Origin of the sequence: uncultured Luteimonas sp., assembly GCF_947492465.1 — a bacterium.
Taxonomy (GTDB): Bacteria; Pseudomonadota; Gammaproteobacteria; order Xanthomonadales; family Xanthomonadaceae; genus Luteimonas.
The window spans coordinates 225199-280501 of the sequence record NZ_CANLNF010000004.1; the positions used below are offsets into that span (position 1 = coordinate 225199).

53 protein-coding genes and 1 tRNA gene (2 of these 54 running past the window's edge) are annotated in these 55303 nt (G+C 71.1%); 34 read left to right on the top strand and 20 right to left on the bottom strand.

The features are described 5' to 3' along the window. From ftsH to Q0863_RS11520, 3 genes are all read left to right on the top strand, one after another. A protein-coding gene (gene ftsH / locus Q0863_RS11510; RefSeq protein WP_298578021.1) for an ATP-dependent zinc metalloprotease FtsH crosses the window boundary here: on the top strand, positions 1–319 show its final stretch. Its footprint begins 1595 nt before the window's first position; the window shows 319 of its 1914 coding nt (coding positions 1596–1914); its start codon lies off the left edge, out of view; its stop codon occupies positions 317–319. A gap of 168 nt (positions 320–487) precedes the next feature. Next, entirely contained in the window at positions 488–1387 is a 900-nt protein-coding gene (gene folP / locus Q0863_RS11515; RefSeq protein WP_298578022.1) for a dihydropteroate synthase, read from the top strand. A 53-nt stretch (positions 1388–1440) separates the two neighbouring features. Beyond that, a complete protein-coding gene (locus Q0863_RS11520; protein ID WP_298578024.1) occupies positions 1441–1707 on the top strand; it encodes a DksA/TraR family C4-type zinc finger protein in 267 nt (88 codons plus the stop codon). 29 nt (positions 1708–1736) lie between these two features. Here the strand turns inward: Q0863_RS11520 and Q0863_RS11525 are convergent, their stop codons facing one another. Beyond that, positions 1737–2822 (bottom strand): tetratricopeptide repeat protein, encoded by a 1086-nt coding sequence (locus Q0863_RS11525; RefSeq protein ID WP_298578025.1) that lies wholly within the window; start codon positions 2820–2822, stop codon positions 1737–1739. A 250-nt stretch (positions 2823–3072) separates the two neighbouring features. Next, on the bottom strand, positions 3073–3663 hold the full coding sequence (locus Q0863_RS11530) for a hypothetical protein (RefSeq protein WP_298578026.1): 591 nt from the start codon (positions 3661–3663) through the stop codon (positions 3073–3075). A gap of 12 nt (positions 3664–3675) precedes the next feature. Here Q0863_RS11530 and Q0863_RS11535 point away from each other — a divergent pair, with 12 nt between their 5' ends. From Q0863_RS11535 to Q0863_RS11585, 11 genes are all read left to right on the top strand, one after another. After that, entirely contained in the window at positions 3676–4512 is an 837-nt protein-coding gene (locus Q0863_RS11535) for a hypothetical protein (RefSeq protein WP_298578027.1), read from the top strand. Between the two features lie 169 nt (positions 4513–4681). Continuing rightward, positions 4682–5482, top strand: a complete 801-nt coding sequence (locus Q0863_RS11540; protein WP_298578028.1) for a transferase — start codon at positions 4682–4684, stop codon at positions 5480–5482. Positions 5483–5546: 64 nt separating this feature from the next. Further along, entirely contained in the window at positions 5547–7592 is a 2046-nt protein-coding gene (locus tag Q0863_RS11545; RefSeq protein ID WP_298578029.1) for a S9 family peptidase, read from the top strand. 31 nt (positions 7593–7623) lie between these two features. Beyond that, positions 7624–8919, top strand: coding sequence for an MFS transporter (locus Q0863_RS11550; protein WP_298578030.1), 1296 nt, complete (start codon positions 7624–7626; stop codon positions 8917–8919). 137 nt (positions 8920–9056) lie between these two features. Then, entirely contained in the window at positions 9057–9518 is a 462-nt protein-coding gene (locus Q0863_RS11555; protein ID WP_298578031.1) for a DMT family transporter, read from the top strand. Beyond that, positions 9503–10132 (top strand): hypothetical protein, encoded by a 630-nt coding sequence (locus tag Q0863_RS11560; protein ID WP_298578032.1) that lies wholly within the window; start codon positions 9503–9505, stop codon positions 10130–10132. Before Q0863_RS11555 ends, Q0863_RS11560 begins: the two co-directional genes overlap by 16 nt. A gap of 43 nt (positions 10133–10175) precedes the next feature. Next, positions 10176–10541: a DUF6164 family protein gene (locus tag Q0863_RS11565; RefSeq protein WP_298578033.1), complete on the top strand. Its 366-nt coding sequence runs from the start codon at positions 10176–10178 to the stop codon at positions 10539–10541. 54 nt (positions 10542–10595) lie between these two features. After that, positions 10596–11861: an APC family permease gene (locus tag Q0863_RS11570; RefSeq protein WP_298578034.1), complete on the top strand. Its 1266-nt coding sequence runs from the start codon at positions 10596–10598 to the stop codon at positions 11859–11861. A 97-nt stretch (positions 11862–11958) separates the two neighbouring features. Then, a complete protein-coding gene (locus Q0863_RS11575) occupies positions 11959–13512 on the top strand; it encodes a leucyl aminopeptidase (protein WP_298578035.1) in 1554 nt (517 codons plus the stop codon). Between the two features lie 83 nt (positions 13513–13595). Continuing rightward, entirely contained in the window at positions 13596–14354 is a 759-nt protein-coding gene (locus tag Q0863_RS11580; RefSeq protein WP_298578036.1) for a sulfurtransferase, read from the top strand. Further along, on the top strand, positions 14351–14752 hold the full coding sequence (locus Q0863_RS11585) for a hypothetical protein (protein ID WP_298578037.1): 402 nt from the start codon (positions 14351–14353) through the stop codon (positions 14750–14752). Before Q0863_RS11580 ends, Q0863_RS11585 begins: the two co-directional genes overlap by 4 nt. A gap of 7 nt (positions 14753–14759) precedes the next feature. Here Q0863_RS11585 and Q0863_RS11590 read toward each other — a convergent pair whose 3' ends face one another. Further along, positions 14760–15701, bottom strand: a complete 942-nt coding sequence (locus tag Q0863_RS11590; RefSeq protein WP_298578038.1) for a helix-turn-helix transcriptional regulator — start codon at positions 15699–15701, stop codon at positions 14760–14762. On the opposite strand from Q0863_RS11590, the gene Q0863_RS11595 reads away from it, so the two are divergent. Next, positions 15700–16107 carry a hypothetical protein gene (locus Q0863_RS11595; RefSeq protein ID WP_298578039.1) on the top strand — a complete coding sequence of 136 codons (408 nt, stop codon included), beginning with the start codon at positions 15700–15702 and terminating at the stop codon, positions 16105–16107. The two genes, Q0863_RS11590 and Q0863_RS11595, sit on opposite strands and share 2 nt — an antisense overlap. Positions 16108–16151: 44 nt before the next feature. Here the strand turns inward: Q0863_RS11595 and Q0863_RS11600 are convergent, their stop codons facing one another. Further along, positions 16152–16907 (bottom strand): gamma-glutamyl-gamma-aminobutyrate hydrolase family protein, encoded by a 756-nt coding sequence (locus Q0863_RS11600; protein WP_298578040.1) that lies wholly within the window; start codon positions 16905–16907, stop codon positions 16152–16154. Between the two features lie 206 nt (positions 16908–17113). Beyond that, a complete protein-coding gene (locus tag Q0863_RS11605) occupies positions 17114–19015 on the bottom strand; it encodes a DEAD/DEAH box helicase (protein WP_298578041.1) in 1902 nt (633 codons plus the stop codon). Positions 19016–19297: 282 nt separating this feature from the next. Between Q0863_RS11605 and Q0863_RS11610 the strand changes: the two genes are divergently transcribed. Next, the gene (locus tag Q0863_RS11610; RefSeq protein ID WP_298578241.1) at positions 19298–20902 is read left to right on the top strand and encodes a protein adenylyltransferase SelO; all 1605 of its coding nucleotides are present in this window, start codon (positions 19298–19300) and stop codon (positions 20900–20902) included. Between the two features lie 48 nt (positions 20903–20950). On the opposite strand, the gene Q0863_RS11615 is transcribed toward Q0863_RS11610, so the two are convergent. Further along, a complete protein-coding gene (locus Q0863_RS11615) occupies positions 20951–21658 on the bottom strand; it encodes an MliC family protein (RefSeq protein ID WP_298578042.1) in 708 nt (235 codons plus the stop codon). Between the two features lie 240 nt (positions 21659–21898). Then, positions 21899–23677 carry a M14 family metallopeptidase gene (locus tag Q0863_RS11620; RefSeq protein WP_298578043.1) on the bottom strand — a complete coding sequence of 593 codons (1779 nt, stop codon included), beginning with the start codon at positions 23675–23677 and terminating at the stop codon, positions 21899–21901. Positions 23678–23820: 143 nt separating this feature from the next. On the opposite strand from Q0863_RS11620, the gene Q0863_RS11625 reads away from it, so the two are divergent. Together Q0863_RS11625 and Q0863_RS11630 are read left to right on the top strand one after the other, a co-directional pair. Further along, positions 23821–25455 (top strand): oligopeptide:H+ symporter, encoded by a 1635-nt coding sequence (locus Q0863_RS11625; protein ID WP_298578044.1) that lies wholly within the window; start codon positions 23821–23823, stop codon positions 25453–25455. Positions 25456–25479: 24 nt separating this feature from the next. Continuing rightward, complete coding sequence (locus tag Q0863_RS11630; RefSeq protein ID WP_298578243.1) at positions 25480–26088, top strand: rhomboid family intramembrane serine protease; 609 nt, start codon at positions 25480–25482, stop codon at positions 26086–26088. Positions 26089–26131: 43 nt separating this feature from the next. Here the strand turns inward: Q0863_RS11630 and Q0863_RS11635 are convergent, their stop codons facing one another. Next, positions 26132–26314 carry a hypothetical protein gene (locus Q0863_RS11635; RefSeq protein ID WP_298578045.1) on the bottom strand — a complete coding sequence of 61 codons (183 nt, stop codon included), beginning with the start codon at positions 26312–26314 and terminating at the stop codon, positions 26132–26134. 183 nt (positions 26315–26497) lie between these two features. Here Q0863_RS11635 and Q0863_RS11640 point away from each other — a divergent pair, with 183 nt between their 5' ends. The 5 genes from Q0863_RS11640 to cfa all read left to right on the top strand — a co-directional run bounded on the left by Q0863_RS11640 (position 26498) and on the right by cfa (position 30424). After that, complete coding sequence (locus Q0863_RS11640; protein ID WP_298578047.1) at positions 26498–26770, top strand: GNAT family N-acetyltransferase; 273 nt, start codon at positions 26498–26500, stop codon at positions 26768–26770. 124 nt (positions 26771–26894) lie between these two features. Beyond that, positions 26895–27608: a pseudouridine synthase gene (locus Q0863_RS11645; protein WP_298578048.1), complete on the top strand. Its 714-nt coding sequence runs from the start codon at positions 26895–26897 to the stop codon at positions 27606–27608. Positions 27609–27860: 252 nt separating this feature from the next. Next, the gene (locus Q0863_RS11650) at positions 27861–28070 is read left to right on the top strand and encodes a cold-shock protein (protein WP_298578049.1); all 210 of its coding nucleotides are present in this window, start codon (positions 27861–27863) and stop codon (positions 28068–28070) included. 352 nt (positions 28071–28422) lie between these two features. Then, a complete protein-coding gene (locus Q0863_RS11655) occupies positions 28423–29256 on the top strand; it encodes a DUF3298 and DUF4163 domain-containing protein (RefSeq protein ID WP_298578051.1) in 834 nt (277 codons plus the stop codon). A 49-nt stretch (positions 29257–29305) separates the two neighbouring features. Continuing rightward, positions 29306–30424 carry a cyclopropane fatty acyl phospholipid synthase gene (cfa, locus tag Q0863_RS11660; protein ID WP_298578052.1) on the top strand — a complete coding sequence of 373 codons (1119 nt, stop codon included), beginning with the start codon at positions 29306–29308 and terminating at the stop codon, positions 30422–30424. Positions 30425–30440: 16 nt separating this feature from the next. Here the strand turns inward: cfa and treF are convergent, their stop codons facing one another. From treF to Q0863_RS11675, 3 genes are all read right to left on the bottom strand, one after another. Continuing rightward, entirely contained in the window at positions 30441–32018 is a 1578-nt protein-coding gene (gene treF / locus Q0863_RS11665) for an alpha,alpha-trehalase TreF (protein ID WP_298578053.1), read from the bottom strand. Further along, the gene (locus Q0863_RS11670; protein ID WP_298578245.1) at positions 32015–32851 is read right to left on the bottom strand and encodes an NAD-dependent protein deacetylase; all 837 of its coding nucleotides are present in this window, start codon (positions 32849–32851) and stop codon (positions 32015–32017) included. The genes treF and Q0863_RS11670 overlap by 4 nt, the downstream gene beginning before the upstream one ends. Positions 32852–33087: 236 nt before the next feature. Then, positions 33088–35280 (bottom strand): M3 family metallopeptidase, encoded by a 2193-nt coding sequence (locus Q0863_RS11675; protein WP_298578054.1) that lies wholly within the window; start codon positions 35278–35280, stop codon positions 33088–33090. A gap of 167 nt (positions 35281–35447) precedes the next feature. Between Q0863_RS11675 and Q0863_RS11680 the strand changes: the two genes are divergently transcribed. Next, positions 35448–37490, top strand: a complete 2043-nt coding sequence (locus tag Q0863_RS11680; RefSeq protein ID WP_298578055.1) for an amidohydrolase family protein — start codon at positions 35448–35450, stop codon at positions 37488–37490. Further along, complete coding sequence (locus Q0863_RS11685; RefSeq protein ID WP_298578057.1) at positions 37487–37969, top strand: glutathione peroxidase; 483 nt, start codon at positions 37487–37489, stop codon at positions 37967–37969. Before Q0863_RS11680 ends, Q0863_RS11685 begins: the two co-directional genes overlap by 4 nt. A gap of 30 nt (positions 37970–37999) precedes the next feature. Here the strand turns inward: Q0863_RS11685 and Q0863_RS11690 are convergent, their stop codons facing one another. The 6 genes from Q0863_RS11690 to Q0863_RS11715 all read right to left on the bottom strand — a co-directional run bounded on the left by Q0863_RS11690 (position 38000) and on the right by Q0863_RS11715 (position 44349). After that, a complete protein-coding gene (locus tag Q0863_RS11690; protein WP_298578058.1) occupies positions 38000–38422 on the bottom strand; it encodes a universal stress protein in 423 nt (140 codons plus the stop codon). 75 nt (positions 38423–38497) lie between these two features. Beyond that, entirely contained in the window at positions 38498–39292 is a 795-nt protein-coding gene (locus Q0863_RS11695) for a ferredoxin--NADP reductase (protein ID WP_298578059.1), read from the bottom strand. Between the two features lie 103 nt (positions 39293–39395). Beyond that, complete coding sequence (locus tag Q0863_RS11700; protein WP_298578060.1) at positions 39396–41279, bottom strand: ABC transporter ATP-binding protein; 1884 nt, start codon at positions 41277–41279, stop codon at positions 39396–39398. 390 nt (positions 41280–41669) lie between these two features. Next, positions 41670–43070, bottom strand: a complete 1401-nt coding sequence (locus Q0863_RS11705) for a PhoH family protein (protein WP_298578246.1) — start codon at positions 43068–43070, stop codon at positions 41670–41672. Positions 43071–43170: 100 nt separating this feature from the next. Then, entirely contained in the window at positions 43171–43647 is a 477-nt protein-coding gene (locus Q0863_RS11710; protein ID WP_298578061.1) for a peroxiredoxin, read from the bottom strand. A 135-nt stretch (positions 43648–43782) separates the two neighbouring features. Beyond that, the gene (locus tag Q0863_RS11715) at positions 43783–44349 is read right to left on the bottom strand and encodes a glycine cleavage system protein R (RefSeq protein WP_298578063.1); all 567 of its coding nucleotides are present in this window, start codon (positions 44347–44349) and stop codon (positions 43783–43785) included. Between the two features lie 174 nt (positions 44350–44523). On the opposite strand from Q0863_RS11715, the gene dapA reads away from it, so the two are divergent. Beyond that, the gene (dapA, locus tag Q0863_RS11720) at positions 44524–45429 is read left to right on the top strand and encodes a 4-hydroxy-tetrahydrodipicolinate synthase (protein WP_298578064.1); all 906 of its coding nucleotides are present in this window, start codon (positions 44524–44526) and stop codon (positions 45427–45429) included. A gap of 26 nt (positions 45430–45455) precedes the next feature. Next, positions 45456–45968: a hypothetical protein gene (locus tag Q0863_RS11725; RefSeq protein ID WP_298578066.1), complete on the top strand. Its 513-nt coding sequence runs from the start codon at positions 45456–45458 to the stop codon at positions 45966–45968. 105 nt (positions 45969–46073) lie between these two features. On the opposite strand, the gene fdxA is transcribed toward Q0863_RS11725, so the two are convergent. Beyond that, on the bottom strand, positions 46074–46397 hold the full coding sequence (fdxA, locus tag Q0863_RS11730) for a ferredoxin FdxA (RefSeq protein WP_298578067.1): 324 nt from the start codon (positions 46395–46397) through the stop codon (positions 46074–46076). A 263-nt stretch (positions 46398–46660) separates the two neighbouring features. Beyond that, a tRNA-Glu gene (locus Q0863_RS11735) sits at positions 46661–46736 on the bottom strand. Positions 46737–46883: 147 nt separating this feature from the next. On the opposite strand from Q0863_RS11735, the gene pcnB reads away from it, so the two are divergent. The 5 genes from pcnB (at position 46884) to pgi (ending at position 52038) form a co-directional block, all read left to right on the top strand. Next, entirely contained in the window at positions 46884–48203 is a 1320-nt protein-coding gene (gene pcnB / locus Q0863_RS11740; RefSeq protein ID WP_298578068.1) for a polynucleotide adenylyltransferase PcnB, read from the top strand. Beyond that, positions 48200–48694 (top strand): 2-amino-4-hydroxy-6-hydroxymethyldihydropteridine diphosphokinase, encoded by a 495-nt coding sequence (gene folK, locus Q0863_RS11745; protein WP_298578069.1) that lies wholly within the window; start codon positions 48200–48202, stop codon positions 48692–48694. Before pcnB ends, folK begins: the two co-directional genes overlap by 4 nt. Positions 48695–48698: 4 nt before the next feature. Continuing rightward, positions 48699–49511 carry a 3-methyl-2-oxobutanoate hydroxymethyltransferase gene (panB, locus tag Q0863_RS11750; RefSeq protein ID WP_298578070.1) on the top strand — a complete coding sequence of 271 codons (813 nt, stop codon included), beginning with the start codon at positions 48699–48701 and terminating at the stop codon, positions 49509–49511. 7 nt (positions 49512–49518) lie between these two features. Further along, positions 49519–50373: a pantoate--beta-alanine ligase gene (gene panC, locus Q0863_RS11755; RefSeq protein WP_298578071.1), complete on the top strand. Its 855-nt coding sequence runs from the start codon at positions 49519–49521 to the stop codon at positions 50371–50373. 162 nt (positions 50374–50535) lie between these two features. Beyond that, entirely contained in the window at positions 50536–52038 is a 1503-nt protein-coding gene (pgi, locus tag Q0863_RS11760) for a glucose-6-phosphate isomerase (RefSeq protein ID WP_298578072.1), read from the top strand. Between the two features lie 96 nt (positions 52039–52134). Here pgi and queG read toward each other — a convergent pair whose 3' ends face one another. Next, entirely contained in the window at positions 52135–53301 is a 1167-nt protein-coding gene (gene queG, locus Q0863_RS11765; RefSeq protein ID WP_298578073.1) for a tRNA epoxyqueuosine(34) reductase QueG, read from the bottom strand. A 23-nt stretch (positions 53302–53324) separates the two neighbouring features. On the opposite strand from queG, the gene Q0863_RS11770 reads away from it, so the two are divergent. Continuing rightward, positions 53325–54821: an NAD(P)H-hydrate dehydratase gene (locus tag Q0863_RS11770; RefSeq protein ID WP_298578074.1), complete on the top strand. Its 1497-nt coding sequence runs from the start codon at positions 53325–53327 to the stop codon at positions 54819–54821. Continuing rightward, positions 54818–55303: the 5' portion of a tRNA (adenosine(37)-N6)-threonylcarbamoyltransferase complex ATPase subunit type 1 TsaE gene (gene tsaE, locus Q0863_RS11775; RefSeq protein WP_298578075.1), read on the top strand. The gene runs 3 nt beyond the window's last position; the window shows 486 of its 489 coding nt (coding positions 1–486); it begins with the start codon at positions 54818–54820; its stop codon lies beyond the right edge, outside the window. The genes Q0863_RS11770 and tsaE overlap by 4 nt, the downstream gene beginning before the upstream one ends.

Below are 55303 nucleotides of genomic sequence, written 5' to 3' on the forward strand. Positions count from 1 at the left end.
GGGTCGTTCGGTGACCCAGCACAAGAGCGTGTCCGACGACACCGCGCGCCGCATCGACGAGGTGGTGCGCGGCATCCTCGACAAGGCCTACGGCCGGACCACCGGGATCCTTCGCGAGAACATCGACAAGCTTCACTCGATGGCGAAGCTGCTGCTGGAGTACGAGACCATCGACGTGCCGCAGATCGATGCCATCATGGAAGGCCGCGAGCCGCCGCCGCCGATGGGCTGGATCGAGTCCGGCAAGGGGGGCGGCAAGGGTGGCGACGGCGATTCGCGTCCGCTGCCCCCGATCGGCGGGCCGGCCGAGCAGACCTGACGGCGCGCCCACGGACGCGGATCCGGATGGCCGCGGCATGCGGAGTACCCGAAGGCGCCGGTCACCCGGCGCCTTCATGCCGTGTGGAGCGCGACGACCCGTTTCCGGGCGCTTCCCGCCCATCCGGATTCCGACACAGGTCCCCCTTCATTCCCGAGTCCTGATCCCATGTTCGACACCGCTCCCCAGTTCGACTGTGCCGGCCGCGTCCTGCGCCTCGACCGCACCCGGGTCATGGGCATCGTCAACGTAACGCCCGACTCGTTTTCCGACGGCGGCGCGCACCGCGACGTCGACGCGGCGGTGGCGCACGGCCTGCGGCTGGCGGAAGAGGGCGCGGACCTGCTCGACATCGGCGGCCAGTCGACCCGGCCCGGGGCCGACGAGGTGCCGGTCGAGGAGGAACTGCGCCGCGTGCTGCCGGTCATCGAGCGGCTGGCGCGCGAGACGGCGCTGCCGGTCAGCGTGGACACCTCCAGGCCGGAGGTCATGCAGGCCGCGGTGCAGGCGGGCGCCGGCATGATCAACGACGTCCATGCGCTGCGCCGCGAGGGCGCGCTGGACATGGCGGCCTCGCTGGGGGTGCCCGTGGTGCTGATGCACATGCTCGGCGAGCCGCGCTCCATGCAGGACGCGCCGGACTACGACGACGTGGTCGGAGACGTGCACCGTTTCCTCGCCGAGCGCATCTTCGTCGCGGAAATGGCCGGGATCGCGAAGAAGCGGATCGTGGTCGACCCGGGCTTCGGCTTCGGCAAGTCGACGCAGCACAACCTGCAGCTGCTGGCACGGCTCGAGCGCTTCCTCGAGCTCGGGGTCCCGGTGCTTGCGGGCCTGTCGCGCAAGCGTTCGATCGGGGAACTGACCGGACGCGAGCTGCCGCAGGCGCGCGTGCACGGTTCGGTGGCGGCGCACCTGATCGCGGCCCAGCGCGGTGCGCGGATCGTGCGCGTGCACGATGTCGCGGCCACCGTCGATGCACTGAAGCTGTGGCAGGCGGTGGCGGAACTGCCCGAGCCGCGCAAGGCCGCTGCCGCGCCGGAAATCAGCTGGCCCGACACGGTCTGAACGCCTGTTGCGGTAGACAGGCCAAGAGAAGCAACGGAAAGACGGAGGACGCGATGGCCACGGGCTGGGCAGGCGACGGCGCGGTGCAGGACCAGATCGATGCGACGGTGAAGGACGCGATCAAACGCGCCCGCAGCCAGCTGCCGCAGGGACCTGCGCGCATGCACTGCGAAGAATGCGACGCTCCGATTCCCGAAGCGCGACGCAAGGCCATGCCCGGTGTACGCCTGTGCATTGCATGCCAGGAAGCCGAGGAACGCGAGGACCAGCCGCAGGGCGGCTACAACCGGCGCGGCAGCAAGGACAGCCAGCTGCGCTGAGGCGCCGCCCAGATCCGGGGTGCCGGGGTCTAGAGCCCCTTGCGGCGCAGCAGGTCCAGCTTGGCCTGGTAACGCTGTGCCATGTTCGGGCTGGCGAGCGCCTGCGCGTGGCGCAGGGCCTCGCCGGCCTTGCGGTATTCGCCCAGATGCAGGTAGGCGCGGGCCAGGCCGTGGTGGAACTGGTGTTCGCCGTCGAACAGGGCGATCGCGCGCCGGTAGCGCTTGGCGGCGCTGGCGTAGTCGCCCTGTTTCTCGTATTCGTTCGCCAGCAGGAAGTGATGGAAGGGGTTGCGGCGCTGGATTCCGTCGATGCGCTTGCGCAGCTGCTGCCCCCTGCCGTGTTCGCCGCGGGAGGCGTACAGCGCGGCGAGGTTCATCAGGGCGCCTTCGTGCGTCTTGTCCAGTTCGAGCGCCGCGAGGAAGGCGCGTTCGGCATCATCCTGCCGGCCTTCGCGGACCGCGAGCACACCGGCGTTGTTCCAGGCGGCCGGATAACGGTCGTCGGCTGCCAGGGCGGCGCTCATGTACTTGCCGGCCTCGCCGAACTGGCTGCCCGCCAGCAGGGTGGCGGCGCGGTTGCTGTAGAAGATCGCCAGCAGGCGCCGGTCGTCGATCCGCTTGGGCGGGTCGCCACTCAGGATGGAGTCGCTGGCGACGTCGACCGAGTAGCGGTGTCCGCCCGCCAGCACGCCCGCGTTCACATGGTTGCTGAAGTAGAGCGTATCGCCCTCGCGGTACCAGGTCAGCACCCGCGAGATTTCCTGGCCGTGCGCCTCGATGCCCACTTCGCGCGCTAGCGCGACGGTGAGCAGGGTGAAGGTCAGGCAGTTGGCCTTGCGCGTCAGGTAGGCTTCGGCAACGGTATGGTCGGCGTCGTGCTGATAGCTCATGCCCAGCCCGGCCGGGTCGAACAGGAAGCGCACCAAGGCGGTCAGGCGCTGCTGCTCCGAATGCCCGCCAGCGACGACCACCTGCGCATGCACGGCCTCGCGCAGCGCGGGCGGGATGGCGAAGACCTCCTCGATGGCCGGCGGCGGAGCCACCGGCGGAGGTGGTGGGGGCGTGGCGACCGCGGGCGCAACGGCGAGGGCGATACCGAGCAGGGATGCGAACATGACCGGCCTCCCGGGTCCAGCGCACGGAATCAGTCTACGCCTCGCATCGTTGCGGTGTTGCTGCACTGCGGCAGGTGTGTGCCGACCCTGTCCGCGCGACGTGCCGCGCCTGTTCCGGCCGGCACGCGGGTCGTTTTCGGGGCTTCCGTGACGGGTGGCGGACGATGCCTGTCCACGCAAGCATTGGCTGTCGGCGGGGTGGCAAGGCGGGGGCAGCGCCACGGTCCGACGCGGCCCCCGCGGGTGCGGATCAGTCGATCAGCTGGAGTCCCAGAATCACGCCCAGCACCGCCGCCAGCACCGTGTAGTCGCCGCGCTCGTCACGGCGGCCGTGGTGGTAGCGGCTGTAGTAGCCGTCCTCGTAGCCGCGCTCGAAGCCCTGGCGGAAGTAGTGGGTGTACTGGTCGTGCGCGATGTAGCGACCGTCGTAGCCATAACTGGCGTCGGTATAGCCGTAGCTGCCGCGGTCGTCGTAGCGCCAGCCATCCTCGTGGTCGGCGCGGCCGGCGCGCAGGCCCTCGTTGTAGCCGCGACGGACCGCTTCGCGCATCAGGTCTGCGCCGTAGCGGTTGGTCTGGTACCACTGGCCGCCGTAGGTATAGCGGTAGCTGGCGGGCGTGTAGTAGTAGGGATCGCGCCCGTAATCGTAGGAGGCGACGCGCCAGCGGCGCTCCTGCTCGCGCAGGCGGGCCTGGTAGTCGCGCTGGTATCGGTACTGGGCCATGCGCCGCTGCTGCTGCAGCATGCGCGCGCGCTCGGCGTTGCGCCGCTCCGCATCCCGCCGCTGGCGTTCGCGGTCGCGGTGGAAGCGTTCGGCCCGTTCGCGTTCGGCGCGGATCATGGAGTCCTGTCGTTGCCGGTCCACGCGCTGCGCAAGCTCCCGGCTGCGGTCGTCACGACGCCGGTCGCGCGGCTGCTCGCGGCGCGGTTGCGGCGTGGCCATCACCCGGCGCTCGGGTTGCACGCGCTCGCGCTGCTGGCGCTGGTCCGGACGCTGCGTCCGGTCACGATCCCGTCCCGTGAACTGTGCCTGCCGGCGGAGCGCGTCGCCGCCGTCGCTGCGCAGCGCGGCGGAACGTTGTGCCTGTTCGCGAGCGCGCTGCTGGTCGCGCTGCATGGCCTGCACGCGCTGCGCCTGCGCACGCTGCGCCTGGTCGCGCTGCGCCGCCTGCTGGCTGCGGCGCGTCTCGTCGCGCTGGGCGGCCTGCTGGCGGCGCGCATCCTCGCGCTGGGCAGACTGCAGCCGCTGCCTGCGTTCGCGCTGGCCGTCGTCGGCCCGGGGCTGCTGCCGGGGTTGCGCCTGGCGCTGGGTCGCCATGTGGCGCGGCCTGTCCGGTGCCTCCTGCAACTGGCGCGGGCGTGGCTGCGCGACCGCGCGCGGCGGCTGGTGCGCCTGGTCCCGTTGCGCCCGTCGCGCCGGTTCGCGCGGGGGCGCCGATTGGGGCCGCGGCCGATCGGCGCTTTCGCGGCGGGCCGGCCTGTTCGCCTGGCGCGGTTCCTCGTCCCGCTGTGTGCGGTACTCGCGCCGTTCGCGTTCGCGCTCCTGCGCCAGCGCGGGCACGGCGGTGGCAAGCGCCAGCCCGAGCACGAGCATGGCCTGCAGGACATGTGGGAAGGTGGGTTGCTTCATCATCGGACCCCTGCCGACACCCGGTCGGCGCAGGGCATAGTGTGGACGCCAGCGCAGTGAACCGGTTCTGAGGATGTCCTGGCCGGATTCAGGCGCTGGACGGCGAAACCGTTTCCAGTTGAACCGGCGGCCTATGGTCGTCATGACCCGTGTCAACCGTACACCTCGTGCGGCGTATCCGGCGCGGTGGGTTAATCTTCCGCGCGGATCGTCCGGGACACGGCAGTACATGGCAGCAGGCCGCGAGGGCTGGTGGGAGAAGCTGCGTTCGCGGTGGCGCGGCGCGGACGGGCTGCCCGGGGCGGACGGTTCGCGCGTGCCGCGCGTCAAGCGCGGCTGGCGCTATACCGAACTGCAATTCAGCGGTGGCGTTTCGCAGAGCCGGATGCGGACCTTCCGCCCGGGCCATCTGCTGATCGACTACACCCGCACGATGATGGCCAGCCTGCTGTTCTGCCCGAGTCCGGCGACGATCGGGATGATCGGTCTGGGCGGTGGCTCGCAGGCGAAGTTCTGCCACAGCCATCTGCGCCGGACGCGGCTCGAAGTAGCCGAGAACAATCCGCACGTGCTCGCGCTGCGGCGCCGTTTTCGCGTGCCCGGCGACGATGCGCGGCTGCAGGTGCTGCTGGCCGATGGCGCCGGCTTCGTGCGCGAGCGACGCGGACGCTTCGACATCCTGCTGGTGGACGGCTACGACGAGTCGGGCATTCCCGCGGCGCTGTCGGGCCAAGCCTTCTACGACGACTGCCGCGCCGCGCTGGCGCCGGGCGGCGTGCTTGCCGGCAACCTCTACGCCACCGATTTCCAGGACCACGTGCGCAAGCTGCAGCGCAGTTTCGGCCGGGACCGGGTCTGGGTGCTGGACGAAGCACGGCAGAGCAACCGCGTGGTCTTCGCCTGGACCGGGGATCCGTTTCCTGGCGGGCGCCTTGATCTTCCGGGGCGCATCGCGCGCATGGAGCCGGCGGCCGCGCGCGAGCTTGCGGATGTGTTCGTGCGGGTCGCGCAGGCCTGGCACGCACGCTGACGGCCTTGCCATCGCGCGCGCGCCGCGCGAAAGTCTCCGGCTCACGCCACAAGGGGATTTGCCGATGCGTCATCCGATCCTGCGGGCCATGGGCCTGTTGCTGCTGCTCGTCCTGGTCGGGCCGGCAGTCGCCGCCGCCGACGGCATGACGCTGCGGCAGGTGGCCGAGGTGCGCGCCGTGGGCCGCGCCGGCATCAGCCCCGACGGCCGGCACGTGGCCTACCTGCTGTCGGTGCCGCGGTCGCCCGGGGTGGACGACGATGGCCCCGCCTGGAGCGAACTGCACCTGGGTTCGCGCGACGGCGGCAGCCGCGGCTTCGTGACCGGCAAGGTCAACGTGGGCGCGCATGCCTGGCTGCCCGACAGCCGTTCGCTGGCCTACCTCGCCAAGCGCGAGGGCGACGAGACGCGCACGCTCTATCGCATCCCGGTGGACGGCGGCGAGTCGGTGGCGATCGCCACGCTCAAGTCCGACATCAGCGCCTTCAGCCTGTCGCCGGACGGGCGCCGGGTGGCCCTGCTTGCCACTGCGCCGGAGAGCGACGCGCTCAAGGCGCTCAGGAAGAAAGGCTTCACCCAGAAGGTGTACGAGGAGGACTGGCGGCCGGTGCAGCTGTGGATCGCCGAACTCGGCGACGACGGGGCGGAGCCGAAACTGGTCGAGGTAGAGGGCAGCGTGCAGTCGGTGGAGTGGAGTCCGGCCGGCGATCGCCTTGGCCTGACCGTCGCACCGCGCCAGCTGACCGACGACACCCTGGTGTTCACCCGCGTGCGCATCGTCTCGCCCGAGGGGCGGGTACTGGGCGCGGTCGACAATCCCGGCAAGGTCGGCGGCCTGTCGTGGAGCCCGGATGGATCGCACCTGGCCTTCATCTCGGCCCAGGACAGGCACGACGCGCAACAGGGCCGGCTGTTCGTGGTCGGACGCGACGGCGGCGCCTGGCGCGATCTGCTGCCGGATCTGCCTGGGCACGTGGTGGACGTGGAGTGGCGCGACGCGGCGACCGTGCAGTTCATCAGCTGGGAAGGCGTGCAGGCGCGGCTGGGCGAAGTCGGCGTCGCGGGCGGCGCGCAGCGCACCGTGCTGGCGGCGGAAGGTCCGGTGTGGTCCGGCTTCAGTCGCTCCACCACCGGCGACATCGCCCTGGTCGGCAGCACGCCGCAGCATCCCTCGGAAGTCTTCCTGTTGCCGGCGGGCAGCGCTGCGCCGCGCAAGCTCACCGACAGCAATCCCTGGCTCGGGGACGTGCGCCTGGCGCGCCAGGAAGTGATCCGCTACCCGGCGCGCGACGGGCTGGAGATCGAAGGCCTGCTGGTGCATCCGCTGCAGCGCCGCGGCAACGCGCGCGTGCCGCTGATCGTGGTCGTGCACGGTGGGCCGGAGTCGCATTACAACAACGGCTGGCTGACCGCGTACTCGCAGCCGCTGCACCACGCTGCCGCGCAGGGCTATGCCGTGTTCCTGCCCAACTACCGCAGCAGCACCGGGCGCGGCGTGGAATTCTCCAAGAAGGGCTTTGGCCGGCCGGGCATGGAAGAGTTCGACGACGTGGTGGACGGCGTCGACCACCTGGTCGCGAGCGGCCTGGTGGACCGGGACAGGGTCGGCATCACCGGCGGCTCCTACGGCGGCTACGCCAGCGCCTGGGGCGCCACCTACTACAGCGAGCGCTTCGCCGCCTCGGTGATGTTCGTGGGCATTTCCGACCAGGCCAGCCTGGTCACCACCGGCGACATCCCGTGGGAGCAGAACCTGGTGCACATGGGCACCTGGCCTTGGGAAGATCCGGAGCTGTTCCGCAAGACCAGCCCGGTCACCTATGCGCAGCAATCGAAGACGCCGACCCTGATCCTGCACGGCGAGGCCGATCCGCGCGTGCCGGTGATGCAGTCGTACATGCTCTACCGCTACCTCAAGCTGGCCGGCCAGGCGCCGGTGCGGCTGGTGCTGTATCCGGGCGAGGGCCACGGCAATTCGCGCGCGGCCTCGCGCTACGACTATTCGCTGCGGCTGATGCAATGGATGGACCACTACCTCAAGGGCCCGGGCGGCGAGCCGCCGGCCCATGCGCTCGACTACGCGCTGCCGGCACCGGAGGCGAAGAAGTGATCTTGCCGGTCAAGGCGGGGCGCGTCGCCGCATGAGTGCCGCGGCGCAGGCCGGCGGCAGCCTCGCGGACGGCGCCGCCAAGCGTCGCGTGCTGCTGGCCAGCCTGGTCGGAACCACGATCGAGTTCTTCGACTTCTACATCTACGCCACAGCGGCGGTGCTGGTGTTCCCGCACCTGTTCTTTCCGCCGGGCGATCCGGCCACCGCCACCCTGCAGTCCTTCGCCACGTTCGCCCTGGCCTTCATCGCGCGGCCGTTCGGTTCGGCGCTGTTCGGCCATTTCGGCGACCGGGTCGGACGCAAGGCGACGCTCGTGGCGGCGCTGCTGACGATGGGCATCTCGACCGTGGTGATCGGCCTGCTGCCCACCTATGCGCAGGTCGGCCTCGCGGCGCCGGTGCTGCTGGCGCTGTGCCGGCTGGGGCAGGGCGTGGGGCTGGGCGGCGAGTGGGGCGGCGCGGTGCTGCTGGCCACGGAGAACGCGCCTCCCGGCAAGCGCGCCTGGTACGGCATGTTCCCGCAGCTGGGGGCGCCGATCGGCTTCCTGCTCTCGACCGGCGTGTTCCTGGCGCTGACCCACTGGATGGGCGATGCCGCCTTCCTGGCCTGGGGCTGGCGCATCCCGTTCCTGGCCAGCGCGGTGCTGGTGATGGTCGGGCTGTGGGTGCGGCTGAGCATCACCGAGACGCCGGATTTCCAGCGCGCGATCGAGCGCGACGAGCGGGTGCGGCTGCCGATGGTGGCGGTGGTGCGCGAACATCCCTTCGCGCTGCTCAGCGGCACCCTGGCGCTGGTGGCGACGTTCGTGCTGTTCTACCTGATGACGGTGTTCGCGCTGAGCTGGGGAACGTCGAAGCTTGGCTATTCGCGCGAACACTTCCTGCTGCTGCAGATGCTGGGCGTGCTGTTCTTCGCGCTGACCATCCCGCTGTCGGCGCTGTACGCCGACCGCTTCGGGCGCCGCAACGCGATGATCGCCGCCACCGTGCTGATCATTGCCTTCGGCTTCCTGTTCGCTCCGCTGCTGGAGTCGGGCAGCGACTGGGGCGTGCTGGCCTTCCTGGCGCTGGGGCTGGGCGCGATGGGACTGACCTACGGGCCTTGCGGCACCATCCTGGCGGAGATGTTTCCCACCGCGGTGCGCTACACCGGCGCCTCGCTGGCGTTCAACCTGGCCGGCATCCTCGGCGCCTCGCCGGCGCCGTACATCGCCACGCGACTGGGCGAGCGCTTCGGCCTGGCCTCGGTGGGCTGGTACCTGGCGGCGATGGCGGTGCTGACGCTGCTCGCATTGCTGATGGTCCGCCGGGAGCCGCGGACCGGGTAGGACGGCCGTGGAAGCGGGCGCGCAGCGGCGCGTGGACAAGGATGGAACCGTCCGGCCCGCGGCCATGAGCACGCCGTTCACGGCGCGACCGCGGCCGCCGGCACTAGACTGGCGCGGCTGCCGCACGGGGACATCGCATGAAGGCTTGGGTCACGCTGGGCATCGTCGTCGCGGTCGGCGCCGGGGCGCTGCTGCCGCTGCAGGCGCTGATCAATGCCCGCCTGGGCGCGCTGACGCAGGGCGCGGTCTACGCGTCGTTCGTCTCGTTCCTGGTCGGCACCGGCGTGCTGGGACTGTTGCTGACGGCCGCGCGCACGCCGCTGCTGCCGGCGCAGCCGCTGTCCGCGCTGCCGCCGTGGATCTGGCTGGGTGGGACGATCGGTGCCGCGCTGGTGCTGGTGTCGACCCTGCTGGTGCCGAAGATCGGTGCCGGCGCGCTGGTCTGCCTGGTGGTGCTGGGACAGGTGCTGGGCGCGCTGGCGCTCGACCATTTCGGCGTGCTCGGTGCGCAGCGTCCGGCCGATCCGCTGCGGATCGGCGGCGCCCTGCTGGTCCTGGCCGGCGCGATCCTGGTGATGCGGCCATGGCAGGAAGCATGAACCCGATGGAATTGCCGGCCGGCCAGATGCACGCGCTGGAGTCGGCTTACGCCACCCCGCCGCGCGCCTACCACGATTTCAGCCACGTCGCGGAGGTGCTGCGGCATTACGACGCGGTCGCATCGGGGCCGGGCTGGGTGCAGCCGCTGGAAGTGCGACTGGCCGTGCTCTACCACGATGCGGTGTACGAACCTGGGCGCAAGGACAACGAGACGCGTTCGGCGGCGTTCGCGGTGGAGGAGATCGGGCGCTGGCTGCCGGACGCGGGCGTGGATCGGGCGCGGGTGGCCGAGCTGATCGAGCTCACCGCGCGGCATGGCCAGTTCCGTCCGGGCGATTTCGGCAAGACCGCGGTGGCCGACGACACCCGCCACTTCCTCGACTGCGACATGGCCATCCTCGGCGCGGAGCCGCCGATGTTCGACGCCTACGACCGCGCGATCGCCGCCGAGTACCGCGGCCACGTGCCGGGCTGGCTGTTCCGCATCAACCGCCGCCGTTTCCTCAAGTCGCTGCTGGCGCGCCCGCGGATCTACCTCAGCGAATTCTTCCATGACCGCTTCGACGCGCAGGCGCGCAGCAACCTGCGCCGGGCCGTGACCAGCAAGCGCTGAGCGGCGGCGGCCCGGGCCGGGCCGGAGCGGCTATGATCGGCCGATGGCGAAACTGCTGCTCAACCTGCGCAACGTCCCGGACGACGAAGCCGACGACGTGCGCGCCTTCCTCGACGCCGCCCGCATCGAACACTACGAGACGCGGCCCGGGCCGTTCGGCATCTCGGCCGGCGGCATCTGGGTGCGCGAAGACGAGGACGTGCCCCGGGCCAAGCGCCTGATGGCCGAGTACCAGCACGAGCGCGCGATCCGCATCCGCGCCGAACGCGAGCAGGCGCGGCGCGACGGCACCGCCGAGACCTTCGCCGATGTCGCCCGCGCGCAGCCGCTGCGCGTGGTGCTGAGCATCCTGGCGATACTGCTGCTGGTCGGGCTGATGGCCCTGCCCGCGATCCTGATCGGGCGCTGACGGGTGGCGTCAGGCGCGCCTGGCCAGCTGGTGCGGGGGATCGGGCGCGGCAGCATGGTCGCGCTGTTCATCAACTCGGTGGTCGGTGCCGGGATCTTCGGCCTGCCCGCGCGCGTGCACGAACTGCTCGGGCCCTGGGCGCTGGTGGCATACCTCGCCTGCGCCCTGCTGGTGCTGCTGGTGGTGCTGTGCTTCGCCGAAGCGGGCAGCCGCTTCGAGCAGACCGGCGGCCCCTACCTGTATGCGCGCGTCGCGTTCGGGCCGGTCGTCGGATTCCAGGTCGGCTGGCTGGTGTGGCTTACCCGCGTGACCGCGTTCGCGGCGCTGTGCAACCTGCTGATCGACTATCTCGCCCACCTGTCGCCGGCGTTCGCGACCGGCGCCGGGCGCGTCGCGGTGGCGACCGTCGCCACCCTGGCCATCGCCGCGGTCAACCTGCGCGGCGTGCGCACCGCCGCCATCGTGGCCAACGTGTTCACCGTCGCCAAGCTGGTGCCGCTGCTGCTGTTCGTGGCGGTGGGCCTGTTCTTCATCGAACCCGCGCGCTACGTGCCGCAGCACGTGCCGACGTCGGTCGACTTCTCCACCGCGGTGCTGCTGCTGGTGTTCGCCTTCACCGGTTTCGAGACCGCGACCGTGCCGGCCGGCGAGGTGCGCGATCCGCGGCGCACGCTGCCGTTCGCGATCCTGGCCTCGATGGCGGTGATCGTGCCGCTGTACCTGCTGATCCAGGCCGTGGCGATCGGCACGCTGCCCGGACTGGCGGCGTCGACCACGCCGCTGGCCGACGCCGCCGGGCGCTTCGCGGGCAGCCTGGGCGCGGGCGTGATCGTGGTCGGCGCGCTGATCTCGATCTCCGGGACGCTCAACGGCCTGGTCCTGTCGGCGCCGCGCCTGCTGTACGCGATGGCCGAGCGTGGCCAGATGCCGGCCCTGCTGGCGCGCACGCACGCGCGCTTCCACACCCCGCACTGGGCGATCGGACTGACCGCGGCGTGCATGCTCGCGCTCACCCTGTCGGGCTCGTTCCTGACCGCGGTCGCGCTGAGCACGATCACGCGGCTGCTGGCCTATGCGGCGACCTGCATCGCGGTGCCGGTGCTCCGGCGTCGCGAGGGCGGCGTCGACGGTGTCGGACCCGCGGCGTTCCACGTGCCGGCCGCGCCCTGGGTGGTGGGCAGCGCGCTGCTGGTCATCGGCTGGCTGGTGCTGCACGCCAGTGCGCTGGAGCTGCGCAACGTCGCGCTGGCGATGCTGGCGGGCGCCGTCCTGATGGCCGCGGCCGGCGTGCTCACCCGGCGCGCGCAGCGCCGCGCATGACTTTCGGCATGACCCCGTGACCTCGGCCGCGGGGTAAGGTCGCGGCTTCCGCGGCGCGACGCCGCGGCTCCCTGCCGACCTTGCCCCGGGGCACTCGATGTCCAGATGTTCCGCGCTCCTGATTTCCCTGTTCCTGGCCGCGGCCTGGCCGGCCGCTGCGCAGGCCCAGCGCAGCCTGTCCTTCGATGCGCACGCGTTGCCCGTGGAGGGCACGGTCGCGATCGCCGTGGCCGAGGGCCTGCCCGCGGACGGCAGCTTCGAGGCCATCGACGCGCGCAGCGGTGGCGCGCTGCGACGCGCGGCGCAGGCCGACGGCTTCAAGGGCAAGGCCGACAGCCTGCTCGACCTGCGCGGTTTCGCCGGCTACGAGCGGCTGCTGGTGCTGGGCCTCGGCAAGGACGCGCTATCGGTGGAGGCGCTGCAGGACGCGGGCGGACGGGTGGCCCGCGCCGTGGCGCGCGCGACCACGCCGCGCGTGGACCTGGTCTGGGACGGCAGCGAAGCCGGGGCCGCCTCGCACCTGGCGTTCGGCGCCTCGCTCGGCCAGTACCGGTTCGACAAGTACCGCTCGCGCCAGGATGACGAGGACGACGCGCAGGCCGGCACCGGCGAGCTGGTGATCCGCACCGCGGCCGGCGCGGAGGCCGCTGCCGACTGGAACGCACAGTGGAAGCCGGTGGCCGACGCGGTCGCGTTCGCGCGCGACCTGTCGACCGAACCGGCCAATGCGCTGTGGCCGGAGGAATTCGTGGCACGCGTGCGCGCCGCCGCGTCCGGCCTGCCGCTGCGCATCGAAGTGCTCGACGTGCCGGCGATGCAGAAGCTCGGCATGGGCGGCATCCTCGCCGTCGGGCAGGGCAGCGTGCGCCCGCCGCGGCTGCTGGTGGTGCGCTACAGCGGCGGCACCGCCGGCGATGCGCCGCTCGCGTTCGTGGGTAAGGGCATCACCTTCGACAGCGGCGGCATCTCGATCAAGCCCAACGCCAACATGTGGCAGATGAAGGGCGACATGAGTGGCGCGGCGAGCGTGGTGTCCACCGTGATCGCGCTGGCCGGGCGCAAGGCGGCGGTGAACGCGGTGGCGGTCGCGGCGCTGGCCGAGAACATGCCCTCGGGCAGTGCGGCGCGTCCGGGCGACGTGATCCGCACCGCGTCGGGCAAGACCTTCGAGATCATGAGCACCGACGCCGAAGGCCGCATGGTGCTGACCGATGCGCTCTGGTACGTGCAGCGCCAGGACCGGCCGAAGCTGGTCATCGACGTGGCCACGCTCACCGGTTCGATCGTGGCCGCGCTGGGCGGCGACTACGCCGGCCTGTTCTCGCGCGACGACGCGCTGGCCGCACAGCTGCTCGCGGCGGGCGAGGCCAGCGGCGAGGAACTGTGGCGGATGCCGCTGCGCGAGGAATACGGCAAGCGGCTGAAGTCGCCGATCGCCGACCTTCGCAACGGTGGCGGTTCGCCCGGTGCCGGTGCCGGCGCGTACTTCATCGGCGAATGGGTGGACCGCGCGCTGCCCTGGGCGCATCTGGACATCGCCGGCTCCGACTGGACCTCGAGCGACGCGCCGACCGTGCCCGAAGGCGCCACCGGCTACGGCGTGCGCCTGCTCGACCGCTTCGTGCGCGACCACCACGAAGGCCGCGAGTAGGGCGCGGTCCTCCCGTCGCGACGATCGGCCCGCGCGCCGTCTGCGCGGCGGGTCCGTCGCCGGACCGCGCTTACAATGGCGCCATGATCCGCAATATCGCCGCCTATCACTTCGCCGGCATCGACGACCCGCCGATGCTGGCCGCGCGCGTGCGCGACTGGGCCGGAGCCGCCGGCCTGCTCGGCACGGTGCTGGTGGCACCCGAGGGCATCAACCTGTTCCTGGCCGGGACCGACGCCAGGATCGATGGCTTCCTCGGCCAGCTGCGCGGGGATCCGCGCCTGGCCGCGATCCTCGTCAAGGACAGCTGGAGCCGGTCCGCCCCGTTCGCCCGGCTCAAGGTCAAGCTCAAGCGCGAGATCATCAGCTTCCGCCGCGAGGACGCGTCGCCGCTGCGCGAACGCGCGCCCGCCGTTGCCCCGGCCGATCTCGCGCGCTGGCTCGCCCGTGGCCACGACGATGGCGGCCGGCGCGTGGTGATGCTCGACACGCGCAACCGCGAGGAGACCGCGCACGGCGCCTTCGCCGGCGCGGTGGTCCTGCCGATCGACAACTTCACCGAGCTGCCGGCGGCGCTGGAGCCGCATCGCGACGCGCTGGCCGACGCCACCGTGGTCAGCTACTGCACCGGCGGCATCCGCTGCGAGAAGGCCGCGCTGTGGATGCGCGCCAGCGGCATGGACAACGTGCTGCAGCTCGACGGCGGCATCCTCGGTTACTTCGAGGCGGTTGGCGGCGACGGCTACGACGGCCGCTGCTTCGTGTTCGACGGGCGCGTGGCGCTGGACGCCGCCCTGCGTCCGCTGGTCGACGGCGATGCCGCGCAGGCGCGCGCCGCATGAGCTGGCTGGGCCTGGTCCTGCTGCTGCTCTGCGCCTGGCTGGCGTACAAACTGGTCGGCGCGCTGCTGAAGCTGCTGATGTTCGCGCTGGCGCTGGTGGGCGCGTACTGGTTCCTCGCGCCATACCTGGGCTGGCCGTCCGTGTCCGAGCTGTTCTACGTGCTGGGCCCCGACTTCGGCGGCCGCCGCATCGAGGAGGTGCTGCAGCCGGCGCATATCGCCGGCGAGGTCGGCGACCGCGTCGTGGATGGCGTCATCGACCGCATCCTGCCGGCATCGGCGCCGCCGGCGCCCGAATCCGTTCCCCTGCCCGGGGTGGACCCCTTGCCCGAACCTGCTCCAGCGGCCGCGCCAGCGGTTGGCGACGCGCCCGCGGCGCCGGCCCAGCCGCTCCGCTAGCTGGACCTCAGTCCGCAGGGCCGGGACCGGCCGGCATCGCGGCGGCGGCCGTGCGGAGGAGCTCGCCGGTCCTGGCATCGGCCGGGAAGAACGATTCGATCGCGAGTTCCGACAGCGTCACTTCCACCGGTGTGCCGAAGACCGTGGTGGTGCTCAGGAACGACAGTTCGCCCAGCGCCGTGCGGATGCGCAGCGGCACGATCACCGCGTTCGGCTCCTGCGGCTCATGCGCCTGGTCGCACGCGGGCGCCGGATAGGCGGCCAGTTCGTCCAGCAGCGCCTGCAGCGTGGAATCGCCCGTGGCCTCGATCTGCTGGCGCAGCCGGTGCAGCAGGTGCGCGCGCCACTGGCCCAGGTTGGCGATGCGCGGCGCGACGCCGTCGGGATGCAGGCTCAGGCGCAGCACGTTGACCGGCGCCTCGAGCAGCGCCGGCGACACGCCCTCCAGCAGGGGCGCGAGCGCGCGATTGGCCGCCTGCAGCTGCCAGTGCCGGTCCACCGCCAGCGCGGGGTAGGGTTCGTGGCCGCGCAGGACCAGCTCAACCGCCCGGCGTGCCTGCTCAAGCGTGGGATCGTCGATGCGCCGTTCGCTGTACACCGGCGCGTAGCCAGCGGCGATGAACAGCGTGTTGCGCTCGCGCAGCGGCACCTCCAGCCGGTCCGACAGCCGCAGCAGCATGGCGCGGCTGGGCAGCGAGCGGCCGGTCTCGACGAAGCTCAGGTGGCGCGGGGAGATGCCGGCCAGGCCGGCGAGGTCGAGCTGCGAGAGGCGACGCCGCTGGCGCCAGCCGCGCAGCTGCTCGCCGACGTTGCGCATGTGGGCCTGGTGGGTCTGCATGGGGGCACGATAGCCGGTCCAGAAGCCGGGCGGCTTTACCTGGCAGGTCATCGCGCCGACGACGCGGCGCGCCCAGCATGGCGTCGACCCTTCCACCAGGAGCATTGCCATGAACCTGCGCCAGATCGCCGCCCATCCCCGTTTCCTGCCGCGCCTGCTGCTGGTCGACGCTGCCGCGACGGCATCGACCGCGGTCTTGCTGGTCGCGGCTGCCGACACGCTGGCGCCGCTGCTGCAGCTGCCCGCAGGCCTGCTGCGCGGTGCCGGTGCGGCGCTGCTGCCGTTCGTCGCCCTGGTCTACGGGCTGTCGCGCCAGGCGGCGCCGGTGCGCAGGGCGGTGGCGGCCGTGGTCGCAGTCAACTTCGCCTGGGTCGCGGCCAGCGTCTGGGTCGCATTCGGCGGCAGCTGGCAGCCGAGCGTGGCCGGCATCGCCTTCGTGCTGGCGCAGGCGCTCGCGGTGCTGGCGTTCGCCGACCTGGGCTGGATCGGGTTGCGGGCGCGACCCGCGGCGGCCTGAGCGGACGCGCTCCGGGATCGCCTGCGCGCCCGGCCCCGCGCGCCTCAGCCGAATTCGCGCGAGGGCAGGGCGATGCGCCGCTGCGGACGGCCGACCAGGTCGAGGAAGTTGTTGAACACCGCATCGGCGCCGGCCTGCATCGCGGCGATGTGTTCGCGGGTATGGGCGCGGATCGCCGCCTCGTCGTGCAGCCCCTCGCGGCGCTCGAGTTCGGCCCGATAGCCGGGCGTGGCCAGCCAGCGTTCGATCAGCGGCTCGTCCATCTCCAGGTGGAACTGGAATCCGTAGGCCTTGTCGCCCCAGCGGAAGGCCTGCTGTTCGCAGGTCTCGCTGCGGGCGAGGTGGACGGCGCTGCGCGGGATCTCGAAATGCTGGCCGTGCCACTGGAAGACCGGTGCCTCCTCGCCCAGCGGCGCCAGCACCGGATCGCGGCGCCCGGCCTCGGTCGGGCGCAGCCGGTACCAGCCGATCTCGGGTACGTGGTGGCGCTTGACCGGAGCGCCCAGCGCGTGCGCCAGCAACTGCGCGCCCAGGCAGATGCCCAGCACCGGCTTGCCCTGGCCCAGCATCCGCTCGATCGCGCGCAGTTCGGTGCGCAGGTGCGGCCGCGATTGCTGCTCCTCGACGTTCATCGGCCCGCCCAGCACGACCAGCCCGCGGTAGCGGTCGATGTCGGGCTGCGCATCCGGTTCGCGCTCGAAGTTGACGAAGCGGACCCGGTGGCCGCGACGACGGATCAGCGGATCGAGCGTGCCCAGCGGCTCGGCCGCGACGTGCTGGAAGACGAGAAGGCGGGACATGCCGCCGATTCTAGAAAGGATCGGGCGGCTTGCGCGCGATGGTTGCGGCTGTGACGCTTGGCCAGGTGCGCGGTGGCCGAACCTAGGGGTCCCGGCTCCGGGCCTGGCGCTGGTGCCGCGGGAGCGGACTCAGCCGCGAACGGACCTTCCGGACGCTCTCGACCCCACCCTTGCCGACGGTGCTGCCGCGAGGCGCCCGCCCAGGGTCAGTCCCGGCGCCCGCGCGGGCCCGGCTTCGCGCCTCGCGGCGGCGCCTTGCCGCGTGGCTTGCCGGGTGCGGGCCTGGGGCCGGACTTGCCGCGCGGCGCGGCGCGCGCGTCCTCGTCGGCGCGACGCATGCGCAACTGCTGTCCGGACACCCACACCTTCTTCAGGTGCTCGAGCACCTCGCGCGGCATGCCCTGGGGCAGGTCGACCAGGCTGTAGTCGTCGCGGATGTCGATGCGGCCGATGAAGCGGCTTTCCAGGTCGGCCTCGTTGGCAATGGCGCCGACGATGTTGCCAGGCTGCACGCCGTGCACATGGCCCACGTCGATGCGGAAGGTCTCCATCGGGAAGGCCGGGTCGCCGGCGCGGCGCTCGGCCCGTTCCGGACGTTCGCGGCGCGGCGGGGCCGCCGGACGGGCCTCGTCCTCGACCAGGGCTTCGCCGGCGTTCGGCGCCGCGCGTTCGGGCCGGGGTCGGGCGGCCGGGGCCGGCCTCGGCTCGACCGCGGGATAGGCCTCGCGCCGCTCCATCCGCTCGCGCGGGCCGCGGCCTTCGTCGCGGTCCTTGCGCGGCGACGGGGCGGCGATCAACAGCGGCGTGTTGCCCTGCACCGTGCGCGCCAGCGCGGCGGCGATCTCGGCGGCCGGCACGTTGTGGTCGCGCTCGTAGCGCTCGACCAGGTCGCGGTACAGCGCCAGGTCGGGGCTCTCCAGCGCACTGGTGATGCGGTCCATGAACTTGTCGACGCGGCGCTCGTTCACCGTCTCCACGCTCGGCAGCTGCATCGGCTCGATCTTCTGCCGCGTGGCGCGTTCGATCGCCCCCAGCATGCCGCGCTCGCGCGGCGCCGCGAACAGGATCGCCTCGCCGCTGCGCCCCGCGCGGCCGGTGCGGCCGATCCGGTGCACGTAGCTCTCGGTGTCGTAGGGGATGTCGTAGTTCAGCACGTGGCTGATGCGTTCCACGTCCAGCCCGCGCGCGGCCACGTCGGTAGCCACGAGGATGTCGATGCGGCCGTCCTTGAGCGACTGGATGGTCTTCTCGCGCTGCTTCTGGTCGAGGTCGCCGTTGATCGCGGCTGCGGCGAAACCGCGCGCGGACAGCCGGTCGGCCAGTTCCTGGGTGCCGAGCTTGGTGCGCGCGAAGATGATCATCGCGTCGAACGGCTCGGCCTCGAGGATGCGGGTGAGCGCGTCGAGCTTGTTGGTGCCGCTGACCATCCAGACCCGCTGGCGGATGTTGGCCGCGGTCGTGGTCTGCGACTTGATCGCGATCTCGACCGGATCCTTGAGGTAGGTCTGCGCGATGCGCTTGATCTGGCTCGGCATGGTGGCCGAGAACAGCGCGACCTGGCGCGTGGCCGGGGTCTTCTTCAGCACCGCCTCGACGTCGTCGATGAAGCCCATGCGCAGCATCTCGTCGGCTTCGTCGAGCACCAGGGTGCGCAGTTCGGACAGGTCCAGCGTGCCGCGGTCGAGATGGTCGATCACGCGGCCCGGAGTGCCGACGATCACCTGCACGCCGCGCTTGAGCGCCGCCAGCTGCGGGCCGTAGCCCTGGCCGCCGTAGATCGGCAGCACCTGGAAGCCGGGCAGATGGGCGGCGTACTTCTGGAACGCCTCGGCGACCTGGATGGCGAGCTCGCGCGTGGGCGCCAGCACCAGCACCTGCGGCTTGCGGGCGGCCGGATCCAGGCGTGCCAGCGCGGGCACGGCGAACGCGGCGGTCTTGCCGGTGCCGGTCTGGGCCTGGCCCAGCATGTCGCGGCCTTCCAGCAGCGGCGGGATGGTCGCTGCCTGGATCGGCGAGGGCGATTCATAGCCGACGTCGGACAGGGCCCGGAGCAGCGGCTCGGGCAGGCGGAAGTCGGAAAAGGAGACGGGGGGCGTAGGAGCGCTCATGGGCAGGATCGCGCCGATGGCGCCAACTTGGGGGCGCACATTCTACTCCCCGGCGCGCATCGACCCGCTGAATGCGGGCAGGGCAGCCGGCAGGGCGCGCCGCGGAATCCCGGCGCCGCGCCCGGGTGCGCGCTGCACGAGGTCGCGGTGCCCATGCGGGCCGGCGTCGCGAGCATCGCGGCGGAGCCTCGCCGGAACGCGCAGACCGCTGGCGGATTCCGGCTGTACCGTGCCGCGCGACCTCCCCACGACGGGCCCGGCGATACCATCGACCCCATGGATCTGCCCCGCCTGCGCTTCGACAACGCCCTGGTCCGAGAACTGCCCGGCGACCCCGAAACCGGCCCCCGGCTGCGCCAGGTCGCGGGCGCGGTCTGGTCGCGGGTGGCACCGACGCCAGTGGCGGCGCCGGCGCTGCTGGCGCATTCGCGCGAGCTGGCCGCGGAGCTGGGCTTCTCGCCGGCGCAGGTGGACAGCGCCGGATTCGCCGCGGTCTTCGCCGGCAATACCCTGTTGCCGGGCATGGATCCGGTCGCGAGCGCCTACGGCGGACACCAGTTCGGGCACTGGGCCGGGCAGCTGGGCGACGGGCGCGCGATCACCCTCGGCGAGTGCATCACCGCCCAGGGCCAGCGCCGCGAACTGCAGCTCAAGGGCGCGGGCCCGACGCCGTATTCGCGCAGCGCCGATGGCCGCGCCGTGCTGCGCTCTTCGGTTCGCGAGTTCCTGTGCAGCGAGGCCATGCACCACCTCGGGGTGCCGACCACGCGCGCGCTGTCGCTGGTGGGGACCGGCGAGCCGGTGGTGCGCGACATGTTCTACGACGGCCATCCGGCGCCGGAGCCGGGCGCGATCGTGTGCCGGGTCGCGCCCTCGTTCCTGCGTTTCGGCCACTTCGAACTGCCGTACTCGCGCGGCGACCTCGCGCTGCTGCGGCAACTGGCCGATTTCTGCATCTGGCGCGACTTCCCGCACCTGCTCGGCGAGCGCGCGGCCCAGCCGCTGGCGGCGCTGCGCGCGGACGGCGCCTTCGATGAGTCGCGCTACGGCCAGTGGTTCGCCGAGGTCTGCGTCCGCACCGCCCGCATGGTGGCGCACTGGATGCGGGTGGGCTTCGTCCACGGCGTGCTCAACACCGACAATATGTCGATCCTCGGCCTGACCATCGATTACGGACCGTACGGCTGGATCGACGACTTCGATCCGGACTGGACGCCCAACACCACCGATGCGCAGGGCCGCCGCTACCGCTTCGGCTGGCAGCCGCGGGTGGCGCACTGGAACCTGGCGCGGCTGGCGCAGGCGCTGTCGCCGCTGTTCGACGACGTCGCGCCGCTGGAAGCGGGACTCGACCGCTACGCCGAGACCTGGCAGGCGGTCGAGCGCGAGGATATCGCCCGCAAGCTCGGCCTGGTCCGCTGCGGCGACGACGACGTCGCACGGATGGAGCGGCTGCAGGCGCTGATGCAGGCCGCGCAGATGGACATGACGCTGTGCTTCCGCGCGCTGGCCGACATCGATCCGGCGCGCCCTTCGCTCGAACCGCTGGCGGCCGCCTTCTACGATCCGGCGCTGCGTGAGGCGCATGCGCCGGCGCTGAAGGACTGGCTGGGCGATTACGCGCGGCGGCTGCGCGAGGATCCGCTCGATGCCGCCCCGCGTCGCGCCCGCATGCAGGCGGCCAACCCGAAGTTCGTGCTGCGCAACTACCTGGCGCAGCAGGCGATCGACCGGGCCACGGCCGGGAAGGTGTCGGCGATCGACGAACTGCTGGAGGTCATGCGCCGGCCGTACGACGAGCAGTCCGGCCGCGAAGCGTTCGCGGCCAGGCGCCCGGACTGGGCGCGCAACCGGGCCGGGTGCTCGATGCTGTCCTGCAGTTCCTGAGCCTGCTGCGGCCGGCCGTCGGTGTCCGGCCGGCGAGGCCCGCGCGCGTCACTCGTCCAGGAATGCGCCGCAGCCGGCGAACGTCTCCGCGCCCACCGTCAGTGCGATCGAGGTCGGGTAGACCTGGTCGCTCATGCCGTCGCTGCAGTCGCCGCGGGTGATGCGCAGTTCGACCGCGCTGCCGTCGTCGGCGACGCCCTCGAAGCCCGCGCGCGCCGGCAGTGGCGTCGCCTGCGCGACGGTGAGCGGACGTTCGCCCATGTCCAGCGCCAATTGCATCGAGGGCGCTGCGCCGCCTGCGACTTCCAGCGACCAGAACGGCTCGGTGCCCAGTGCGCGGAAGACCACGCCGCGCGAGCGCGCTTCGTCCCAGGGCGAGACTTCCCCGGTCACCGAGCAGTCGTGACGCTGGCCATCGAGGGTGAGCGTGGCCTGGTCGCCCTTGTTCCAGAATTCGTTGCCGCGCTCGTCGGCATAGCGCGCACCCGAGGCCGAAATCGCCTGCGGCAGGACGATGCGGCGGGTGGCGACGGTGAGGACGAGCTCGCCGCGGAGGTTGTCGAAGACCGCGCCCGCCAGCAGGTCGCCGCAGCGGAAGCTCGCGGTCGCGGTGTCGGGACGCGGCGGCGTGGCGGTGGCGGCGCCCACGCCGGCGCCGGTGTCCGCCGATGCCGCGTTCCCGTTACCGGTCGCGGGTTCCGGATCGGGGCTGCAGGCGCTGGCCAGCAGCGCGAGGCAGGCGAGGGCGAGGCGCATGGGCGGCTCCCGGGAGGGACAGGAATGCCAATGTCCGGCTTCGTCGACGCGAACGCAAATGGTGGAAGGATCGCTTCGTTCGCCCCCCGGCCGCGGGAGGGGCAATGCAGGGGAATTGCGCAGGCGGATGTCGTGCGACGTGACGGCCTCCGCTCCCTCCTCCGCTTGCGGGGCATTGCGCCCTTCACGGGTGGAGGGCCGGGGTGGGGGACCGCCAGATCGCCGCACAGCCCGCCGCAGCTACTCCGGCGCCCGATCCACCCGCATCACCGGATACAGGTCGAGCCGCTCGTCCCAGGACGGATGCAGCCGGTGGAAGAACTCCAGCCGCGCCGCCGGGCTGTCGGCAAACGCGCGGTCCTCGCGCAGACGGCGCTCGAACTGCGTCTTCAGCGCCGGATCCGCGGCCAGCATCCCGCGCGCCACGGCCTCGGCCACGTAGGCCTCCATGTATTCCTTGCGCTCGAAGGCATTGTTGAACAGGCCCCACTGCAGCAGCGAGTCGGGCGCCTGCGGTTCGAGCAGGGCCATCGCCAGCCGCGCCTTGGGCTGCGCGATCGGCACGAACAGCGCGCCCGCACGGACCGTCCGCGTCGCCGGCTTCCATTCGCCTTCGACCGTGAGCCGCTGGTGCCCCTCGACCGGCTGCGCCGCGAACTCCTTGCCGGTCGCGCGGAAAACCTCCACCGCCAGTGCCGCGCCCGCAGGCTGCGCGCACCGGTCGCAGTCCACGCGGCGGTAGCGGATCCCGTGCGCGTCCAGCCTCGGCGCGACGATACCGGCGAACCCCGCCGGCACGACGTAGCCGGCGCGCGGCGCCGCGACCACGGTGCGCGGCACGATGGTGTCGCGCAGCGGCACCTTCCACACCTGCGGCGTGGTGGTGTCGTAACGCGTCATCATCGCGCCGGAGATCTCCGACGGCGTGCGCGTGTAGGCATAGCCGCGGAAGTCGATGACGCGGCTGTCCGCGGTGGCCCGGTAGTCCAGCGCCACCGGCTGGCCTGCCAGATCGCGCGCGTCGGCGGCCCGGGCCAGCGCCATCCATTCGCGGCCCTGCCGCGCCACCTGTTCCAGCACCGACACGATCGTGTTGCGGGTGATGCGCACGCGCACCGGGTATTCCTTCCACGAATGCGTCTCGACCAGCATCGCCAGGCGGTTGCGCAGCAGGAAGTAGCCGGTGGAGAAGCGCGGCGGCGACACCCCGTCCTCGAAGCCCGAGGCCGGATCCTGGTAGTCCTCGAACGAGGGGTAGAACGGCAGCGGCAGCGAGCCCTGGGCGGCGAGGTCGGCGATCGTGCGCTCGCGCAGCGACAGGCCGGCCTGGCGCAGCGCCTCGTCGCCGCCGTGCAGCGGTTCGACCTGGATCGAGATGTCGTGCTCGAACTGGGCGCCGTTGGTGGCGTGCAGGTCGATGGTGGCGATGGGGTCCCAGGCCTCGACCAGGCGCAGCATCGCCTGCATCTCGGGCGCGTCGGCCTTGGCGTAGTCGCGGTTGAGGTTGTAGTTCTGCGCCGTGGTGCGCCAGCCCATCTCCTCCGGGCCGCGCTGGTTGGGCCGGTTCCAGGCACCGAAGCGCTCGTGCCCGTCGATGTTGAACACCGGCACGAACAGCCAGACCAGTTCGTCCAGGGCGCCGGGCGCGGCGTCGCCGGCGAGCACCTCGCGCAGCGCCAGGAAGCCGGCGTCCTTGCCGTCGATCTCGCCGGCATGGATGCCGCCCTGCATCAGCACCACCGGCAGGCCGCGTGCGCGGGCCGCCTCCGGGGTCAGGGCGCCGCTGCGCGAGATGGCGAGGGCCTTCATCGGCCGGCCCTCTGGCGTGGTGCCGAAGTCGAGGCAGCGGGCCGCGTCGGGATGGCGCTGCTCGAAGGCCGCGCACAGGGCGATCGTTTCGTCGTAACGGCCGGTCTTCACGAAGCCGCTGCGCTCGGCGATCGTCGCCAGGGGCGCCTGGGCGGCGGCGGACAGCGGCGCGAGCACGACAAGGAACGCGGCGAGGAGGGGCTGCTTCATCGGGGGCCGGGGCGGGGACGTGGGCCGGGATGATGCCAGCCGGTCGCGGGCCGGCCCAAGTGTCAATGGGACCGGACGCATGGGCAGACGGCCGCCGGATCGGCTAGCCTGCCCGACTTTCCCGCCTTCCGGACCCGACGCCCATGAACCACGGCGCCACGCCCGCTCCCACCGGCCAGGGCCGCATGCCCGGCCAGATCAAGTACATCATCGGCAACGAGGCCTGCGAACGTTTCAGCTTCTACGGGATGCGCAACATCCTGGTGCCGTTCCTGATCAGTTCGGTGCTGCTGCAGTACCTGCCCGAGGGCAGCGATCGCGAGGCGATGGCCAAGGAGGTGTTCCACTCCTTCGTGATCGGCGTGTACTTCTTCCCGCTGCTGGGCGGCTGGCTGTCGGACCGCTTCTTCGGCAAGTACAACACCGTCCTGTGGTTCTCGCTGATCTACTGCGCCGGCCATGCGTGCCTGGCGCTGTTCGAAGGCAACCGCACCGGGTTCTTCACCGGCCTGTTCCTGATTGCACTGGGGTCGGGCGGCATCAAGCCACTGGTGGTCAGCTTCTGCGGCGACCAGTTCGACCAGTCCAACAAGGACAAGGCCAAGCTCGTCTTCGACGCGTTCTACTGGATCATCAACTTCGGCTCGTTCTTCGCCTCGCTGTTCGCGCCGCTGCTGCTGCGCCACTTCGGGCCGGCGGTCGCGTTCGGCGTGCCGGGCGTGCTGATGTTCATCGCCACGGTGATCTTCTGGGTGGGTCGCCGCCAGTACGTCAACGTGCCGCCGTCGGGCAAGGATCCGCACTCCTTCCTCAACGTGATCCGGACCGCGCTGCGCCAGCGCAGTGCGGGGCAGGGCAACGCCGGCGCGATGGTGGCCTGGGGCGGCGTGGCCGCCGCCGCGGTGATGCTGCTGCTGTGGGCGTTCGATGCGGCCGGCCTGGGCGTGCCGTGGCCGGATGCGTTCGGCTTCGTGATCACCGCCTGCCTGGCGCTGGGCGTGCTGATCGCCTTCGGCGGCTGGGGCGCCTCGCTGCAGCTCGAGCGCGCGCGCGGCCTGCATCCGGATGCGGCGGTCGACGGCGTGCGCGCGGTGCTGCGCATCCTGATCGTGTTCGCGCTGGTCACGCCGTTCTGGTCGCTGTTCGACCAGAAGGCCTCGACCTGGATCATCCAGGGCAACGCCATGTTGATTCCGCACGGGTCATGGTGGTGGCCGAGCTGGCTGATCCAGGAGCCGGCGCAGATGCAGGCGCTCAACCCGCTGCTGGTGATGCTGCTGATCCCGTTCAACAACCTCGTGCTGTACCCGCTGCTGCGGCGCATGGGTTTCGTGGTCACGGCGTTGCGGCGGATGGGCTGGGGCATCGCGATCTCGGGCGTGTCGTGGATCGTGGCCGGCGTGCTGCAGCTGTGGATCGATGGCGGCGCCGAGGTGTCGCTGGCCTGGCAGTCGCTGCCGTACCTGCTGCTGACCTTCGGCGAGGTGCTGGTCTCGGCCACCGCGCTGGAGTTCGCCTACAGCCAGGCCCCGCACGCCATGAAGGGGGTGATCATGGCGTTCTGGTACCTCACCAGCACCTTCGGCAGCCTGTGGGTGCTGCTGACCAATGCCGGCGTGCGCAACGACGGCTTCAAGGCGATGATCGCGCAGACCGGACTCAGCGAGCCGGCGTTCCTGATGTTCTTCTTCGCCGCGTTCGCCTTCGTCGCCGCGGCGGCCTTCGCGCTGTACGCGCGGCGCTACCCGATGCAGGACAACTATCGCGTCGCGACCTGACGCAGCAGGAGCCCGGACATGTCCATCGTCACCTTCATCCTGATCGGCGTGACCGTGCTGGTCTCATGGCAGGCCTTCAACAACCGGGCGCTGCTCGAGCGCCTGATCCTGTGGCCGCCCGCGATCGACCGCCATCGCCAGTACGACCGTCTGGTTACGCACGGCTTCATCCACGCCGACAGCCAGCACCTGCTGTTCAACATGATCACGCTGTTCTTCTTCGGACGCGCGATCGAGCCGGTGTTCGTCGACCGGATCGGGCACCTGGGCTTCGCCGCGTTCTACCTGTCGGCGATCGTCATGGCGATCATGCCGACCTACTTCCGCCACCAGAAGGATGCGGGCTACCGCAGCCTCGGCGCCTCGGGCGCGGTGTCGGCGGTGCTCTTCAGCTTCATCCTGTTCGCGCCGTGGACGCTGATCTTCGTGTTCTTCATCCCGGTGCCGGCGATCGTCTACGCGGTGGCGTACATCGGCTATTCGATCTGGATGGACCGTCGCGGCGGCGACAACGTCAACCACAGCGCGCACCTGTGGGGCGCGGCCTACGGGATCATGTTCACCGTGCTGATGGAGCCGCGTGCGGCCAGCACGTTCGTGGCGCGGCTGCTGAGCCCGGGGTTCGGCAGCTGAGGCGCCGCGCCGGCGCAGGCCGGCGCGACGGGTGCGGCGTCGATCAGACCGCGGAGGTCTGCACGTGGCGCCGTTCGATGTCGGCGTCGGTGACGCGGTAGGTCTGCTCGAGTCCGCCATAGATCAGCGAATCGAGCTGGGAGAACTCCAGGTTCTCCACCTCGCCGTTGCGCACAAGGTCGAACAGGCGGTTGATGGCCTGGTGCTGGGTGGTGCTGTCGATCATCGCGGTTCCCCTGTTGCAGACGGTTTCGGATGACCCGTTTCAAGCAGGTTGCGTGCCAGAAGGAACCGTGATGTGCGTCAAGCTCTAGGCTGACGCGTCGCGTCAGCCCCTGGCCGGCCGCGCGCATACTGACCGGAAGCGCAGCCGCTGGCGGCGCCATTCCAGGCTGAACGGAGCAGGTCGATGGAGGTTGGACACAGGCAGGGACAGGGCTTCCATCTGGAGGTCGATGGCCATCGCGCGGTTCTCGACTACACGCTCGAGGGCGACCGGATGCGGATCACCCACACCGGCGTGCCGTCGGAACTGCGCGGGCGCGGCATCGCCGGGCAACTGGTGCGCGCCGCGTTCGACCATGCGCGGACGCAGGGGCTGCGCGTGGAGCCGCAGTGCGAATACGCGGCCGCCTGGCTGGAGCGCCATCCAGACTACGCCGACCTCGCCGTCGAAGGCTGAGCGCTCCCGGCGCGCGGGAATGCGTCGCCCGACCGGCATGCCGCAGCCGCGCCGCCCGCGACGCCGGCGCGCCATCGCCGCACGCGATCTGCGAAACTGCGCGCCCCTGACGCCCCGGCCTCCCATGCGGCTCAACCGTTACATCAGCGATACCGGCCACTGTTCCCGCCGCGAGGCCGACCGGCTGATCGGCGAGGGCCGGGTGACCGTGAACGGCATCCGCGCCAGGATCGGCGCCGAGGTCGGCGACGACGATGCGGTCCTGCTGGACGGGCAGCCGCTCAGGCAGCGCAGCACAGCGCGCGGCGGCCGCCGCCACGTCTACATCGCGCTCAACAAGCCGGTGGGCATCACCTGCACCACCGAGTCCTCGGTGAAGGGCAACATCGTCGACTTCGTCGGCCACGAGCAGCGGATCTTCCCGATCGGGCGGCTGGACAAGGATTCGGAGGGGCTGATCCTGCTGACCAGCAACGGCGACATCGTCAACGCCATCCTGCGCGCGGAGAACAAGCTGGAGAAGGAATACCTGGTGGCCGTGAACCATCCGGTCACCCCCGAATTCCTGCGTGGCATGAGCCGCGGCGTGCCGGTCCACGGCCAGACCACGCTGCCGTGCCGGACCGGGAAGCTGGGGCGGTTCGGATTCCGGATCGTGCTGGTGCAGGGCCTGAACCGGCAGATCCGCCTGATGGCCGCGCATTTCGGCTTGCGGGTCAAACAGTTGCAGCGGGTGCGGATCGGGGGCGTGCGGCTCGGCCACCTCAAGCCGGGGCAGTGGCGCAACCTCAGCGATGCCGAGCTGGCGGGGCTGTTGCCGGGCCGCGAGGACTGGTAACCGGTTGACAAATGTCGTTTACACTTTCCCGCGAAAGTGCGCTATCGTGCGCGGACTGTTCAAGGCCGGGATCACGGTACATCGTGGCTCCGATGCGGTAGATCACCAGAGTTACAGGCCGTCCCCCCCGGCGGTTGCTCCAGACGATCCGCTCCATCGTTCGCGTTACCCCTTGCTCGATACAGTCCAGGCACCCCTTACGAGACAAGGGGGCTGGTATCCATCCACTGTCTAGTTTCAAGGAGTAGCAACATGTCCGAACGTCAGACCGGTACCGTCAAGTGGTTCAACGACGCCAAGGGCTTCGGCTTCATCACCCCGGAAAGCGGCCAGGACCTCTTCGTCCACTTCCGTTCGATCCAGGGCACCGGCTTCAAGTCGCTGCAGGAAGGCCAGAAGGTGACCTTCAAGGTCGTGCAGGGCCAGAAGGGCCTGCAGGCTGACGAAGTGCAGCCGGTCTAAGCGACTCGTCGCACAGACAATGCCAGAAGGCCCCGGGTGGCGACACCCGGGGCCTTTTTCGTGCGCGGCCCTTGGCGAGACATGTCGGCCGTGCGGCGGATGCCGTTCGCTGCCGCGGCGTCGTCGATCCGACCCGGGGCCTCGTCAGTCGCAGCTCTCCCGCGACCTGCGTCGTGCGCGAGCCACATCGGTGCTCAACCGCACCCGCGCGGACGGTGCAAGGCCTCGCACTCTGCTGGCAACAGAAACAGAACACGCTTGTCGCGACCCGCCTTGACCGCACCTGCACGCGCCTGACGTTATAAAAACGTTAGCGCATGTGCCATGCGCCTCACTGTGGACAGGGGGTTCAATGAAGCGGTTACTGGTGTCGATCCTGGTCGTGTGCGCGCTCGCCGGATGCCGGCGCGATGCGCCGACGCAGGACGCATCCGCGGCTGCCGGAGCGGCGCATGCGCCCGAGGTGCCGGCCGAAGCCGCGCCGCAGCCGGTGGTGCTCGAGGACGTGGTCGAAACGGATCCGCGCTACATCATCGGCATCACCTGGCCCGACGGCGCGGACCGCTATCCCGCGCTCGCCGCCGAACTCAAGGCCTATGCCGACAGTGCACGCGCCGAGGTGATGCAGGCCGTGGAAGCGCTGGAACCCGGCGCCAGCGCCATGTACGACCTGGCACTGGAGTTCAAGGTGCTGGCCGATACCCCGGAGGTGTTCGCGGTCGCGGCCGATGGCGGGACGTATACCGGCGGCGCGCACGGCAGGCCGCTGATCGCGCGCTTCGTCTGGCTGCCGCGCGAAGAGCGCCTGCTGACGCCGGACGCGCTGGTGCCCGACCCGGACTCGTGGCGGGAGATTTCCGCCTACGTGCGCGAACAGCTGCATGCGGCGCTGTCGCAGCGCGTGGACGCCGATGAGCTTGACCCCGGAGAACGTGCGCGCGTGATGCGTTCGGCCGGGCGCATGATCGACGAAGGCACCGCGCCGGAACCGGACAACTTCGCGCGGTTCGAACCGGTCACCGGCAGCGGTGGCCGCTTCGCCGGACTGCGCTTCGTGTTCCCGCCCTACCAGGTCGGACCGTACTCGGACGGCGTGCAGAGCGTCGAGGTCCCGGCCGCGGTGCTGCTGCCGCACGTGGCGCCAGCCTACCGGCCGCTGTTTTCCGACGCGACGGCCGCGCAGTAGACTGGCCCGCGAAGCGCCGGCGGTGGCATCGCCGGTGCGGAGCGGGAACATGGGCGACTCGCGTTTCCGTACCCGTCTACAGGACCTGCTCGCGGAGGCCGACGTCCGCATCGACGGCGCGCGTCCCTGGGACCTGCAGCTCCACGACCGCGACCTGCCCGCGCGCCTGCTGGCGGGCGGTTCGCTGGCGCTCGGCGAGTCCTACATGGACGGCGACTGGGACGCCGCGTCGCTGGACGGCATGCTCTGGCGACTGCTCTCGGCCGGGATCGACCAGCGCGTGCGCGGCTTCGCCGACCTGCGCCTGGCGGTGCTGGCGCGCCTGTTCAACCTGCAGCGCGGGCGCCGCAGCTACGAGGTCGGCGAACGCCACTACGACCTGGGCAACGACCTGTACCGGGCCATGCTCGGGCGGCGGATGGTCTACAGCTGCGGCTACTGGCGCGAGGCGCGCGATCTCGACGCGGCGCAGGACGCCAAGCTGGCGCTGTGCTGCCGCAAGCTCGGGCTCGCGCCGGGCATGCGCCTGCTCGACATCGGCTGCGGCTGGGGCGAACTGCTGCGCTACGCCGCGGAACGCCACGGCGTGGCGGGCGTAGGCATCACGATCTCGACGCAGCAGGCCGCGCATGCCCGCGAGCTGTGCGCCGGCCTGCCGGTCGAGATCCGGGTGCAGGATTATCGCCAGCTCGACGATCGCTTCGACCGCATCGTCTCGGTCGGCATGTTCGAGCATGTCGGTGCGAGGAACTACGCGGACTATTTCGATGTCGCGCGCCGCTGCCTCGACGGCGAGGGCCTGTTCCTGCTGCATACGATCGGTGCCAACCTCAGCCGCAGCCACACCGATCCGTGGATCGCGAAGTACATCTTCCCCAACTCGATGCTGCCGTCGGCCGCGCAGCTCACCGCGGCGCTGGAAGGGCGCTTCGTGATCGAGGACTGGCACAACTTCGGCGCCGATTACGACCGCACCCTGCAGGCCTGGCGCGACAACATCGAAGCGGCCTGGCCGACGCTGCCGGAGCGCTACGACCGGCGCTTCCGCCGGATGTGGCGCTACTACCTGGCCGGCTCGATGGCCGCGGCGCGTGCGCGCGTGATCCAGCTGTGGCAGCTGGTGCTGTCGCCGCACGGCGTGGCGGGCGGCTACGTGGCGCCGCGCTGACGCGCGCGGTCGCGGCTCAGTCCCTGGCCGCGTCCGGATAGCGGGCCAGCAGCGCTAGCAACACGCCATTGGTCCAGCCGAACCCATCCTGCAGCGGGTATTCGCCGCCGCCGGCTTCGGCGTCGCCGGTGACGTCGTATTTCTCGACCAGCTTGCGCTGCGTGCGGAACAGCTCGAGGTTGCGGCGGATCCATCGGCCGGCCACCTCGCGCGCGAGCGCGTCCTCGCCATAGCGCGACAGGCCGCGGATCGCCAGCCACTGCAGCGGCGCCCAGCCGTTGGGCAGGTCCCACTGCTCGCCGCTGCGCACGGTGGTGGTGGCCAGCCCGTGCGGCTGCAGCAGGCGTTCGCGCAGCGTCGCGGCGATCCGGCCGGCCTGCGCCTGCGAGGCGATGCCGAAGTAGAGCGGATAGACGGTGGCCAGCGTGACCGTGCCGGTGGAACGCATGCCGTCCCGGAGGTGGTCAGTGAACGCGCCCCGGTCCTCGTCCCAGAGCAGGCTGCGGATCGCCCCGGCGCGCGCCTCGGCGCGGGCGCGGTAATGCGCGGCGCGATCGGCGTCGCCGGCCGATCCATGGGCCTGGGCGAGCGTCGATTCCAGCGCGTGCATCAGGCTGTTGAGGTCCGGCGGCACGATCTCCACGGTGCGGATCGTGTGCAGGCTGCGCCCGTCCGCCAGCCAGCGCGAGCTGAAGTCCCAGCCGCTCTCCGCGCCTGCGCGCAGGTTGCGGTAGACCTCCGCGGCCGGGCGTCCGGACGCCGCGGCGGTGGCCACGTCCATGATGTGGCTTTCGTCGCGCGGCGTGTCGCAATCGTCCCAGTAGCGGTTGAGCACGGTGCCGTCGGGCAGGCGCACGACGCGCCGGTAGGCGGAGCCGGGCGCGAGGTCGTCGGCGCCATCCATCCAGAACGCGTATTCGCGCTCGAGCTGCGGCAGGTGATCGGCGAGCACCTGCGGCCCGTCGCGGCTGGCCAGCAGCTGCACCATCGGCGCGAAGAACGGCGGCTGGGAGCGGCTGAGGTAGTAGGTGCGGTTGCCGTTGGGCACGTGCCCGTAGCGGTCGATCATCGCCGCGAAGTTGGCGACCATCGCGCGCACCAGGTCGAGCCTGCCGCTTTCCACCAGGCCGAGCATGGTGAAGTAGGAATCCCAGTAGTAGATCTCGTCGTAGCGACCGCCGGGCACCACGTAGGGCCGCGGCAGGGGCAGCAGCGAACTGCGCGCGTCGCCCGGCTGCGGCTGGCGCTCCAGCGCGGTCCACAGGCGGTCGATGTGGGTCACCACGTCGTGGCGCGGGTCGGTGCTGTAGCTGCCGCCGGCCGGTCGGGGGAGTTCGAAACGCTGCCGGATGAAGCGTCCCAGGTCGAAGTCGGGCGCGCCGCGCCGCTGCGCGTACTCGGCGGCGATGGCGGCTGGCGCGGCCGCGGGGATGGCATCCACCATCGACTTGGGGTCCTGCACCACGCGCTGCGCCTCGGCGAACAGGTCGCCGTAGATCTCCGGGAAGCCGGCCACGCACTGCTGGGCCAGGGCAGGTGTCGACGTGGCCCACAGCAACAGGGCGAGCAAGGGCGGACGATGGCGGACACTCATTGCAGGGCCTCCTCCAGGGACGTGGCGATGTCGGCGTCGACGCGCAGGGTGGCCAGCCCGTCCGCGCGTGTGCAGCCGGCGTTGAGGATCGCGAGCGGCAGGCCGGCGGCCGCGGCCATGCGCGCGAAGCGGAAGCCGGACCAGACCATCAGCGAGGAGCCTGCCACGAGCACGGCATCGGCGTCGTGCAGGGCCTGCTGCGCCTCGGCCACGCGTTCGCGCGGGACGTTCTCGCCGAAGAACACCACGTCCGGCTTGAGCAGGCCGCGGCAGAACCCGCAGTAGGGCGGGGCGAAGCCGTCCACGGCGTCGTCGTCGAGGTCGGCATCGCCGTCCGGCGCCGTCGGCGCCGCGCCGGCCTGCCATCCCGGGTTGGCCTCGACGATGGCGCTCTGGACCGCCTCACGCCGGCTGCGCGCGCCGCAGCCCAGGCAGACCACCGCGTCCAGCCGGCCATGCAGGTCGATCACCCGGCGGTTGCCGGCGCGCTGGTGCAGGCCGTCGACGTTCTGGGTCAGCAGCAGCCGCACCTGTCCGCGCCGTTCCAGGGCCGCCAGCGCCCGGTGCGCGGGATTGGGCTCGGCGCCGAGGAAGCGCGGCCAGCCGACGCTGCTGCGCGCCCAGTAGCGTCGGTAGGCGGCATCGCTTCCGGTCAGCTGCTGCAGGGTGATCGGCGGGCTGCGCTTCCATTCGCCGTTGCGGTCGCGGTAGTCGGGGATGCCCGAACCGGTGCTGCAGCCGGCGCCGGTGAGGATGAACAGGCGCTCGTGGCGCCCGATCCAGTCGCGCAAGGCGCTGGCGGCGGACCCGCCACGGGCGAGAGGGGCTGACATCGCGGACATGGGCGGATGCTAACCGGAGGCGTGTGGAGGACCCGCAGGTCGCCAGGACAGGCCTGGGGGGGCGTCGGGCGGAGTGCCAGGACGCCGCCGTCGGTCACCTGCCATCCGGGTTCCGGCGGAAGACGTGGCGCGACTGCGACAACGCGTACCCGCCTGGTCCGGAGGCCCGCAAGGAAAAACGCCGCCGGGGTCACCGGCGGCGTCGTTCGTGCGGCTGCGTTGGCCGGTCAGTTGGTCGCAGGCGCGTCCAGGCCGCGCTTCTTCAGCAGCGGCTCGATCCGCGGCTCATGGCCGGTGAAATCGACGAACAGCTGCTTGGCGTCCTTGGCCCCGCCGCGCGAGAGCAGGGTGTTGCGCAGGCGGTCGCCGTTCTCGGGCTTGAGCCCGCCATTGGCCTTGATCCACTCGACCGTGTTGGCGTCCAGCACTTCCGACCAGATGTAGGCGTAGTACGCGGCCGCGTAGCCGCCCATGATGTGGCTGAAATACGGCGTGCGGTAGCGCGGCGGCACCGGCGCGTAGTCCAGCCCCACCGACTTGAGCGCGGCGGCCTCGGTGGCCATGACCTGGTCTGCCGAAGGCAGCTGGTCCTGCGGCAGCTGGTGCAGGTACTGGTCGAGCATCGCGGCGCCGAGGTATTCGGTGGTGGCGAAGCCTTCGTTGAAGGTGGCCGAGGCCATCTTCTTGTCCAGCAGCGCCTGCGGCAGCGGTTCGCCGGTCTCGTGGTGCTTGGCGTAGTTGGCCAGGATCGACGGCCAGTCGGCCCACATCTCGTTGACCTGCGAGGGGAACTCGACGAAGTCGCGCGGCACGTCCATGAAGAAGTACGGGTACTTCACGTCCGAGAACATGCCGTGCAGCGCATGGCCGAACTCGTGGAACATGGTGGTCACTTCATCCCAGGTGAGCAGGGTCGGCTCGCCGGCCGGCGGCTTGGGGATGTTCTGGTGGTTGGCCACCACCGGCAGCGTGCCCTCGAGCTCGGACTCGCCCACGTAGGAGTTCATCCACGCACCGCCGCGCTTGGACGGACGCGCATAGGGGTCGAAGATGAAGATCGACAGCTGCTTGCCGTCCTTGTCGAAGACGTCGTAGGTCCAGGTGTCGGCGTGGTACTTCGGCAGGTCGGTGCGTTCCTTGAACGTGATGCCGTACAGCTGCGTGGCGGCGAAGAACACCCCGTTCTCGAGCACGTTCTTCATCTCGAAGTAGGGCTTGAGCTGGTTGTCGTCGAAGTCGTACTCGGCCTGGCGCACCTTCTCGGTGTAGTAGGCCCAGTCCCAGGGTTCGAGCTGGAAGCTCGGTTCGCCCTTCGCGGCCTGCTCGCGGTCGATCATCGCCTGCAGCGCGGCACCCTCGCGACGGGCGTTGGCGACGGCGGCCGGCGCCAGGCGGCCGAGCATCGCGTTCACCGCCTCGACGGTGCCGGCGGTTTCGTCGGCCAGGGTGAAGGCGGCGGGGGTGTCGTAGCCCAGCAGCGCGGAGCGTTCGCCGCGCAGCTTCAGCACCTCGGCGACGATACCGGTGTTGTCCCACTGGTTGCCGCGGCTGCCGCGGGCGACGGACGCCTTGTGCACGCGCTCGCGCAGGGCGCGGTTGTCCAGCTGCGGCAGCAGCGGCTGGCCGGTGGTGTTGAGCAGGGTCAGCAGGTACTTGCCCTCATGGCCCTTGGCCTTGGCGGCCGCGGCGGCGGTGGCGATCTGCGATTCGCTCAGGCCGGCGAGTTCGGCGACGTCGTCGACCAGCACGGCGGAGTCGTTGACCTCGTCGAGCACGTTGTTGGAGAACTGCGTGCCCAGCGCGGCCATGCGCGCGTTGATCTCCTTCAGCCGCGCCTTGTCGGCCTCGGCCAGCTTGGCGCCGGAGCGCACGAAGTCGTCGTAGTACTCCTCGACCAGGCGCACGCCCTCGGCGTCCAGGCCCAGCGCGTTGCGCTGGTTGTAGACCGCTTCCACGCGCTCGAACAGCTGCGGGTTGAGCATGATCGCGTCGCGGTGCGCGGCGAACTTCGGCGCGTACTCGTTGTTGATCTTCTTGCGCGTGTCGTTGGTGTCGGTGCCGTTGAGGTTGCCGAAGATGCGGCGTGCGTTGCCCAGCAGTTCGCCGGACTTCTCCAGCGCGATGATCGTGTTCTCGAAGGTCGGTGCCGACTTCCCGGTCGCGATCTTCTCGATCTCCTCGAGGTTGCGGGCCATGCCGGCGTCGAAGGCCGGAGCGAAGTGTTCGTCCTTGAGCTGGTCGAACTGCGGGTAGCGCAGCGGCAGCGGGCTCTGCACGAACAGCGGATTGGCGGCCTGGCTGCCGGCGCTCGCGGCTGCGGCGGTGTTCACGGAGCCGTCTCCGGTGGTCTGGGCCGAGGCCGCGGTGGAGACAGCGGCTGTCAGCGCGATGGCGAGGGCGGCGGCGAGCGGGTGCTTCATGGGTCGATCCTTGTGGAACTCGAAAATCCAAGGGTATCCGATGGGGCAGGGCACCGGCCCATGACGAACGGCACATGGCCCCGGCGCGCGGACGGGCGCGGCGCAGGGATACACTGCGGCGGGTACGTTCCTTCACACGCTGGCCGCGGCGCGGCATCGGGGGTTGCATGAGGCAGCACGGGTTCCTGTTCCTCCTGCTGGGCCTGTCGCTGGCGGGCGCCGCCGGGGCGGCGGACACGCTGCGCTACGTGGTCCTGGTGGACGGCGGCAAGCAGGCCGGGCAACAGACGGTGACCGCCGGCGAGGACGGCGTGACCCGGACCGAGTTCATCTTCAAGGACAACGGCCGCGGCCCGGAACTGAAGGAGGAGTACACCCTCAACGACGACGGCACCTTCCGTCGCTACCGGGTGACCGGCACCTCCACGTTCGGCGCGCCGGTCGACGAACATTTCGAACTGGCCGACGGCGTGGCGCGCTGGACCTCCACGTCCGACCAGGGCGAGCTGGCGGTGGCACCCGGCGCGCAGTATTCACCGCTCGGCGGGACCCCGGTCGTGGCCTCGGTGGCGCTGGCCGCGATGGCCGCGCGCGAGGACGGGCGCCTGCCGCTGATTCCCAGCGGCACCCTGAGCGCGCGCAAGGTCGACCAGGCCGAGGTGCGCAGCGGCGACGACACGCGCCAGGTGCAGTTGCTGGCGATCACCGGCATCGGCTTCACCCCGACCTTCGTCTGGGCCACCGACGAAGCGCGGCCGCGCCTGTTCGCCTACATCTTCCCGGGCTTCCTGCAGCTGGTCGAGGCTGGCTGGGAGGGCAATGCCGATGCTCTGGAATCGGTGCAGAAATCGGCCGAGTCGCAGGCGCTGGTCTCGCTGCAGCAGCGGCTGGCGCATCCGCTGCCGGGCAGCACGCTGATCCGCAATGCGCGCGTGTTCGACAGCGAGCATGCGCGGCTGGGCGCCGCGTCGGACGTGCGCCTGGACCAGGGCAGGATCGTCTCGGTCCTGGCGGCCGGTGCGGACGATGCGCCGGCCGACCAGGTCATCGACGCCGGCGGTCGCGTGCTGCTGCCCGGACTGTTCGACATGCATGCGCACGCCGACCGCTGGAGCGGCGGCCTGCAGCTGGCGGCCGGGGTCACCTCGCTGCGCGACATGGGCAACGACAACGCCAGCCTGCAGCAGCTCATGGCCGACGAGCGCGCAGGCACGCTGCTGATGCCGCGCGTCGTCGCGGCCGGCTTCCTCGAGGGAGAGAGCGAGCAGTCGGCGCGCAATGGCTTCGTGGTCAGCGACCTGGACGCCGCCCGTGAGGCGATCGACTGGTACGCGGCCAACGGCTATCCGCAGCTCAAGATCTACAACTCGTTCCCGAAGGACATCCTCGCCCCGACCGTGGCCTACGCGCATGCCAAGGGGCTGCGCGTCAGCGGCCATGTGCCGGTATTCCTGCGCGCCCAGGACGCGGTCGATGCCGGCTTCGACGAACTCAACCACATCAACCAGGTGGTGCTGAACTTCCTGGTCGAGCCCGGGACCGACACGCGCACGCTGGAGCGCTTCTACCTGCCCGCGCGCGAGGCCGCCGGCCTCGACCTGGACTCCGCGCCGGTCCGCGACTTCATCGCGACCCTCGCGGAAAAGCGGATCGTGATGGACCCGACGCTGGCGACCTTCGAGTTCCTGCACCAGCGCAACGGACAGATCACGCCGATCTTCGCCGGCATCGAGGACCACCTGCCGCCGGACGTGCAGCGCGGGCGGCGCGCGGCGGAAATGGACATCCCCGACGACGCCACCGGTGCGCGCTATCGCGAGTCGTTCGAACGGATGGTCGAGTTCGTCGGCCGCGCCTATCGCGCCGGCGTGCCGCTGGTGGCGGGCACCGACGAGGTGCCCGGCTTCACCCTGCAGCACGAGCTGGCGCTGTACGTGCGCGCCGGGCTGACGCCGGCGCAGGTCCTGCAGGTCGCCACCTGGAACGGGGCGAAGTACTCCGGCGTGCTCGACCGGCTGGGCAGCATCGCGCCCGGCAAGCAGGCGGACCTCGTGCTGGTGGACGGCGATCCGACCACCGACATCGCCGACATCCGCCGGGTCGTCACAGTGATCAAGGGGCAGACCGCCTACTATCCGGCCGAGATCCACGCCGAACTCGGGATCCGGCCGTTCGCCGAGCCGCTGCGCGTGCAGGCGGCGACGCCGTGACTACCGCGCACGACTTCACCGCGACGGGGCTCGACGGCGACGAGATGGCCCTTTCCGACCATGCGGGCAAGGTGCTGCTGATCGTCAACGTGGCCTCCAGGTGCGGCTTCACCCCGCAATACGCCGGCCTGCAGCAGCTGTGGCGCGACTATCGCGAGCGCGGGCTGGTGGTGCTGGGCTTTCCCTGCGACCAGTTCGGCCACCAGGAGCCGGGCGACGAGGCGGCGATCCGCGCGTTCTGCACGCTCGACTACGGCGTCGATTTCCCGATGTTCGCCAAGGTCCAGGTCAACGGTGCGCAGGCCCATCCGCTGTGGAGCTGGCTCAAGCGCGAGAAGGGCGGCCTGCTCGGCATCGGCGCGATCAAGTGGAACTTCACCAAGTTCCTGGTCGGCCGCGACGGCCAGGTGCTGCGCCGCTATGCGCCGACGGACACGCCCGAAAGCCTGCGCCGCGACATCGAAACCGCGCTCGCCTGAGCGAGCGTGGCGGATGCGCCGCGCGCTGCGTCAATGGACGATGGTGACCGGCACCTGCGTCCCCGCAAGCACCTTCATCGAGACCGAGCCGAGCAGGGTGCCCTTGATCCCGCCACTGCCGCGCGACCCCATCACGACCAGGTCGACCTTCTGCTTGTTCGCGGTGTCGAGGATGCCGGTGGCGACCGCGTCCACCACTTCGACGAACTCCACCGGCACCTTGTTGCGGGCCAGTGCTTTGCGGGCCGGCGCGAACATCCGCTCGAAGTTCTCCGCATGGTGCTTGCGCGCGGCGTCGGCACCGATCTTGCGCTCCACCCCCGGGAACAGGGCATCGTCGACCGCCACCACCAGCACCTTGCCGGGCTTGGCGAAGGACTTGGCCAGCGTCAGCGCGTGCTTGAGGGCGCGCGTGCTCGTTTCGCTGCCGTCGACCGGAACCAGGATCTTCATGCGATGTCCTCCGAATGATGCGGGGATTCTACGACGTCTCCCGTCGGTGGCGGGCGGCCGTCGCGCGGAGGCGACTCACTTCTCGACGAAGGCGCGCTCGAACACGTAGTCGCCCGGCGTGCCGATGCGCGGCGCGGCGACGAAGCCGCGGCGGTCGAGCAGGGCGCGGAAGTCGGCCAGCATCTGCGGGCCGCCGCAGATCATGGCGCGGTCACGCGCGGGGTCGAGGGGATCGAGTCCAAGGTCGGCGGCCATGCGGCCGCTGTCGAGCAGGTCGGTGAGGCGGCCGCGCTGGTCGCGGCCCTCCCACTGGAAGGGTTCGCGGCTGACCACCGGGTAGTAGAGCAGCTGCTGCGAGATCTGTTCGCCGAGGAACTCGTGGCGCGGCAGTTCGTTGAGGATGTAGTCGCGATAGGCCAGGTCGCCCGCACTGCGCACGCCATGGGCCACGACCACGCGCTCGAAGCGTTCGTAGGTTCCGGGATCCTTGATGACCGACATCCATGGCGCCAGCCCCGTCCCGGTCCCCAGCAGGTACAGGTTGCGGCCGGGGTGCAGGTCGCTGATCAACAGGGTGCCGGTGGGCTTGCGCCCCACCAGGAGATGGTCGCCCGGCTGGATATGCTGCAGGCGAGAGGTCAGCGGGCCGTCGGGGACCTTGATGCTGAAGAACTCCAGCTGCTCCTCCCAGTTCGCGCTGGCGATCGAATAGGCACGCAGCAACGGCTTGCCGCCGATCTCGAGGCCGATCATCACGAACTGCCCGTTCTCGAAACGGAAGCCGTCGTCGCGGGTGGTGGTGAAGCTGAAGTAGCTGTCGGTCCAGTGGCGGACGTCCAGCACCGTTTCGGTGCCGAAGGCGGAGGACATGGGGAGGAGTCAGCAGAACGTCAGCTGTGAATTATAGCCAACCGGCCGGCCCTGCTCCGGGCGCCGGTCCGGGCATTTTGTCCCCACGCCCAACCGGGCGCGGCTAGCGGTAGCCCGCCGCCTGCAGCTCGAACAGCTCGGCATAGCGTCCGCCCTGGGCCATCAGCTCGTCGTGGGTACCGCTGGCCTCGACCCGGCCATCCGCCAGCACCAGGATGCGGTCGGCCATGCGCACGCTGGAGAAGCGGTGCGAGATCAGCACCGCGGTGCGCTCGTCGGACAGCTCCTTGAAGCGCTGGAACACCTCGAACTCGCTGCGCGCGTCCAGCGCCGCGGTCGGCTCGTCCAGGATCATCACCTGGGCGTCGCGCATGTAGGCGCGGGCGATCGCGATCTTCTGCCACTGCCCGCCCGACAGGTCCACGCCGGTCTTGAAGCGGCGCCCGATCAGCTGGTCGTAGCCTTGCGGCAGCGCCTCGATCACCTCGTCGGCCATGGCCCGGCGGGCCGCATCCTCGATCCGGCCGCGGTCGTCCATGTGGTCGATCCGGCCTACGCCGATGTTCTCGCCGGCGGTGAGGTGATAACGCACGAAATCCTGGAAGATCACGCCGATGTTCGCGCGCAGCGCATCGATGTCGTACTCGCGCAGGTCGCGCCCGTCGAGCAGGATGCGGCCTTCGTCCGGGTCGTAGAGCCTCGCCAGCAGCTTGACCAGGGTGGTCTTGCCGGCGCCGTTCTCGCCGACCAGCGCCAGCACCTCGCCGGCGCGCAGTTCGAAGTCCAGGTGCCGCACCGCCCAGCGCTCGGCGCCCGGATAGCGGAAGCCGACGTTCTCGAACACGAAACCCTGCGCGATCGGGCCGGGGAAGGGCGCGGGATGTTCCGGCGAGGTGATCTCGGGCTCGATCTCGAAGAACGAGAACAGGTCGTCCAGGTACAGCGCCTGCCCGGCCACCTGCGAGAAGCCGATCAGCAGCCCTTCGAGCAGTTGCCGAAGCCGGCGGAAGCTGCCGGCCAGGAAGGTCAGGTCGCCGATGGTGAAGTCGCCGCGCACCGTGCGCCAGGCGATGTAGGCGTAGGCCACGTAGTAGCCCAAGGTGCCGAGCGCGGCCAGCAGCGTGCCCCAGAACGCGCGCCGCCGCGCCAGCGCGCGGTTGGCCAGGAAGAACCTGTCGGCCAGCGTCCGGTAGCGGTCGACCAGGAAGCGGTGCAGGTTGAAGATCTTCACTTCCTTGGCGGTCTCGACGCTGGCGCCGGTCTGGCGCACGTACTCGAGCTGCCGGCGTTCCGGCGTCCACTGGAAGTTGAGCGAATAGCCCAGCGCGCTGAAGTGCGCCTCGCCGAGAAAGGCCGGCACCAGCGCCACCGCCAGCAGCACGATCAGCCAGGGCGCATAGACCAGCAGGCCGACAGCAAAGCTGACCACCGTGATCACGTCCTGGACCTGGCCGAACAGCTGGCCCATCAGGTTCATCCGGCCCATGGTCTGGCGCCGCGCGCGATCGAGCTTGTCCTGCACGTCCGGGTCTTCGAAATCCTCCAGGTCCAGCGTCGCGGCATGCTCCATCAGGCGCACGCTGGTGGCGTTGGTGAACAGCTCCGACAGCAGCGAATCCGCGTAGCTCACGATCCGCCCGAGCAGGTCGGAGGCGATCGCCAGGCCGAACTCGATGGCCAGCAGCCACATCAGCGGATCGAGCTGGCCGCTGCGCCAGGCCTCGCCGACCGAGTCGAAGGCCAGGCCCAGCCCGACCAGGCGGATCGCCTCGTCGATGATCAGCTTGCCGACGTACAGGGTGAGGATCGGCAGGAAGGCGCGCACCACGCGCAGGCCGATGCTGGTCAGCCCCAGTGCGGGGCTGGTCGCCCAGATCTGGCGCAGGAAGGGCGGGATGTTGCGCATCGCGTCGAAGCGCTCGCGCAGGCTGGGGCGCGAGTCGGCGCGGCTGGGTTTGGGGGCGGTGTCGCTGCCGCTTCGGCTCATGCCCGCATTGTGCATCGGGTCCGTGCGCGTGTCGCGAAGGCGAGGGCTCCCCTGACATGCGGCCGGGCGCCGCGCGCGAATGCCGGCGGCGAGGGGCGTTCCCAAAGCCTTCGCGACCAAGGTCGCTCCCACAGGGAGCGGCCGATGCCTGATCGGGCGCAGGGATGCGCTTCACGCGGGAGCGCGCTCGCGCGCGAATGCAGGCGCCGCGGGACGTTCCCAAAGCCATCGCGACCAAGGTCGCTCCCACAGGGAGCGGGGGCGACTGATCGGGCGCAGGGACTGCGATCCGCGTGGGAGCGTGCTCGCGCGCGAATGCCGACGCCGGGACACATGCCCAAAGCCTTCGCGACCAAGGTCGCTCCCACAGGGAGCGGGGGCCGGTATCGCCTACAGCACCTCGGATGCGTAGTCGGCCAGTCGCGAACGCTCGCCGCGACGCAGGGTCACGTGCGCGCTGTGCGCCCAGTTCTTGAACCGGTCCACCGCATAGGTCAGGCCCGAGGTGGTCTCGGTCAGGTAGGGCGTGTCGATCTGCTCGACGTTGCCCAGGCATACGATCTTGGTGCCCGGGCCGGCGCGGGTGATCAGCGTCTTCATCTGCTTGGGCGTGAGGTTCTGCGCCTCGTCCAGGATCAGCCAGCGGCTGAGGAAGGTGCGTCCGCGCATGAAGTTGAGCGAGCGGATCTTGATCCGCGAGGCGAGCAGGTCGTTGGTCGCCGCGCGGCCCCAGCTGCCGCCTTCCTGGTTGTGGGTGAGCACCTCCAGGTTGTCGGTGAGCGCCCCCATCCACGGCGTCATCTTCTCCTCCTCGGTGCCGGGCAGGAAGCCGATGTCCTCGCCCACGCTCACCGTCGCGCGGGTCATGATGATCTCGCGGTAGCGCTGCTGGTCCATGGTCTGGGCCAGGCCGGCAGCCAGCGCCAGCAGGGTCTTGCCGGTACCGGCGGTGCCGAGCAGGGTGACGAAGTCGATTTCCGGATCCATCAGCGCGTTGAGCGCGAAGTTCTGCTCGCGGTTGCGCGCGGCGATGCCCCATACCGAGTGCTGGGTGCGGCGGTAGTCATCGACGATCTGCAGCACCGCCTTGCCGTCCTCGACCCTGGCGACGCGGAACTCGGCCTCGTCGTCGCCGGGCAGGTACAGGTACTGGTTCGGATACCAGTCGCCGCCCTCGTCGATCGCGATCTCGTAGTAGGTGCGGCCGCGGTCGGTCCACGAACGCAGGTCCTTGCCGTGGCGCGTCCAGAAATCCTCGGGCAGCGCGTTGGCGCCGGTGTAGAGCAGGCTGAAGTCGTCGAGCGCGCGATCGTTCTCGTAGTCCTCGCTGACCAGGCCGGCGATCGCCGCCTTGATCCGCAGGTTGATGTCCTTGGACACGAACACCACCGGCAGCTCCGGCTCGTCGCGTCGCAGCTGCAGGATGGCGCCCAGGATGCGGTTGTCCGGCGCCACCGCGCCGAACGAGGTCTTGTCCTCCTTCGGCACCGTCGTCTGGAAGCGCAGCTTGCCGATGCTGGCCGCGCCACGCAGCTGCAGGCCGTTCGGACGCTCGAGCAGCAGGCCGCTCGCGATCTTGTCGCTGCCCTGCGCCTCGATCAGTTCGTTGATGAAGCGGCTGACCTGGCGCGCGTTGCGGCTGGCCTCGGACGTGCCCTTCTTACCGTTGTCGAGCTCCTCGATCACCTGCATCGGCAGGAACACGTCGTGTTCCTCGAACCGGAACAGCGCGGTGGGGTCGTGCATCAGGACATTGGTGTCGAGCACGTAGATGCGCTTGCCGTGGGTCATCATCGGAGCGTTCGCCTCCTGGCGGCGGAAAGACGGGCACGGCCGCGCGCCGCCGCGGCCTGCGGGGCAGGGCGGCGGTGGCCACGGTCGGGAAACGGGATCACGCGGGTTGCGCGGCCTTCAGCGCGTCGAGCACGGCCTGGGCATGGCCGGCCACCTTGACGCCGCGCCACTCGCGGACAAGGCGCTGGTCGGGCGAGATCAGGAAGGTGCTGCGCACCACGCCCAGCACCTTGCGGCCGTACATGTTCTTCTCGTGGATCACGTCGAAGGCGCGGCAGAGCTGCTCGTCCGGATCGCTGACCAGCGGGAAGGCGAAGCCCTGCTTCGCGCAGAAATTGTCGTGCGACTTCACCGAGTCGCGCGACACGCCCAGCACGTCCGCGCCCAGCGCGGCGAACTGCTGCAGCAGGGCGTTGAAGTCCAGGCCTTCGGTGGTGCAGCCTGGCGTGGAATCCTTGGGATAGAAGTACAGCACCAGCCAGCGGCCGGCGTAGTCGGCGAGGGTGGCGTTGCGTCCGCCGGACAGGGACAGCGGGGCATTGAGCGTGGCCTGGTCGAGTCTGGGGACAGTCACGGTGTGCCTGGCTCCCGGCGCTGCGCTTCCAGATCGGCCACCCGCTTCTCCAGCCTGGTCATTCCACTCCGCTGCGCGAGGAGGATCGCAAGCAGGAGGAAGAACATGAAGAATTCCACTGCGGTCTCCAGCCGGTCAGAACTTCATCGGATCCATGATCGCGTCGAGGTTCAGGTGGTCGCAGAACTCGAGGAAATCGTCGCGCAGCGCGGCGATGTGCATGTTGGCCGGCACGCCGATGGTGACCTGCGCCGAGAACATGTCCGCGCCGGTCTGCATGGCGCGGTAGCGCGAGCAGTGCAGGCTCTCGATGGTGATGCCCTGGCGGTCGAAGAAATCGGCCAGCTGGAACAGGATGCCGGGCTTGTCGGCGGCGACCACCTCGACGATGTACGGCAGCAGGTTCGACTGCACCGGCTTGGGGCCGGTGCGGTACCACACCAGCTTGAGGTCTTCCTCGCGCTCCAGGCGGGTGAGCATGGCCTCGAGCTTGGCCACCGAATCCCAGGAGCCGGTGGCCAGCGCGGTTACCGACACGTCGCGGCCGACGGTCGACAGGCGCGTGTCCACGAGATTGCAGCCGCTGTCCGCGATGCGCCGCGACACGGCCAGCAGGGGAGATGCCGGATGCGTCGTATAGGCGTTGATCAGCAGGTGGTTCTCGTTCGGCGAGGGCCGGGATGCGTTGTCTGGATCGGTCAAGGCGGCGTCCGCGGCGAAGGTTCCGTAGGAGATCGGTGATGAACGGCGTCCCGGGCATGGCCGGGTGCGGGAGCCAGCATACTTGCCCGTGCTTCCGGGCCGCAAGTAACATGCCGGCATCCGAAACATCCGTTCAGCGCCCGATTCCAGGCGCTTCGCACGAGACCCAGGCCCTTGCGACTTTCCGGCAGCATCACCGCGCTGGCGACGCCGTTCACGGTGACGGGCGAACTCGACCTCGACGCCTGGCGGCGGTTGCTGCACGCGCAGTGCGAGGCGGGCACGCAGGGCGTGGTGGTCGCCGGTTCGACCGGCGAGGCCGCCTCGCTGCTGGAGATCGAATTCGACGCCCTGCTGCGCACCGCGGTCGAGACCGTGGGCGGGCGGGTGCCGGTGCTGGCCGGGACCGGGCATTCGGCGACGGCGAAGACCATCGAGCAGACCCGTCGCGCCGCCGCCCTCGGCGCGGATGCGGCGCTGGTGGTGACCCCGCCCTACGTGCGCCCGACCCAGGCCGGCCTGCTGGCACATTACCGGGCGCTGGCCGAAGACGGCGCGCTGCCGGTCGTGATGTACAACGTGCCCGCACGCACCGGCTGCGACCTGCAGCCGGCGAGCGTCGCGACGCTGGTCGCGCATCCGCGCATCGTCGGGGTCAAGGAGGCGGTCGCCGATCCGGCGCGCCTGGCCGAATGGCGCGCGCTGCGCGTGGACGGATTCGTGGTTCTCGGCGGCGACGACGCCACGGCCGCCGAGGCCATGCTGGCGGGCGCCGACGGCGTGGTATCGGTGGTGTCCAACCTGGTGCCGGCGGCGATGCGCCGCCTGTGCGACCTCGCACGCGGTGGACGCGGGTCCGATGCCCGGGCATGGAACGACACGCTGGACCAGTTCCACCGCTTCGCCTCGATCGAGCCGAACCCGATCCCGGTCAAGGCCGCGCTTGCGCTGCTCGGCATCGGGCACGGCCTGCGACTGCCGCTGACCGCGCTGGGCGCGACCCACCAGCCACTGGCCGCGCGCATCGCCGCAGCGGCCACGGCCATCGAACACAGCCTCCGCGATCCGATCGCGGCCTGAATCCCTTTCCGCAGGAGACTTCAACCATGCGTCATTCCCGCCCCCTGTTCCGTGTGCTCGCGGTCGGCCTCGTGGCCGTGGCCGTGCTCGGCACCAGCGGCTGCAAGTGGTTCCGCAAGGGCAGCGAGCTGTACGCGGCCAGCCCCGAGAACCGTCCGCTCGAAGTCCCGCCGGACCTCGACCGCCCCGATACCTCCACGGCGATGGCGCTGCCCGAAACCGGTTCGGTGACGCGCTCGGCCACCGCCGCGGCGGCGAGCCCGCAGCCCAACGGCTTCGCCGTCGCCGGCGATCGCGACCAGGTCTTCGCCCGCGTCGGCGAGGTGCTGGCCGCCACCGAAGGCCTCACCGTGGTCAACCGCGCGCAGCTGCTGGGTACCTACGACGTGGACTACGCCGATGCCAAGTTCCTGGTGCGCGTGACCAAGACCGATACCGGCGCCTACGTGGCCGCGGTCGATCCGCGCGGCCTGCCCGCTTCGGGCGATCCGCCGCAGCGCCTGATTGCCGCGCTCAAGGCGGCGCTGGCCGGCGGCTGAAGCCGCCGGACGGGAAGGCGCAGCGCGCCTTTCCGGTTCGGCCCCCGAATGCAGAAAGGCGCCCCGCAGGGCGCCTTTCCGTTTGCCGTCGAAGGACGCGGGGCGTCAGCGTTCGAGCAGCGGCAGCTTGTTCGGCTTGCCTTCCCATTCCTTGGCGTCGGCCGGCGGATCCTTGCGCGTGGTGATCACCGGCCATTCCCGCGACAGCTCGGCGTTGAGCGCGACGTAATGCTCCTGCCCGGCCGGCACGTCGTCCTCGGGATAGATCGCGTTGATCGGGCACTCCGGCTCGCACAGGGTGCAGTCGATGCACTCGTCCGGGTCGATCACCAGGAAGTTGGGACCTTCGTGGAAGCAGTCGACCGGGCACACCTCGACGCAGTCGGTGTACTTGCACTTGATGCAGTTCTCGGTGACGACGAAGGGCATGTCGCGACGGTCCGTGGTTTCGGGGGGAACGACACGCGATTTTAGAGCACCCGTGGCGCCAGCGGTGCGAAGTGTTCGCATTCGTTCGTGGCGATGGCGTGGCGATGGCCCGGTTGCGGCGCGTCGTTCGCCGACGCAAGGCCGCGTGCCGGACGATGCGGCAACGCGCTCCGGGTGCGCGGCGCAGGCCCGGGCCGACGCGGGAATGCCTGCGGCCGGGCCGGAAAAGCGGAAGGCCCGCTTGCGCGGGCCTTCCTCGAAGATGGCGCTCCCTACGGGATTCGAACCCGTGTTTTAGCCTTGAGAGGGCCACGTCCTAGGCCTCTAGACGAAGGGAGCAGGGTGCTGCGCGAGCAGCGCCGGAGGGACGTTCCGGCTGCGCCGGCGGGCCAGAAAGGCCAAGGTGCCGGTGCAGCTTGCTAGTATAGCAGCGATAAACGGTTGCCGAACACCACTGTCGGCCCCGATCCGGAACTGCCTGGCCCGATGCCGACGAACAACACCGTGACCCCCGTGCTGCGGATCATTCCGCGCGATCAACACCCCATCTCGCGTCGGGGGATCAGCCCCAACGCCGTGCGCGTGCTCTACCGCTTGCACGAGGCCGGGCACCGCGCCTGCCTGGTGGGCGGCGCCGTACGCGACCTGCTGGCCGGCCTGGACCCCAAGGACTTCGACGTCGCCACCGACGCCACGCCCGAGGAGGTCCGCCACCTGTTCCGCAACTGCCGCCTGATCGGCCGGCGGTTCCGGCTGGCGCACGTGGTGTTCGGCCGCGAGATCATCGAGGTCGCCACCTTCCGCGCCAACATCGACGACGGCAGCGGCGACCGCCAGGTGCACGACGACGGGCGCCTGCTGCGCGACAACGTCTACGGCAGCATCGAGGACGATGCGGTGCGCCGCGATTTCACCGCCAACGCCCTCTACTACGACATCGCCGATTTCTCGGTGCGCGACTACGTCGGCGGCTTCGAGGACGTCAGCAACCGCGTGCTGCGCCTGATCGGCGATCCGGAGACGCGCTACCGCGAGGATCCGGTGCGGATGCTGCGCGCGATCCGGCTGGCCGCCAAGCTGCGCTTCGAGATCGCCCCGGAGACGGCCGCGCCGCTGGCACCGCTGGCGTCGCTGCTGGGCGAGGCCGCGCCGGCGCGGCTGTTCGAGGAATGCCTGAAGATGTTCCTGTCCGGGCATGCGGTCGCCAGCTTCGAGCGCCTGGAACGCCACGGCCTGCTGGCGGCGCTGTTTCCCGAAAGCGCGGCGGCGCTGGCCTCCAACCGCAGCGGCGCGCTGCGCAGGATGGTGATCGAAGGCCTGCGCGGCACCGACCAGCGCGTGGCCGCGGACGAGCCGGTCTCGCCCGCGTTCCTGTTCGCCGTGCTGCTGTGGCCGGCCTACTGCCGCTCGCTGATGGGGCTGCAGGCGCAGGGCCTCAACACCGCCGAGGCCGAACGCCGCGCCGCCGACCGGGTCACCCTGCACCAGTTGTCCACCATCGCGCTGCCGCGCCGCTTCTCGCTGCCGATGCAGGAGATCTGGCTGATGCAGGGGCGCTTCTCCCTGCGCCAGCGCAAGCGCGTGGTGCGCACGCTCTCGCATCCGCGCTTCCGCGCCGCCTTCGACTTCCTGGTGCTGCGCCGCGCGGCCTCGCCCGCGCACGAGGAGGACATCGCGTTCTGGCTGGAGGCGCAGGGCAATCCGGACGCGGCCATCGCCCATCAGCCGCTCGACGGCGACGATGCCGAAGCAGGCGCGCCGCGCAAGCGTCGCCGCCGGCGCCGGCGCAGCCACGCCGGCGAATGAGCACGCTCGCCTGCGTCGGCCTCGGCGGCAACGTCGGGGACGTGGCGCGGTCGCTGTCCGAGGCCCTGGCGGCGCTGGACGCACTGCCCGGCACGCGCCTGCTGCGGGCCTCGCGGGTGTACCGCACGCCGGCCTGGGGCCGCCGCGACCAGGCCGACTTCCTCAACGCCGCCGCGGTCGTCGAGACCGCGCTGCCGGCCCGCCAGCTGCTCGACCACCTGCTCGACATCGAGCAGCAGCTGGGCCGCGACCGCAGCGCCGGCGATGGCGAGCGCTGGGGCCCGCGCACCGTCGACCTGGACCTGCTGCTGTACGGCGAGGCGGTCATCGACCAGCCCGGCCTGCGCGTGCCGCATCCGCACCTGCACGAGCGCGCGTTCGCGCTGGTGCCGCTGGCCGAGATCGCCGCCGATGCGTCGATTCCCGGCCACGGCAGCGTGGCCAGCGCGCTCGCGGCATTGGATGCCGGCGGCATCGAGGCGATACCCTAGGCGCATGAACAGCGCCGCAGACAAGCCGATCACCGTCCCCGGACTGGCCGAAGCACGCCGGGCCGGCCGCCGCCTGGCGATGCTGACCGCCTACGACGCCGGCTTCGCGCGGGTATTCGACGCCAACGGCGCCGACCTGATCCTGGTTGGCGATTCGCTGGGCATGGTGGTGCAGGGACACGATTCCACGCTGCCGGTCAGCGTCGAGGACGTGGCCTACCACGTGCGCGCGGTGGCCCGCGGGCTGCGGCGCGCGCTGCTGGTGGCCGACCTGCCGTTCCAGGCCGATGCCACGCCCGAGCGCGCGCTCGATTCCTCGACCCGCCTGCTCCAGGCCGGCGCGGGGATGGTCAAGCTCGAGGGCGCCGGCCCGCACAAGCTGGCGGCGATGCGCTTCCTGGCCGCGCGCGAGATTCCGGTGTCGGCGCACCTGGGCCTGACCCCGCAGTCGGTGCTGCGCTTCGGCGGCTACAAGGTGCAGGGCCGCGAAGCCACGGCCGCCGCGCAGCTGCGCGCCGATGCCCTGGCCGTCGCCGAGGCGGGCGCGTCGCTGCTGGTCCTGGAATGCGTGCCGTCCGCGCTGGCCGCGGAAATCACCGCCGCCTCGCCGATTCCGACCATTGGCATCGGCGCCGGCCCGGACTGCGATGGCCAAGTGCTGGTGCTGCACGACGTGCTGGGCCTGGACACCGGGCACCGGCGGCCGAAGTTCGTGAAGGACTTCCTGGCCGAGGGTGGCTCGGTGGCAGGCGCGGTGCGCGCCTACGTGCAGGCGGTACGCGATGGCAGCTTCCCGGACCCCGAACACGCTTACTGATGTCCGCATGATCGACACCGTCACCGAACTCGACGACCTGCGCGGCCGCGTCGCGCGCTGGAAGCGCGATGGCTTGCGCGTGGGTTTCGTCCCGACCATGGGCAACCTGCACGCCGGGCATTTCTCGCTGGTGAAGCTTGCGCGCGCGCGCGCCGACCGCGTGGTTGCGAGCGTGTTCGTCAATCCCACCCAGTTCGGGCCGAACGAGGATTTCGCACGCTATCCGAGGACCCCGGAAGAGGATGCCGGCGGTCTCGCCGAGGCCGGTTGCGACCTGCTGTGGATGCCCTCGGTGCAGACCATGTACCCCTTCGGCGCCGACGGCGCCGTGCAGATGCGCGTGCCCGGCATCGCCAACGTGCTGGAGGGCGCGCATCGCCTGGGGCACTTCGACGGCGTGGCCACGGTGGTGGCGCGGCTGTTCAACCAGGTCCAGCCCGACGTCGCCGCATTCGGGCGCAAGGACTACCAGCAGCTGGCGGTGATCCGCTACCTGGTCCGCGAGCTGGCGTTCCCGATCGACCTGCTGGCCGGGGAGACGATGCGCGAGGCCGACGGCCTGGCGATGAGTTCGCGCAACCAGTACCTGGATGCGTCCGCGCGCGCGATCGCGCCGGAGATCCACCGCACGCTGCAGGCGATGCGCGAGGCGGTACTGGCGGGCATGCCCGTGCAGCAGGTCGAGTCCGGCGCGTCCGCGCGCCTGCGCGCGCATGGTTTCGAGGTCGACTACGCGGCCGTGCGGCGCGACGACCTGGCGGAGCCGGGTGGAACGGCCAGCGGCGCGCTGGTGGCGCTGGTCGCCGCGCGCATCGGCGGCACGCGCCTGATCGACAACCTGGAATTCGACGCGCGCGCCTGAGCGTCGACGGCGGGGCCGCCGCCCCGGATCCATCGCGCCACCGGATCGACATCGACGCGTCGACGATCGCCCTATACTCCGCGATCCGCGCGCAGGCACCCCATGCGCATGGTTGCAGTTGAATCTGCATCGTCCACTTCCAGGCAACAGGCAGGCCCGTCCATGTCGGATTTCGCGACCCTCCGTACCCATGCAGAACGTCTCGCGTCGACCCCCGTGTCGACGCTGCTCCAGCAGGAGCCCGCGCGCGCGCAGTCGCTGACGCTGCGGGCAGGGCCGCTGTATGCCAACTTCGCGCGGCAGCGCTACGACGCCGCTGCGCTGGATGCACTGTTCGCGCTGGCCGGACGGATGGACCTGGCCGGCGCGATGCGACGCCTGCTCGATGGCGAGACGGTCAATGCGACCGAGGGGCGCGCGGCGCTGCATACCGCGCTGCGCGGCGACGCATCCGCGGCGCCGGTGGCGCGCGAATGCGCCGCGCTCGCGCGCGAGGCGCGCACGCGCATGGCGGCGCTGATCGATGCGCTGGCCGCGAGCGACGTCACCGACATCGTCAGCGTCGGCATCGGCGGCTCCGACCTGGGGCCGCGCCTGGTGGCCGATGCGCTGGCGCTGCCCGGCGCGCGTTTCCGCGTGCATTTCCTGTCCAACGTCGACGGCAACGCCGCGCAGCGGGTGCTGGCGGGGCTCGACCCGCGGCGCACCGCCGCGATCCTGATTTCCAAGACCTTCAGCACCCAGGAAACCCTGCTCAACGGCCGCATCGTGCGCGACTGGCTGGGCGACGACAGCCGCGTGTACGGGGTGAGCGCCAACGTCGAACGCGCGGCCGCGTTCGGCATCGACGCCGGACGCATCTTGCCGATGTGGGACTGGGTGGGCGGGCGCTATTCGCTGTGGTCGACGGTCGGCTTCCCGGTCGCGCTGGCGATCGGCATGGACCGGTTCGAGGAACTGCTCGCCGGTGCCGCGGCGATGGACGGGCACGCGGCGACGGCGGCACCCCGCGACAACCTCGCGGTCTGGCATGCGCTGACCGCGCTGTGGAACCGCAACGCGCTGGGCCTGGCCACGCAGGCGGTGCTGCCCTACGACGAGCGCCTGAAGCTGCTGCCCAACTACCTGCAGCAGCTGGTGATGGAAAGCCTGGGCAAGTCGGCGCGCCTGGACGGCGCGGCGCTCGAGGTCGACACCGTGCCGGTGTGGTGGGGCGGTCCGGGCACCGATACCCAGCACAGCTTCTTCCAGGCGCTGCACCAGGGCACGCAGGTGGTGCCGGCCGATTTCATCGGCGTGGTCCGCAGCGAGGACGGGCATGCGGAGAACCATCGCGCGCTGCTGGCCAACCTGCTGGCGCAGACCGAGGCCCTGGCCAACGGCCAGGCCAGCGACGATCCGCACCGCGCCTATGCCGGCAACCGTCCCAGCACGATGATCCTGCTCGATGCGCTGACCCCGCACTCGCTGGGCGCGCTGGTCGCGCTGTACGAGCACAGCGTCTACCTGCAGTCGGTGGCCTGGGGCATCAACGCCTTCGACCAGTTCGGCGTCGAACTCGGCAAGCAGCTGGCCAGCCGCCTGCTGCCGGCGCTGGAAGGCAAGGGCGAGGCCGACGATCCGGTGACCCGCGTGCTGCTGGCGGAGATCTCCTCGCGCGGCTGACCGCGCCTGGGCGACGGCGCTGCGGGTTCTGCAGGCCCGTGCGGAATCCCTTGGCGAAGCGATGCGACGCGCCCTGGCGCGTCGCTGGCGGCAATGTCAGTCGCGACGCGGCGCAGCTGCAGGAGCAAGGTCCGTGGCGGAACCGGCCGCCTGCGCGGCGGCGCCGTCGGGGCCGGTGCCCGCGTGTCGCCGCAGCGCCCATTCGACGTGCTCGCGCACGACCGGATCCTCGATCCCGCGGCGCGACTCCAGCGCTGCGATCACCCCGGGCGTCGAGGGCGCGTTGCCCAGGGCGATGGCGATGTTGCGCAACCAGCGCGAATGCCCGCTGCGGCGGATCGCCGAGCCTTCCGTGCGCTGCAGGAACTCCGCTTCGGTCCAGGCGAACAGCTCCGCCAGCGAGGCCTGGTCGAGCCGGTTGCGCGCGCGGAAATCGGGTTCGTCGCTGCGCTGCGCGAACTTGTTCCAGGGGCAGACCAGCTGGCAGTCGTCGCAGCCGAAGATGCGGTTGCCGATCAGGGGGCGCAGCGCCTCGTCGATGCTGCCCTCGTGCTCGATGGTCAGGTAGGAGATGCAGCGGCGCGCGTCCAGCCGGTGCGGCGCGGTGATCGCCCCGGTCGGGCACACTTCGATGCAGCGCACGCAGCTGCCGCAGTGCGCGCTGGCGGGCGGGTCGATCGGCAGCGGCAGGTCGACATAGATCTCGCCGAGGAAGAACCACGAACCGCCATCGCGGTCGATCAGGCAGGTGTGCTTGCCGATCCAGCCCATGCCGGCATTGCGCGCGAGTGCGCGCTCCAGCACGGGCGCGGAGTCCACGAACACCCGATGTCCGAACGGGCCGATCTCGTCGGCGACGCGCTCGGCGAGTTTCTGCAGCCGGTTGCGCATGAGCTTGTGGTAGTCCCGGCCCAGCGCGTAGCGCGCGACGTAGGCGCGCTCGCCGTCCTCCAGCGTGCGCCAGGCCGCGTCGGGATCCTGTCCGTAGTCCAGCCCCACCGAGATCACCCGCAGCGTACCGGGCACCAGCTCCTGCGGCCGCGAACGTTTGTCGCCATGCCGCGCCATCCACTCCATGCTCCCGTACAGGCCCTGGGCCAGCCAGTCGCGCAGGAAGGCCTCGTCCTGTCCGAGTTCGACGCCGGCCACGCCGCAGCGCTGGAAGCCGACCTCGCGCGCCAGCGTCTTGATGCGCAGCGCGAGCGTGGCAGGGTCGGCGACGTCGGGCGCGCGCGGGGCAGGGTGGGAGGCGGGGTCGGACACCGCGCAAGTATAGAATCCGCGCGATGCAGGCCGATCCCGACCCCCGCGGCACGCCGCTCTACGACACCGCCGCACTGCGCGCCGTCGAAGCGTGCGCGACGCCGCCCGGCGGCGATGCCTTCGCGCTGATGGCGCGCGCGGGGCTGGCGGCCTGGCGTGAATTGCTGGCGCACTGGCCGGACGCGCAGCGCATCGTGGTGGTCTGCGGACCGGGCAACAACGGCGGCGACGGGTACGAACTCGCGCGCCACGCGCTGGGGTCGGGACGCGAGGTGCGCGTACTCCGGCTCGCGTCGCACGCGCCGCGCACGCCGCTGGCGCAGCGCGCCTGCGCGGCGTTCCTCGAGGCCGGCGGCCAGTTCGCCGGTCCGGATGCCGGTTTCGGGAATGCCGGCCTCATCGTCGATGCGCTGTTCGGCATCGGCCTGACGCGTGCGCCCGACGCCGATGCGGCGGCCCTGATCGAAGCGATCAACGCGGCCGGACTGCCGGTGCTGTCGCTGGATGCGCCGAGCGGCCTGGTGGCCGATACCGGCAGCGCGCCCGGTGCGGTGGTGCACGCCGCGCACACGCTGCAGTTGCTGGGCGCCCATGCCGGCCTCGCGACCGGCGTCGCCGCGCGCTGTACCGGCCGCCTGTCGCTGGCCACGCTCGACGCGCAGGCCTGCCTGGCGGACGCCCCGGTGGCGGCGTGGCGGCTGGTGGCGGCGGACCTGCGCGGCTGGCTGGCGCCGCGCCGGCGCGATGCGCACAAGGGCGACAGCGGCCACGTGCTGTGCGTGGGCGGGGACCTGGGCACTGGCGGCGCGGTGATGCTGGCCGCCGATGCGGCCCTGCGCTGCGGCGCGGGCCTGGTCAGCGTGGCGACCCGGCCCGAACACGTGGCCGCGGTGCTGGCCCGGCGACCGGAAACGATGGTGCGCGGGATCGAATCTCCCGCCCAGCTCGACGCGATGCTCGCGCGCGACGGGGTCGTGGCCCTGGGTCCGGGTCTCGGCCAGTCCCACTGGGGACAGGGCCTGTACCAGCGCGTGCTGGCCGGCGCCTCCCGCGTACTGCTCGATGCCGACGCACTGAACCTGCTGTCCGGCGCGACCCGGACGCTGCCGGCGCAGACCGTGCTGACCCCGCATCCGGGCGAGGCGGCGCGCCTGCTCGGCGTGAGCGTGGCAGAGGTGCAGGCCAACCGCTTCGCGGCGGCGCGGCTGCTGGCGCAGGTGCATGGCTGCGTGGTCGTGCTCAAGGGCGCCGGCAGCATCGTGGCCGCGCCCGAACGCACGCCGCGGGTGATCGCCGCGGGCAATCCCGGCATGGCGGTGGGCGGCATGGGCGACCTGCTCAGCGGCTGCATCGCCGCGCTGTGGGCGCAGGGACTCGACGCGTTCGAGGCGGCCTGCTGCGGAACGCTGCTGCACGCGGCGGCGGGCGATACGGCGGCACGCGGCGGCGAGCGCGGCCTGCTGCCGGGCGATCTGCTCGACGCCCTGCGGCAGTGGGCGAACGTGGAGGCGGCGCCATGACCCGGCTGCATCTGCGCGACGAGGCCGCGACCCGCGCGCTGGCGGCGGCACTGGCCGCCACGGCCCCGGTCCCCGCCGTGGTCTACCTGCACGGCGACCTCGGCAGCGGCAAGTCGACCCTGGCGCGCGCGTGGCTGCGCGCACTGGGCATCACCGGCACCGTGCGCAGCCCGACCTACACCCTGGTCGAACGCTATCCCCTGGCCGCCGGTGGCGAGGCGCTGCACCTTGACCTGTACCGGATCGGCGCGGCCGGGGAGCTGGAATACCTGGGCCTGGACGATGCCGCGGCCGCGCTGTGGCTGGTCGAATGGCCCGAGCGCGGGACCGGCGCGCTGCCGCCGGCCGACCTGGACCTGCACCTGGCCATCGACGGCAGCGGCCGCGCGGCGGACCTTCGCGCCGCCAGCGACCGGGGCCGGACCTGGCTCCAGCACGTGTCCGAGGCGGTCGATTTGCGTCCGATACCTGAACCGGACCCA

Bases quoted from the DNA above. Each gene is read 5' to 3' on its own strand.
- Q0863_RS11695 (WP_298578059.1), bottom strand. From the start codon at position 39,292: ATGTCCTCCGCCTTCGGCACCGAAACGGTGCTGGACGTCCGCCACTGG.
- Q0863_RS11625 (WP_298578044.1), top strand. From the start codon at position 23,821: ATGAACCACGGCGCCACGCCCGCTCCCACCGGCCAGGGCCGCATGCCC.
- Q0863_RS11575 (WP_298578035.1), top strand. From the start codon at position 11,959: ATGTCCAGATGTTCCGCGCTCCTGATTTCCCTGTTCCTGGCCGCGGCC.
- Q0863_RS11655 (WP_298578051.1), top strand. From the start codon at position 28,423: ATGAAGCGGTTACTGGTGTCGATCCTGGTCGTGTGCGCGCTCGCCGGA.
- cfa (WP_298578052.1), top strand. From the start codon at position 29,306: ATGGGCGACTCGCGTTTCCGTACCCGTCTACAGGACCTGCTCGCGGAG.
- Q0863_RS11640 (WP_298578047.1), top strand. From the start codon at position 26,498: ATGGAGGTTGGACACAGGCAGGGACAGGGCTTCCATCTGGAGGTCGAT.
- Q0863_RS11540 (WP_298578028.1), top strand. From the start codon at position 4,682: ATGGCAGCAGGCCGCGAGGGCTGGTGGGAGAAGCTGCGTTCGCGGTGG.
- treF (WP_298578053.1), bottom strand. From the start codon at position 32,018: ATGAGTGTCCGCCATCGTCCGCCCTTGCTCGCCCTGTTGCTGTGGGCC.
- folP (WP_298578022.1), top strand. From the start codon at position 488: ATGTTCGACACCGCTCCCCAGTTCGACTGTGCCGGCCGCGTCCTGCGC.
- Q0863_RS11620 (WP_298578043.1), bottom strand. From the start codon at position 23,677: ATGAAGCAGCCCCTCCTCGCCGCGTTCCTTGTCGTGCTCGCGCCGCTG.
- Q0863_RS11725 (WP_298578066.1), top strand. From the start codon at position 45,456: ATGCGTCATTCCCGCCCCCTGTTCCGTGTGCTCGCGGTCGGCCTCGTG.
- Q0863_RS11605 (WP_298578041.1), bottom strand. From the start codon at position 19,015: ATGAGCGCTCCTACGCCCCCCGTCTCCTTTTCCGACTTCCGCCTGCCC.
- folK (WP_298578069.1), top strand. From the start codon at position 48,200: ATGAGCACGCTCGCCTGCGTCGGCCTCGGCGGCAACGTCGGGGACGTG.
- Q0863_RS11555 (WP_298578031.1), top strand. From the start codon at position 9,057: ATGAAGGCTTGGGTCACGCTGGGCATCGTCGTCGCGGTCGGCGCCGGG.
- Q0863_RS11565 (WP_298578033.1), top strand. From the start codon at position 10,176: ATGGCGAAACTGCTGCTCAACCTGCGCAACGTCCCGGACGACGAAGCC.
- Q0863_RS11520 (WP_298578024.1), top strand. From the start codon at position 1,441: ATGGCCACGGGCTGGGCAGGCGACGGCGCGGTGCAGGACCAGATCGAT.
- Q0863_RS11675 (WP_298578054.1), bottom strand. From the start codon at position 35,280: ATGAAGCACCCGCTCGCCGCCGCCCTCGCCATCGCGCTGACAGCCGCT.
- Q0863_RS11635 (WP_298578045.1), bottom strand. From the start codon at position 26,314: ATGATCGACAGCACCACCCAGCACCAGGCCATCAACCGCCTGTTCGAC.
- Q0863_RS11570 (WP_298578034.1), top strand. From the start codon at position 10,596: ATGGTCGCGCTGTTCATCAACTCGGTGGTCGGTGCCGGGATCTTCGGC.
- Q0863_RS11705 (WP_298578246.1), bottom strand. From the start codon at position 43,070: ATGACCCACGGCAAGCGCATCTACGTGCTCGACACCAATGTCCTGATG.
- Q0863_RS11680 (WP_298578055.1), top strand. From the start codon at position 35,448: ATGAGGCAGCACGGGTTCCTGTTCCTCCTGCTGGGCCTGTCGCTGGCG.
- Q0863_RS11615 (WP_298578042.1), bottom strand. From the start codon at position 21,658: ATGCGCCTCGCCCTCGCCTGCCTCGCGCTGCTGGCCAGCGCCTGCAGC.
- Q0863_RS11700 (WP_298578060.1), bottom strand. From the start codon at position 41,279: ATGAGCCGAAGCGGCAGCGACACCGCCCCCAAACCCAGCCGCGCCGAC.
- Q0863_RS11595 (WP_298578039.1), top strand. From the start codon at position 15,700: ATGAACCTGCGCCAGATCGCCGCCCATCCCCGTTTCCTGCCGCGCCTG.
- Q0863_RS11590 (WP_298578038.1), bottom strand. From the start codon at position 15,701: ATGGCAATGCTCCTGGTGGAAGGGTCGACGCCATGCTGGGCGCGCCGC.
- fdxA (WP_298578067.1), bottom strand. From the start codon at position 46,397: ATGCCCTTCGTCGTCACCGAGAACTGCATCAAGTGCAAGTACACCGAC.
- pcnB (WP_298578068.1), top strand. From the start codon at position 46,884: ATGCCGACGAACAACACCGTGACCCCCGTGCTGCGGATCATTCCGCGC.
- Q0863_RS11585 (WP_298578037.1), top strand. From the start codon at position 14,351: ATGAGCTGGCTGGGCCTGGTCCTGCTGCTGCTCTGCGCCTGGCTGGCG.
- Q0863_RS11670 (WP_298578245.1), bottom strand. From the start codon at position 32,851: ATGTCAGCCCCTCTCGCCCGTGGCGGGTCCGCCGCCAGCGCCTTGCGC.
- Q0863_RS11770 (WP_298578074.1), top strand. From the start codon at position 53,325: ATGCAGGCCGATCCCGACCCCCGCGGCACGCCGCTCTACGACACCGCC.
- Q0863_RS11550 (WP_298578030.1), top strand. From the start codon at position 7,624: ATGAGTGCCGCGGCGCAGGCCGGCGGCAGCCTCGCGGACGGCGCCGCC.
- Q0863_RS11545 (WP_298578029.1), top strand. From the start codon at position 5,547: ATGCGTCATCCGATCCTGCGGGCCATGGGCCTGTTGCTGCTGCTCGTC.
- Q0863_RS11560 (WP_298578032.1), top strand. From the start codon at position 9,503: ATGGCAGGAAGCATGAACCCGATGGAATTGCCGGCCGGCCAGATGCAC.
- pgi (WP_298578072.1), top strand. From the start codon at position 50,536: ATGTCGGATTTCGCGACCCTCCGTACCCATGCAGAACGTCTCGCGTCG.
- panB (WP_298578070.1), top strand. From the start codon at position 48,699: ATGAACAGCGCCGCAGACAAGCCGATCACCGTCCCCGGACTGGCCGAA.
- panC (WP_298578071.1), top strand. From the start codon at position 49,519: ATGATCGACACCGTCACCGAACTCGACGACCTGCGCGGCCGCGTCGCG.
- Q0863_RS11600 (WP_298578040.1), bottom strand. From the start codon at position 16,907: ATGTCCCGCCTTCTCGTCTTCCAGCACGTCGCGGCCGAGCCGCTGGGC.
- Q0863_RS11645 (WP_298578048.1), top strand. From the start codon at position 26,895: ATGCGGCTCAACCGTTACATCAGCGATACCGGCCACTGTTCCCGCCGC.
- Q0863_RS11650 (WP_298578049.1), top strand. From the start codon at position 27,861: ATGTCCGAACGTCAGACCGGTACCGTCAAGTGGTTCAACGACGCCAAG.
- Q0863_RS11525 (WP_298578025.1), bottom strand. From the start codon at position 2,822: ATGTTCGCATCCCTGCTCGGTATCGCCCTCGCCGTTGCGCCCGCGGTC.
- Q0863_RS11690 (WP_298578058.1), bottom strand. From the start codon at position 38,422: ATGAAGATCCTGGTTCCGGTCGACGGCAGCGAAACGAGCACGCGCGCC.
- Q0863_RS11530 (WP_298578026.1), bottom strand. From the start codon at position 3,663: ATGATCCGCGCCGAACGCGAACGGGCCGAACGCTTCCACCGCGACCGC.
- Q0863_RS11580 (WP_298578036.1), top strand. From the start codon at position 13,596: ATGATCCGCAATATCGCCGCCTATCACTTCGCCGGCATCGACGACCCG.